This window comes from Ensifer sp. Root1252 (assembly GCF_001425885.1).
GTDB classification, from domain to species: Bacteria; Pseudomonadota; Alphaproteobacteria; order Rhizobiales; family Rhizobiaceae; genus Ensifer; species Ensifer canadensis.
On the sequence record NZ_LMDT01000031.1, the window covers coordinates 1 to 55,543 of the forward strand.

The following is a 55,543-nucleotide window of genomic DNA, read 5'->3' on the forward strand; positions in this document are numbered from 1 at the left end:
TTCGTCATCAACGCGCAGAACTGCGTGCACTGCAAGACCTGCGACATCAAGGACCCGAACCAGAACATCAACTGGGTGCCGCCGCAGGGCGGCGAGGGGCCGGTCTATCCCAACATGTGAGGGCCCGACTACGTTCGTCCACAATCAGGCGTGGTCGGCTGCCACTCAAGATCGCATAATGTATCGACTGGAATGCCAATCCATCGGACGATTGGTGATGCGTGAACGGATCCACGATGCCGCAATGGCACTACGCCGATAGGCGTGCCTCCGCAAAGTGGTCGGCGGCTTCTTCCAGCACCTCTTCTGCCCATTGGTTGAGACTCTTTCCCGAAAGCTCGGCAGCAAGAGCTGCTCGGCGATGGACCTCCGGAGCGACCCGAAACATCATCTTCCCAGAATAGGGCCGCTGAGGCTCTTTGCCGATTTTCTTGCAGGTGTCGAGAAAGTCATCGACTGCCTCATGGAAGGCTTTCTTGAGTTCAGCGACGCTGTCACCGTGAAAGCCGATTACATCGGAAATACCTGCAATCTTGCCGAAAAACACTTCGTCGTCAGCGTCGAACTCGATGCGAGCGTGATACCCGTTGTAGGTCATGGTGTTCAAGGGTGAACTGGCGGGCGATCTCCGCCCTCAGGCTCACCCGTAATTGCTCTTCGGTAAAACCTTTCAAGTCGACGATGTCGCCGGCGCCATTCGTCACCCCATAGTCGTCAACGGTCTCGGAGAAATAGACGACCCGCCATAGAGCAGGCTCGTACCCCTGCCCTTGCCGAGTTCGAAGGAGGCATAGGGACCGGCCTCGGGTCGCAAGTCGCCAGCGCCGCCGAAAATACGGCTGTGCGTCATCGGCAAGACATCGGGAGCAGAATTGCAGCGGTCGAACTGCCGCGGCGCCATCGAGGCGAAGCGGCAGCGGGAGCGGCTTCAGCGGCGACAATGTCATTGTCATCACCGAGAGCTTTCGCGGCAAAAGACCGGTATGTGCGTGGAGCAGGCGGGCGACCTCGGCGTGAAGCCTGAGGTCAAGGGATCGGACCACATCCTTAAGCCGAGCACACGGGCGAACGCGCGAGGCGATCTGATCGGTCGTTGCCGCTCAAGCCATGATTGCGCCGCCTCGACCGAAGCGAACATCCCCTCCTAGGCCTTGCGGCAGGGCTCCTCAATGGCCCCCTTGATTAAGTTGGTGCCCGGTTGTGAGCGGCATCTGTAGCTCTTTGAGGCTGTTGCTGGTTAGCCTTGTGCTTAAAGATATAGGTATTGGTGGGTTGGCGTTTGTCGCCTGTGTAATGTTGGTTTGCGCCAATCCCCGGGTAGTAATCTCCGTCGCATTCTTGTGCAAGAGAAGAAAGGGGGGCGGCGGTTGCTATGGTGGAGATGATCGCCGCGAACAAAATTCTACAATTCTCATTCATTACTTCCTCCCACGTTGACGACATCGTTTTCTCATACGCCCATTTCGACATTGCCCCAGTCGCTAGTGCAGCCGGAATCCGACTGAAATCCCCAGCCACCCCATCGAAAGGGGCATGTAGAGGTGGCAGCAAGCCATTCACACGCTCATGGGCACCCCACACTGCGAGCATAAACGGGCAATTTCGAGACTTATTGGGGAGTGCAATCGGTCGCGGGACACCGCTCGTATGGTGTCAGTCCGAAACAATACTCCCGATCAATAAAGAGCCTACCGTGACTGCGAATGCATCGATCGCCTTTAGGACGTCTTCTGGCAGGGTGATGTTTACGCGAACGGTTCTTTTGGCTTCCGCCCTGACGCCAACTAGAATTGCAACACCGTCCTGGTCTCCGCGTCTGCCACAACCGCCTCCAGTGTAGAAGGCTCGGGAATTGCTTCGCCGTCTTCGGCTAGCCCTTCAATGTGTAGAGACAAGGCTTCTTCGGCCATAGCTCGCGCATCGTCGAGGTCGGTTCCGGCGGTGACCAGGCCCGGAAAGTCGGGAAAGGACACGCCGTAATCGCTGTCGGCATCCTTATGGATCAATCCGATATAATTGCGCATGTTCATTACCTCAGCTTAAGTCCTGCTTGTTTCTCGATACTCTTCAATGTTCCGATCGGAATGTCGAGACGCTGGTCCGGTCCGCGTCCTTGCGCATTCTGACCACGGCATCGGAAGCGTCCCGCCTTCACGGAAAACCGAACTGACGGGCGATATGTTCGCGCCCGCGCGGTTTTCTCGGCCCATGGCCGTCGCCGTCTCGTTCCCGATATCGGCCCGAGGCTCTTGGGACCGTCCTATTTAGTCACCGTCAACATGGCGTGCATGCCGGCTTCATAATGGCTCTTGATGTTGCAGAGGAGTACGTAGGAGCCCGGCGCAAGTTTCGCTTTTAACTGACCATCGGCACCTGGCTTCAGCTCGGAAACTTCGCCCATGCTTTTGAGCTTCTTCTCGTCGACCCGCCCTTTGGCGGCAACAACCACAATTTGCTGATCGGCCGACTTCAGCTTCACAAGTACTACCTCATGTTCTTCCGTAATGGCGTCGTTGTGGACGAGAAATGTCGCCTCGCCGGCCTTGATCGTGGACTGGTCGAGAGTCAGGGTCATCGGACCACCAGCTTCGCCACCCTCTGTGACCTTGACGATGGTTGCGGCGAATGCAGGCGTTGCAAGACAGACAATGGCAAAGACGGCAAATGTGTTCTGGAGGTATCGCATGCGGAGTTCTCCTTTTTGAATGGGCAGCTTTGAGGTCTAGAGGGATGCTGAAAGGCACCGGAACCTAAGGGCCTGGTCCTGTCGGTTTCCTGTCATTCTGTCGAATTGCTGGGTACGGACTTCGAGCGCGTTGCGTACGCGTAGTCATCGCTAGGACGGGTAATGGGATCTCGAATTCACCAGCGTGCTCCGCCCAAGCAAACCGGCTATCGCCAGTGCGGCGGCCGAGAAAAGGATCGCTCACCTGGCGATCCGACGTCGAAAGCGCGGGTCACAGTCATTTGCGATGATGACGATAGGCACCAGGACCTTAATCGGGCCACGCATCAGAAAATGCATGAAGAATATCTTTCGCGCGCCGAACTCTACCTCCGGCATCTCCGCGGCGAGCGACGATTGCGCAAACCATTGCACCGGCAAGAAGGCTAGACTCATCCCCAGAGCGGGGATCTGCGGGGCGATCGGCCATTGACCCGCCGCCGGGGTTCGTCGGCATGAATCAGCGTAATATGAAACAACCTCGAGGGTCAGGTCCCGCAAATACGTCGTCATCGACCGGTCCAAACACGACTTCGACAGCACACTTCAAAGGTCTATACATCCGTAGGGCGACTTGTGTTGTCCACGGCTGATCTCACGCTGGCGGGTGAGTTCACCGCACTATCGTGACCGAGCAAAGCGCCTGTTGTGCGACCTTCTGCGAGACGCTTCCAAGCAGCATCCCGGCTAACCTTCCCAGCCCACGGCTGCCGACGACGATCATGTCTGCACCAATCTCGTTCGCTACGGCGAGAATGGTCTCAGCATAGTCGCCAGGTTCGACCCGCGTGTGCACGTCGTTGACGCCAAGAGTTCGTGCACGTTCCGCCGCATTCTCGACAATGCGTTCTCCGAGCACCGACCTCGTCTCGCCAATGCCGCCTTGCGAACTTTTGAATAAATCGTGCCTCGAGGAGAGGGCGCGCTCTTGCCCAGGCATCGTGATCGCCGAGACACGCCGCACCATATGCTCGGCTCGTGCAAGTTGGCTTGCTTCCTCGGCCCTCACGGCGTTCAATATGACGTGAAGGATAGTAACGCGCGCGCCCGGACCCCTTGCGATGTTGGCTGCCATCTCCACGGCCTTCCAAGCCGTATCGGAGCCGTCTGTTGCAACAAGAACGTGTTTGATCATCATCGTCCCTCCGGTTCAGCAAGTCTCCCACAACTGAGGCGGAATGTATTGATACTGGTCAAAGGACTGCAAGCGTACTTCGAAACCTGGGCTGACGTCGCGGCGAGCGCCAAGGCGCCGGATAATACGGACAGCGCGGCTGCGGCCACGCAGACTTGGCATCGGCATTCTTGATGCCGATCAATGTAGGCTCTCTGGTCGCGTTCCGGATCGATTTCCGCAAACTAGTTTTACGATACTTGCGACCGACAGCCGGGCATAATTTCTATTCTTCTGCACCAAAAAATCTCAGGCGAGCCTCAGCTTGGTACGCTGCGGGGGAGGGCGCAGGCGGCGGTGTCAGCACTGTGCTCCGTGTCGCGTGTGAGGTTGGAACCCCTTACGCTGTCCACAAAGTTATCGATGTCCGTTCTCATTATAGCTCTCAACCTCACCATCGACGTTTCAAGCCTCGCTGAGCGCCCATTTATGGGCCGTTCGATCGGGCCCCTTGATGCGCGCCATTGACGAACGGAATGCGATTAAACAGCCGAGCGCTATTGCGCCGAGAACTTCGAGGAGCGCTATCTTTCATAGGACGTCATTTAACACCTGTGACGACACCTTCTCGCTGGTGTCACTGGTGTCGGCCGGTCTTGGCATCGGCTTTGCGTCGGAGTGGAGGGGCGGTCTGCGAATTTTCATCCTTGAACCTGCGATCATGCCCATCGGATAAATGTCGTGCTCCAATTGACGTGGCGCAAGGAAACCGGTCCGCACTATTGGTAGTTTGTCGCATGTTCATACGACTGCACTTGAGCGCCAAAGCGCGGACGCAAACCCGTGCCTTGCCTCGGATCTCCTGCTTCTCGAAAGGAGAACGAACATGACTACAGCAAAACTTGCATATGTGGCGATTGGCGCCACGCTCCTAGCAAACAGCCCCACGCCATCCTTGGCTCAAACAGCCCCCGCCGAGAAACAAGATGCGCGGCCGGGTTACTCTGAGATGATGCCTGGCGAGATGATGGGGGGGAGGCAGCGCGGCATGATGGGTGGCATGCGCCAAAACATGATGCAAGGCCACATGATGAAGATCATGTTTGCCGTTGCCGATGTTGATGGCGACGGCGCCCTGTCGTTCGACGAAGTCACAACGATCCACAAGAGGATCTTCGAGACGGTCGATGCGAACAAGGACGGCAAGGTGACGCCCGAGGAGATGCAGGCCTTCATGCGCGATCAATGAGGCCTTGAAACCGGCTTTTTCGCCGGCATGCGGACCATAAAAAGGTCTGGAGAGCCGGTTCCGTCCGTTCGCAAACGTCCCCACACGCGGCTCCGCCGCGCCTGTGTAGCTGGCGCAATGCCTGCATCGTAGTGAAAACAATTGCTCACCGTTTGTCGTTGCGCTCAAAAAACGAGGGCCGTGGTGACAACCAGCCCCTTGTTTTTGCAATCGATAATACGGTTTCCAATATCGAGTTGGCATTCTGATGCAGGGTCGTAAATTGAACTTCATTCCCGGCGGTTTGTCGCCCTCCGCATCCGGCCAGTCTCGAATTCCCTTGGCACCGCAGGCGCCGGCTTTGTCCAGCCACTACAGCTTGTAGCCGATCTTTCGGAGCAGGTCTTTCCGCCACGCGATGTCCGCATCGGTTTCGAAGCCCAGCGGTGAGGCGCCATCCACCACGCCGAGCACGCCGCGGCCCAGTTCAGTTTGCGCGACGATCACCTGTGTCGGGTTGGCAGTCGCACAATAGATGCGACAGACCTCTGGCACCGCACGCACCGCAGCCAGCACGTTGATGGGAAAGAATCCGTCGCCGAGGAAGATCAGGAAAGTGTGGCCGGCGCCAATGGCCAATGCGTTGTCACGTGCCAGGGCAAGCTCGGCTTCGTCATTACCCGACCAACGCACCAGCCGCTTACCGGAGGCCTCGCAGAAGGCCAGCCCGAAGCGGATGCCTGGAACCGCGCCCACCAATGCCTCGTGGAGATCTTCCACGGTCTTGATGAAATGCGACTGGCCAAAAATGAAGTTGGCGGCGTCCGGCTTGACGATGGGCACCACGGTGAGTTCCATGGCTGCGCTCCTTCAAGGTAGGCAACGCGATGGTAGGTAGGCCCACAGAAGGCGATTTCAAGCCATCACATGCGGCCAATTCGCCCTCCGCGCCGCCACCGGAGGGCCAGAGCGCGGCTCGCCTACCGTGACTTCGAAATGATCCGCGCGACGCAACGGTGGCTGGTGAGCTGGATCAGGCTGCCCGACGACGAGAATGTCGAGGTCGGCGTCGGCCCAGTCGGCTTCAGCATCGTTATCTGCGAGGAGCTTGCTACGTCCGCAATGACGAGGGTTCAGACCCGAGGTCCGGTATTGCACTACATGGCGCGCGAGGCGCGCGCCAGCAGGACACCGGTCAATGAACCTGCGAAACCGAGGTGGGCCAGATATTGCGTGATGACCGTGCTGTAAGTCAACATGCCGACAAGGCGACCGCGCGCTACCCAGGACGGACTAACCGATAGATCGACAGTCGCCGAGATGAGCAATGGCTGAGTCAATGTCGTCGCGCCGCGATATAGGAGCGAGTGAGCGAAAGGTTGGGCATTCGGGAATGGTGCGGTGCCGCCAGGAACGTTGCAAGGGTGGCCTCATCGAAGCGCTCAGCTTCGGCGATCTGTGCGAATGTTGGAACAGTGTCCGAACCTTGACGTTGCTCGGGTGCCACGACGTGACACCCGCTGCACCAGCGCTTCAAGCGGGTGGTCACTCGGCTATCAATCTATGACGCCACATCCAGAGAAACGCGCATTGATGCGCGTCAAAATGCGCGGCCCAAACCGATCTCAATCTCGTCGTTTGTCAACGAGCGATGCCGCTTGCTTGAGGGATGTGCTTCCAATCGATTGATAGTGAACTTTTCGTGGAAATCAGCATCAGCAAACAACGCACGGTTCGCCGCGTCGCGCTGGTGGAGGTTGTTCGCAGACGGTGTCGGCCTTGCATGCATGGAATTTGTGATCACCAACTCCATCCAGATACACCCGATGGCGCTTGTCTATTTCGATCGGCTGCACGATAAGGGCCGGTGGTGGTCGGCGTGTGGTGATTAGGTTTGAGGAAAGACCGAAGCTCCATTGGCGGCCCTCGCTACCCTCTGGAAGATATGCACTTACGAATTTGCCGGGGCAGGCGAGGCCGATCCTTCGGTGGAGGAAATGTTTGACGGCCCACTCAAGGCTCGCAAAGCGTTAACGATCGCTGCGATGTCTATCCCTTCCTGCAAAAGGGCGCCGGCGACCGGAGTTATGTATCCAAAGGCCGCAAAGACCATCGCGATCCCCGACAAAGCCAGACCGACAACGATGCTTTGCAAGGCGATTCGCCTTGTACGCCGTGCGATCATGACAGCATGAGGTACGCGATCAATCCGATCGACCAGGATCACGACATCCGCAGCTTCTGACGAGGCGGTCGCCCCGCGGGCACCCAGGGCGATGCCAATATCAGCCGCAGCCAGTGCCGGCGCATCATTGATCCCGTCACCCACCATCATCGTCGGCTGGCGACGTTGTTCGGCCGCAACGGCTGCAAGCTTTTCGGCCGGACTACGATCGGCATAGACCTCGTCGATCCCAAGGGAAGATCCGACGATGCTGGCGGTCTCGGCGTCATCGCCGGTGACCATGATGATACGCGAAATGCCGGCTGCATGAAGCTGAGCCAATGCGGCCGGCGCCTCAAGGCGGATTGCGTCCGCCAAAACGAGGAATGCAGCGATCCGACCGTCCACGGACACATAGATTGCGAGTCCCGAACTGCCTTCCCTAGCTGATGCAACCGAACAGGCCCATGCCGGTACCTCTCCATCTGCAAGGACAAGGGCACGCGACCCGGCGCGCACATGCCTACCCTCGACAATGCCCTCCAATCCGGAGCCGCGAAACTCCCGGACATTTGTCGGCGATGACAGTGGCATTCCCTTCGCTCGCGCCAAGGCAACGATGGTCTCGGCCAGAACATGGTGTGAGGCCTGCTCGAGGGATGCGAGAAGGCGCAAGATTTCTTCGGCGTCGCTATTTGGCGCCGTTTCGAAGAAAGTTATGCGTGCCCCGCCTTCAGTCAATGTCCCCGTCTTGTCGAAAATGACAGTGCGGACAAGGGCAAGCGCCTCGAGCGCGGAGCTTCCCTTCATCAGGACGCCCGCGCGTGCGGCGCGCGAGACGCCGCCGATGAAGGCAACGGGTGCGGCGAGAATGAGCGGGCAGGGAGTGGCGACAACGAGCACGGCGAGTGCCCTGATGCGATCACCCGATAGCCACCACGCAAGACCTGCAACGAGAAGCGTCGCTGGCAAAAGCAGCAGGGCGAAACGATCGGCTATTCGGATGAACGGTGCCTTGGCGGTCTGTGCCTCTTCGACCATACGGACAATGCCGGCATAGGTGCTCTTACTGGCTGGGGCAGACGCTCGATAGTGGAACGCCTCGCCGGCATTGACGGTGCCGCTTCTAAGGTGTTCACCCTTCCGCCGAATTTCCGGTAAAGGCTCGCCGGTCACGGCGGACTCGTCAAGCTTGGCCTGTTCATTAAGAAGGTGCCCGTCTACGGGCAACAGCTCGCCGGCTCTTACCAGCAAGTCGTCACCTACGACGATCTCTCCAGCCGCAATGTCCGTTACTTCGCCCTCAGCGACCTTGTGGGCAATGCGGGGCGTTCGATCACGAAGCGACCTCAGGTCGCGTTCGGCTTTGCCGCGTGCGTAATCTTCCAGCAGGTTGCCGCCAGTATACATCATGGCGACCACCACACCTGCGAGTGGCTGCCCCATGGCGATCGAAGCTAGCATCGCAACGAGCGCTATGGCGTCCACACCCATCCGTCCGACCAGGAAATCGCGCACAATCGTGATTGCAAGCGCTGCGACGACCGGAACTGTCGCGGCGCTCCAAATGAGGTCGGGTGCCAGCGGCCAGCCGACGTATTTTACCAGTAAGCCGGCAAGCATGCCGGTTAGAGCGACCGCCAGAAATGCAAGGTGGAAGAAACCCGCTCTCATGCAATCCGCACCTCCCGCTGTCCATTCCGAGGCTCAGGCGATTGTGCCGCAATAGAGTACCGGCGCGGCAGCCCCCGGTTGACCGCTCGATGCCGAACAGCAGGCCAAGCGTCCCACCAAGCAGCAGGCTTCGAAGCAGTTGTTCAATGTACCATGAGAACCGGCACTGACGCGGTCTCGAGCATCGGGCGGGTTAACCTGCCAAAAACCCGCTCGCGCATTCGCGAATGGCCATAGGCGCCCATCACCATCAGCTCTGCCGAGGCGTCCCGCGCGTATCGGTTCAGCCCTTCGTCAATGCTGCGTCCCTCGCTTGGCACCGCTCGACGGCGACCGAGACGCCATGGCGAACAAGGTATGCCGCGATGTCGGCGCCGGGTTCTTCGCCATTGCGACCGTAGCTGGCGCGCGGATCGACCATCGTGACCTGCACGTGATCTGCGCCTGCCAGAATGCCCTTTGCCTCGCGCCCGAGCCGCCTCGAAACCCGAATCCCAAGCCAGCACGACTTTTTTCGGAGTAAGTGTCGCGGTTTTGCCTCTGGGCACGATCAGTATCGGACATGCGGAACGAAACAACGCTCCATCGAGCGTGCGGGAGCGTAGTTCCGGATCGGCCATCAGCCCATCGCCGACAAGCGTGAGATCGCAATAGCGCGCCCTGTCTCCGATTTCGTCGTCTGCCCAGGCAATTTCTGCGTACATCGTGGCGACGTCGAAGGGTATTCCCGTCTGATCCAGGATCGCTTTTGCCTTTTCCACACATGTCTCAAGTCTGACGATATCGCGCTGCCTTTCATCGAGCCAATCGACGGATACAGCAGCTGCATATTCGCCAATTCGCGGAGGTGACACGAGTTTGACAATCAACAGTGAAAGATGGGCGCCGCCTGGCCATCGTCAATGACATCGTCGATGTTTATGTTCTCTTGATAGACATTCAAAACATCGACAGTGGTGGGCTGCGCATCATGATTCGCTTCTGACTGCCACTCATCCGCCCTTCGACGATGACACAATGCAATCAGCCCGCCGGAGGAACGGTTCCGCACGAAGGAAGACGGCTGCGAATGCTTCTGCCGCGCTCGATCATTCTGGCTCCGGGTCTTGGTGCGCATGGCGGTGACGTCAGCAGCATACATGCCCTTCGTTGAACACAGCAGGGCGATCTTTTAGTTCCGGTTTCGAGCGGTCTCACTCGCGTCGAAGATCGAGGCATTTCTATCGCGGTCTATCGAGCGGCGTAAGCAACAAGCTCGCCACGCTGAATGAAGCAACACACCACCCCCATCAAGCGGGAGCCGCCGACGTGGAAAGCTACCCACGCGGGCACGATTCCCATGATGAAGAAAGAAGCCGAAGAAAATGTGATGAAATGCGCTCACAGGAGTTCGTGCGACTTTAACGCCGAACTCTTGCAACGTAACAAGCTTTAGGATCCTTGGAGCCGCAAAAACCGCCGGTCGACCATGGTCAGGGCAAGTGAAGCTGCCAAACTGATACCGAGAACGATCATGGCGCTAGCGGTGCCAGCCACTTCCAGCTGCGTTGCCGCGATGGGCAAAACAACCAGGATAGCCAGATTGTTGAGGCTTTCAGAAACTGCCAGAACCTGACCTTTGTCAGCGTCGCTGCGGGTGGCGAGCATGGACGTGCTCGCTGGCGCGGCGAGGCCAAGCGCAAATCCCCAAATGACAAGACAGACAAGCCCTCCTGTTAAGGGAAGGGGCGCGAGCATGAATGTGCTGACCGCCAAAATAAGAAGTGCGAGGGCTACAACGAGCGTCACGTCGTCTTTTCGGCAAAGGCGGCTGACGGGGCCGATACCGAGATTACCAATTGCAAGCCCGAGGCCGAACGCCGACACCGAAACTCCGACTGCGCCAACACTTAGGCCGTGACGTAATCGAAGCACTTCGCCGGCAAGAAGGAAACCAGCCACTGCCGTTCCATTCCATAGACCTTTTGCAAACAGCGGACGAGTGATACTTCCTCGAACAATCCAGGCAAGCCGCTTCGGCTTTTTTGCTGGACGGCGGGACAGTTGAGAGGGGATCACACGCTGCGCGATGATGAAGGCCACTAGGTATCCAGTCGCGGTAACATGAAAGGGTGCGCGCCAGTCGAAGGCGTCCGTCAGGATGCCGGCAAACACCGGACCAGCTACTATTCCGAAGGTCATGCCGATCATGACGACTCCCATGGCGGCAGATTGCCGGTGAGCCGGGACGATATCAGACACCAACGCGAAGGCTGTCGGAATGAGCGCCGCCGATGCCACCCCCCCAAACATCCGCAGCGCGATGGCTGCGCCAAAACTTGGAGCAATCGTCAACGCTAAGCCATCAACTGGACTAGGGTCCGGACCCAATAAGTGGGTTTCCTTGCGCACTGCGACGTGATTCACTCGCCTCAGCGAGGAGGCGGTTGCATGTCTGATTTCTTTTGGTTTTCCGACGCGCAGTGGGAGCGGATAGAGCCGCTTTTGCCGACAGATGTGCGAGGCAAGCCGCGCGTGGATGACCGCCGGGTCTTGAGCGGGATCGTCCATGCGCTGCGCTGTGGTGGCCGCTGGGCGGATTGCGCAGATGTCTATGGACCGAAGAAGACACTCTACAACCGCTTCGTCCGCTGGTCCGAACGCGGCATCTGGGAAGGCATCTTCAGTGCGCTCGCAGGGGCCGATGATGCGCCGGATCGACTGTTCATCGACAGCAGTTGCATCAAGGTCCACCGCTGTGCGGGTGGAGGAAAAGGGGGGCCTTGGCTCATGGTATCGGCCGCACCAAAGGTGGACGGAACACCAAGCTCCATGCTGTCTGCGATGCCAAAGGCCGCCCTCACGTCCTGCTCCTGACGCCCGGCAACGTCCACGATTGCAAGGTGGCGAGGCTCTGTATCGAAGCTCTGCCACCCTCCGCCGAACTCGTCGCCGACAAAGGCTATGACAGCCAGGCTCTGCGCGAGTGGCTCGACGAGCGTGGTACCCAAGCCGTCATCCCGCCGCGCAAGAACCGCAAAATCCAATATGAATACGACAAGGCCATCTACAAGCAGCGCAACGTCATCGAGCGCATGTTCTGTCGCCTCAAGGACTGGCGTCGCCTCGCGACCCGCTTCGACCGCAACATCAAAAACTTCATGGGGGCAATCGCACTCGCAGCCGCCGTCATCTGGTGGTTGTGAGTCCGGACCCTANGCAGACCTGACGAAGCATCCTGTCGCCTCAAGGACTGGCGTCGCCTCGCGACCCGCTTCGACCGCAACATCAAAAACTTCATGGGGGCAATCGCACTCGCAGCCGCCGTCATCTGGTGGTTGTGAGTCCGGACCCTAAAAGGAGACGGCGACGGTCCATGCGATCAGACAGAAATCCGAAGATTGGAGCCGCGATAGCATAGGACAACGCGTAACTGGACACGAGCCAGGATGCGTTTGCGGGCGTTATGTCGAAAGCCTGCGCGAGTGGCGCAAGCATGGCAGACAGCATGAACTCGGTCGCTCCGACGAAAAAGACGGCGAGAGCAAGAATATGCAAGAGAATTCGTGAGGGCACGAATATCCTCCATCAATGTCGTGTTGAGAGGTAACCGGCGCGCGAGTGTTTGCGGTCGCAAACATAGCACCGGAGCAAAGTCGAATGGGGGAATTTGGGGGGGCGACCGTACGCCCGCACGCAGGAAGAGCCTGCTATTGGTCTGCTTCTTATCTCAATGTGGATGAGAATGGAAGACCACTCCGATGATAGAAGCTGTTGGACAGCCGTTACTCGAACCCCGCGTAGTGGCGAATATGCGACGCTCAATCTCGGCTACGGCCAATCTGCGGTTTCCTTCACACGGTCTGGATTTGAAGAAATGGACGAAGTCACTGGTGACGGCCACGCCGAATTTCCGGACGATGGCGCAATCGAGATCGTGTTCGCTTACGACAATGGCGACGAGGCCATTCTAAAGGCCAAACCAGGGACTTCTTCAACGGTCTGCTAGTGGCAGCGAGAGGTCTCCGCGCAGCCGATGTTGCCGCTATGCGCCTCGAAAATCGCATAATGTATCATCTGGATTGTGCACTGCGGCCGATCCTTGAGAATGTGCCGTTTCATCGCGCCGTACTTTCGCGAACCTGAAGCTCGAAGCCCAAGTCGACGATCGGCGATTCAATTGGCCGGCCGGCAAGTCGATCCAGCACCATCCGCACCGAGCGCCGGCCGATTTCATAGCGCGGCGTGCGTACGCTGGTGAGCGACGGATAGGCGACGTGCATCATGTCGAGATCGTTGAAGCCGCAGATTGCCATGCTGTGCGGCACGGCGATACCCGCCCGCTGGCATTCGAACAGCACGCCCATGGCAAGGTCATCATTGTTGCAGAAGACCGCATCAAGATCGGCGACCTTGGCAAGCGCATCGGCCAGGAGCGGCGCACCGAGCGATACGCGTGAAGGCGTCAGCGTGGTGGTTACCAGCTTGGGATCAAAGAGCTGAGCGGTCTCCAGAGCCGAGCGGTAACCGGCGAGGCGACGCTGCGAGCGAGGATCCATTCGCGCTCCGATGAAGCCTATTCGGCGATATCCAGCCTCGATCAGATGGTTGGTCGCCGCCTTGCCGCCATCGAAGTGGGAGAACCCGACCAGCATATCGACCGGATCGTCGCCATACTCCATGATCTGCACGATAGGGCAATCCGCGCTCTCGAGCAGTTTGCGGGTCGTTTCGGTCTGGTCGATGCCGGACACGATCAGCGCCGATGGCCGCTGGCTCAAAAACATCCGCATCAGCCGTTCCTCTTCCCGGGGCGAATAGTGGGTATTGCCCATCTGTATCTGCAACGGACCGTCGCCGAGCTCGTCATAGATGCCTCTCACCGTGTCGGCGAAGACGATGTTTGTCAGTGACGGCACGAGAACACCGATCACATCGGCTCGGGAGGAGGCAAGCGCGCGCGCATTGGGGTCGGGCGCATAGCCGAGCTGGACCACCGCCGTATCGATCTCCGCGCGCAGTTCGGCCGAAACCAGCGACGGATCGCGTAGCGCGCGCGACACGGTAATCGCGGCAACCCCTGCCAGCTTTGCGACGTCGGCTATGGTTGGCCTCCCACTGCCGCGTCGGCTTGCCTTCCGGCTCTGGTCTTTGGAAGTGATGTCGTCCTTCACGTCGACTCCTGCTGGCTGCGTGAGCGCAGGGTCCCGACATCGATGCGGCCGACATACCAGTTCCCTGCGTCCACCTCATCGAAGACGACGGAGATTTCGCGCTCGGATAATCCGGTTGCCTCGGCAATCGCCACAATGACCTGGCTGCTGATTGCCGCCTTCTTGGCCGCAGGATCGTCGGCGAGGGTCTCGCGCACGATGGTGATCCGCACGAACGGCATGGCTGGCCTCCTGCCTCAGTCGAGTCTTGCGCCGTTGACCATCAGTCGAACGGCATAAAGCGAGCTGGTCGCGCAGATGTAGAGGATATTTCGCTTAGGCCCGCCGAACACGCAATTGGCGGTGTTTTCCGGCACTCTCACCTTGCCGAGCAAGGTGCCGTCCGGGTGGTAGCAATGGATGCCGTCGCGGGCGCTTGTCCAGATCCGCCCTTCGTCGTCCAGGCGGAACCCGTCAAAGAGGCCTACGGTGCAATCGGCAAAGACCCGCCCGCCCGATATCGCGCCCGGCTCGTTCACATCGAAGACGCGCATATGCGCAGGAAGGTCGGGCCCATGCGTCCGGCCGGTGTCGACGACGTAGAGCTCTTTTTCGTCAAGCGAAAAGGCGAGGCCATTCGGCCGCACCATGTCGGTAATGACGGCCGCAACCGCGCCCGTTTTCGGGTCGACACGATAGACGTGGCAGGCGCCGATTTCACTTTCGGCCTTGTGGCCCTCGTAATCGGACTCGATGCCGTAGGCGGGATCGGTGAACCAGATCGACCCGTCTGATCGCACGACGACGTCGTTCGGCGAGTTGAGCCGCTTGCCGTTCCAGCGATCGGCGACGGTGGTGATGCTCCCGTCATGTTCGGTGCGGCTGACACGGCGGCCACCGTGCTCACAGGTCACCAGACGGCCATGCCGGTCGGTGGTATTGCCGTTCGCAAAGTTCGACGGTTGGCGAAAGATGCTGACATGCCCGTCGGTTTCGTCATAACGCAGCATCCGGTCATTGGGGATATCCGACCACACCAGATAGCGCCCGGCGGCGAAATAGGCCGGCCCTTCGGCCCAGCGACACCCCGTGTAGAGCTGTTCCACTCGGGCGCTGTGATTGACCAGGCTGGCAAAGCGCTGGTCTACGATCTCGAAATCCTCGGCCATGGGTACCCTCATGCGGCAACGATCGCACTCTGACCGCGGCATGATAGCGCTAACATCACGGAAGTGAATAGCCTTCCTGCATCGGTGTCGATCGTCGCCGAAATTCAACTGAAAATTGGGAAGTTCGGTTCTCGGTAATCCGCAAATGTTACTTTACAATTTTTTGTGGTAGCGCTACCTAATTAAGAGACAGCGGTGTTTTCGGGAGGAGACCAGAGCGCCTCGTCAATGGTGAAAGCAGGCATCCAGCGTGCCGGTGCCAGAGAAGTTCGTGCCGTTCCGGGGGAAGAGTTCCCTCTCGAACCGGAGAACAAAATCAGTGGCGCGCCAATGGGAGGAAATGTCGATGGTGAAGTCACTCGCTGGCGGCATCGTTGCTGCCACTGCCTTTTTCATGTTGGGATCGGCCGCCTATGCAGAGCCGGAAGTGGTTTCAGGGCCCGCGGCGGAGCCGGAATGTTTCGCGCCCTGGTCGGCAGACACCAAATTCTTCAAGTTTCCGAAAAAGCACGGCCCATACCGCATCGCTCTTGCGAACGGCTACATTGCCAACACCTGGCGTATCCAGATGGTGCAGACAGCCAAGGCCTATGCCGCTCAGCCCGACGTCGCGGCCAAGCTGAAGGAGTTCAAGGTCGTATCGACGGGTGAGGACGTGCCCGCCCAAATCTCGGCGATCAACAACTTCATCGATTCCGGCTATGACGCCATCGTCGTCAACGCCCAGAACCCGACGGCATTCGCGCCCGTCATCAAGCGGGCGAAGGAAGCCGGCGTGGTGCTGGTTGCCTTCGATAACATCCTCGACACCGAGGACGCGATCAACGTGAACGTCGACCAGAAGGGGCTCGGCGGACTGTGGGGCGAATGGCTCGTCAAACATCTGCCGAATGGCGGCAAGGTACTCGAGGTGCGCGGTGTGGCCGGAACTTCGGTCGACACCGACCGGCACGATGGGATCCATGAGAAACTCCAGGCATCGGGCAAGAAATTCGAAGTCGTCGAGGTCATGGGAAAGTGGGATGACGCGGTGGCCCAAAAGGTGACGGCGGATGCGATCGCCACCAGCGGTCCCTTTGACGGCATTACCGGTCAGGGTGGCGATACCGGCATCGTCCAGGCGATGATCGACGCCAAACATCCGTTCGTGCCGTTTGGCGGCGAAACCGAAAACGGGTTTCGCAAGTTCTGCGCAGCACATGCCGCCGACGGCCTGAAATGCTCGTCGGCTGGAACCGGCCCCGCACAGGTGGCCGTTGCCATCAAGACGGCGATCGCCGCGCTCGAGGGACAGGTGGTGCCGCAGTCGGTCAAGTTGCCGTTGGCCATTGTCGAAGATCCAAATTTCAAGGAGGGCCAGGATTACTTCCAGTCCGAATCCGACAATTTCTTCGTCGGTAATTCCTTCCCTACCTGCGGCATTAATTTCTCCGCCCAGGAGATCATGAAGCAGAGCAAGGAAAACAAGTAGGTCGATCAGGAACGGGCACCGCACAGTCAGCCGTGTGGTGCCCGTCGTCCGTAACGGTTTCCCGGAGAGCGCAATGGAAAATGGCGGACCGCTCTTTTGCATGGAGGGGATATCGAAGCGCTATGGTGGGGTTCGCGCGCTTGAAAATGCCGCGCTGTCGGTCAGGGCAGGGGCCATCCACGCCGTACTCGGCGAGAACGGCGCCGGAAAGTCGACGCTCATCAAGATCATGGCCGGCGTCGTGGCTGCGGACGAGGGCCAGATGACGCTCGATGGACAGCCGGTGAAATTCGCTTCGCCGGCTGCCGCCAACGCCGCCGGGATCGTCTGCGTTTTCCAGGAGTTGTCGTTGATCCCAGAACTCAGCGTTGCCGACAATATCGTCATTTCCAATCCGCCGACGCGGTTCGGCATGATCGACCGCAAGGCCCAGAGGCGCCTGGCAGAGGAGGCGCTGGCGCGCGCCGGTGCCGTCGACATCCATCCTCTGGCTCTGGTCAAGGATCTGCCGCTGTCGCGCAAGCAGATCGTCGAGATTGCCAAGGCGCTAGCGCGCAAGCCGCGCATCCTCATCCTCGACGAGGCGACATCGGCGCTGACTGCGGCCGACGTTTCGAAGGTTTTTGCAGTGCTGAAGCGATTGCGTGCGGAAGGGCTGGCGCTTGTCTACATCTCGCATCGAATGAACGAGATTGCGGAACTTGCGGACGACTGCACGGTGTTTCGCAACGGCAGCAAGGTCGCGAGCTACGCGGCGGGCTCCAAGAGTGACGGCGAAGTCATCGAGATGATGATCGGCCGTGAGTATCACAGCGTCTACCCTCCTAAACCGGGCCGGCTTGCACAAACTGCGCCAGTGCTTGAAACACGAAATCTGTCCTGGGCGGACCGGCTCCACGACATCTCGTTTTCGCTCCGCTCGGGCGAAATCGTCGGTCTTGGCGGGTTGGACGGGCAGGGGCAGCGTGATCTCCTTCTAGCGCTGTTCGGGGTCCTGCGCGGGCTGCGCGGCACGGTCCTCGTCGACGGCAGCCCGATCAGCATCAGCAGCCCCGCGCAGGCGCGCCGGCACGGTATCGGCATGGCGCTCATCCCGGAGGACCGTAAGACCGAGGGGCTGATGCTGCCGATGACGGTGCGCGACAATCTCTCGCTTGCGTCGCTCGACCGGCTGACGCGCGGCGGGATCATCGACAGCGCGAAAGAGGAGAGCGCCATCAATCAGATGATGACGCTGCTCGCCATCAAGGCGGGGAATATTGATGCGCCCGTTGGAGCACTTTCGGGCGGCAACCAGCAGAAGGTCGTCATCGCGAAATGGCTGATGCGGCAGCCACGCATCGTCCTCCTCAACGATCCGACACGCGGCATCGACGTTGGAACCAAGCAGGAGATCTATCTGCTCTTGCGGCGCCTTGCTGACGCGGGCGCGGGCATCCTGTTCTATTCGACCGACTATGCCGAGCTCATCGGCTGCTGCGACCGGGTCCTCGTGCTTTATGACGGGGCGGTGAAGCGGGAACTGGTGGGAGCTGAGATAACGGAGCGCGCCCTGATCGCGAGCGCGCTTAACATCCCGTCCGCGGAACCATTCCATCAGGAGCCCGCGCAATGAACGACTGGCAGTATCGACTGGCCGAGCACCGGGGCACGCTGACTGCGGTTGCGATCTTCGTGGTGATGTTCATCATCTACACGGCGAACCATCCGGCTGGTTTCACAGCCAACGTTATTCATACGGCTGCCAACAAGGGGGTGCTGCTCGCCTTTGTCGCGATGGCCCAAACCATGGTGGTGATAACCGCGGGCATTGACCTCTCCGTGGGCATGATCTTCCTTCTCACCAACTGCCTGGCCTCATGGTTGGTTGTGGGCTCGCCGCTCGAAACGACCTTCGGCGTCGTTATCGTCCTGGCCGTCGGGGCTGTGTGCGGCGCGATCAATGGAGCCATCGTCATATATGGGCGGCTGCAGCCGATCGTGGCGACGATTGCGACGGGGGCGATCTATTTCGGTGTCGCCCTGTTGCTGCGACCATTTCCGGGAGGTTCCGTTAACGAGGGTCTGGCGGACGCCCTGACGGGACGGATATTCGGAGTCGTCCCGGCGAGCCTCGCGGCACTCGCGGCGGTGGTTGTGCTGATATGGGTGCCCTTCAGCCGGTCGGTCTATGGCCGGGCCGCCTATGCCGTAGGTTCATCCGAAACGGCGGCCTACATGTCTGGCATGCCGATCCGGCGCGGCAAGCTGCTTGCCTATACGCTTTCGGGCCTGGTGGCCGCCCTCGGCGGGCTGTTTCTCACTTTTTTCACGTATACCGGTGACGCGGCTTTCGCCAGCGGTAACGCCTACACGCTGTTCTCGATTGCCGCAGTGGTGCTGGGGGGCGTTTCGCTGTTCGGCGGCAAGGGCAGCGCCATCGGTGCCGTCTTTGGTGCGCTGGCGTTCCGCACGATCGGCGACCTTTTGTTCGTTTTCGATCTCGACCCGCTCTGGCAACCGCTTTTCCAGGGACTGATCCTGCTTGCGGCCATCAGCCTCGGCGCTCTGGCCCTTTTCCGGGTGCGCAATAGATTGGAGTGGTTCCTGTGAGCGAGACGGCGATGACGCACGTAAACGGACGCAAGCCGAACTTCCTGCGCAAACTCGATCCGGCGGTGGTCACCGCGTTCGGCTGCATCCTGCTGCTGCTTGTCCTTGGCAGCTTCTATTCGCGCAGTTTCCTGTCACCGGAGTATCTGCTGCAGCAATTGAAGGTGGCATCCTTCCTCGGCATCATCGCCACCGGCATGATGCTTGTCATCCTGCTCGGGCAGATCGACCTTTCCGTACCGTGGACCGTTGCAACGGGCGCCATGATGGCCTGCGCGGCTGCCGCCTACGGTCCGGTCGGCACTGCTCTTGCCATCCCTTTCGGAATCCTTTGCGGGATCGGCATCGGGCTCGTCAACGGCGTCGGGGTGGCATATCTGCGCATACCCTCGATGATCGTGACGCTGGCGACGAATGCCGTCGCTCAAGGGGTGATGGTGGTCTACACAGGCGGGTTCTCGCCGCAGGATTCCGCCACCGCGGCCATGCGCTATCTCTCCACCGGCGCCTTGATCCCCGGCATCCCGAATGTCGTCTTCATCTGGGGGCTGGTCGGCACGGCGATGGTCTTCCTGCTGCGCCGGACGGGCTTCGGGCGGGCCGTCTACGGCATAGGCAATCGCGAACGGGCGGCCTATCTTTCAGGGATCAATACCCGCCGCATCGTGATGACCGCCTTCGCCGCCTCGGGCGGGCTCTCGGCCTTCGGCGGCGTCCTGCTGGCAGGCTATGCTTCCAAGGCCTCGCAATCGATGGGCGATGCCTATCTGCTTCCTGCCATAGCGGCTGTTGTTCTTGGCGGAACCTCGATCCTGGGCGGCCGGGGATCCTATCTCGGCACTGTCGCCGGCGTAATCCTCATCACACTCCTGCAGTCAATCCTCTCCGTCACGCAGATGCCAGAGGCCGGGCGCCAGATCATCTACGGCGTGATGATCATACTCATGCTTCTGCTCTATGGTCGTGCGCCAGCCAGCCGTTAAGCTTGCTGAGAACAGAGGAAGCGCCACACGCATCCATCTGGCTTCACGCCAGGACGGCAGTCGATCCGGCAATGGGCTCGAAAGGCCAACCCGCGGGTTGGATGGCCGTCAAGGCCTATCGCCAGTCCTCACCTCGCTCTAGTTCGGATCGTACGGACCTGCCGTCCGCCAGGCGCTCGCGGCAGAAAAGTCACGGAAGGATCTACCCTCGGCGATCTGTCCTCGTGGGTCGTGCCGCAAACGATTGACACGCGCGACGACGGGTACCCGTTGGAAGAGCAACTGTGAAGACCGCAGAACGATGGAGGCGCTGTCGCTGGTCTCGGCCGGTCTTGGCATCGGCTGTGCGCCGGACGCTGGATCTACCCAACCGCAATTTGGACCTCAGGAAGGTGAGCGGTGTCGACTTCCGCATCGGGCCTGGGGTCGCCGGGAGCAAGGAAGATCCGACAGCCGCTCGCGACGACATCCTCGATATCGCCCGGTCGTTGGTCAGGTCGGGTGAGGGATTGGTTCTGGTTCCTGACACTCTGCAGACAGCACATTCAATCCTGAAACACCGAGTGGCGCATGACTTCCTCTACGAAATCGGAAACGATACGAGAGGGTTGCCGATTGGGTGGCAAGAGTAGCAACGTCCTGAAATAGACCGCAGGCTCGAAGGGACGCAAGGAAAGGCCGCGACCCACATAGGGCTCGGCGGTCATGGGATTGACCATTCCAATTCCCATCCCAGCCTGGACCATTGCGCAGATCGTGGTCGAGTAGGGCGTCTCAAGAACCATCTTCGGCTTGATGTTTTCGTTGAAGAAAATTGTCTCTGCCGATCGCCGTGTCGTGTCTTCTGGCGACAGCGCTATGAACGCTTCGCCATCGATATCTTGGGGTCGAATGACGTCGGCTGACTCCAGCCGATGCCCTGAAGGCACGGCGATCGATACCCGATAGCGCGCAAAGGGGCGTACGTCGACGCCTGCAATATCGATCTCATCTGCCGCAAGCCCGACATCGAACTGACCGCTCGCAACGAGGTCTTTCACCACGGAAGACATCTGTGCCTGGAACGTAATTGCGACGTTCGGGTGTTTTTTTTGGAAACCGCTCAACGCGCGTGGCAGCACGTTGGTGCTCAGAGCCGAAAGGCTGGCCACCCGGATTTCACCGGATCCGAAATCGCGGATACGGGCCGCTGCACTCTTGAGGTGGACCAGGCCTGAGAACGAGCCTTCCACCTCTCGGAAGAACATCTGTCCTTCGGAGGTGGGAAACATCCTGCCTTTCTCCCGGCGAAAAAGAGCAAAACCTATATCGCGCTCGAGCTCCTGGATCGCCTTGCTGACCGCAGGCTGCGAGATGCGAAGCACTTCGGCTGCGCGTGACGCGGTGCCGTTGGTCATCACTGCGTAAAAGACCTCGATCTGTCGGATGTTCATCGTACGCAACCTTATAACCAGGAAGAATAAGGTATCACTGTATTGATATTGGACGGAATGGGAATGCCCATGTTTAATCCGATCAAAGAAATCTCTCGGGAAGAAGGCAAGATGAAAGATCTCACCCAGTGCGTGATCACGCCGGACGTTGATATGGACGGTTTTGAAACGCTTGGCGCGGCGACCTATCGCGGCTCCACGATCGTGTTCAAGAACGCTGAAGCCTACAGGACGCGCGGCGAGCGGGGGCATCAGGGCTACACCTATGGTCTGTATGGCACACCCACGACGCGGACCCTGGAAGCAAAACTGACGGCGCTCGAGATGGGCGTGCGAACGTTCCTGGTCCCATCCGGGCAAGCTTCGAACTCGGTCGCCATGCTGTCGTTCTTGAGTACTGGCGATAGGATCCTGATTGCCGACAACTCTTATCCTCCGGTTCGCGACTTCGCCAACCGCGACCTCGCACGCTTCGGAATTGAGGTCGCCTACTATGATCCGGTGGCGATCGACGATCTCGAGCGGCAAATCGATGGCCGCACCAAGATTGTCTGGTGCGAGTCCCCTGGCTCCACGACGATGGAAATCCAGGACCTTCCGAGGATCGCGCAAATTGCCCATCGCCATGGCGCACTCGTCGGCTGCGACAATACCTGGGCAACGCCGCTCAACTACAAACCCCTCACGCTCGGCGCCGACATCGTCACCGAGGCCCTAACCAAATACGTCTCTGGCCACTCCGATGTGTTGATGGGCTCGATTACGGTGCGCGCAGAGGAGCACATCGTTCCCCTTCGCGCGACTCTCGGTCGCCTCGGCATCGGTGTTTCGCCCGATGATGCAACGCTTGTACTGCGAGGAATGGAAACACTTGGGGTGCGCCTCAGGCATGCCGCGGAAGGAGCTGCCGAGATCATTGCCCTGATTCAGCATCATCCCTTGGTCGAACAGGTACTTTACCCCTCGCTGCTGGATTTTCCGGGGCATGACATCTGGAAGCGTGACTTCCTCGGCGTGAGCGGGGTCTTCAGCGTGGTGCTGAAGCCTGAAGCGAGCAAACACGCTGCTGCGGCCCTCGACGTCCTGCGCACCTTTGCCATTGGTGCGTCATGGGGAGGAACGCGCAGCCTCATCGCACCCATGCCGGTCAAACAGAATCGTAGTGCCAGCCAATGGCATGGGGAGGATCTGGTTCTGAGGGTCAGCATCGGCTTGGAAGATCTGGATGACCTCAAAGCCGACATCGAAGCATTCCTCGCCGACATCGCCGAACGATCTGCGCCAGCGAAGGTCTCCAAGGCGAGCTGAAGACGTCTTCCAAAATTCTCACAACCAAAAAAATGGGGAACCAAAATGATACTGAAACTAATGAGCATGACCGCGATCTTCGTCTCTAGTCTAATCGTCGGGTCACCTTCGGCGTCCGCGCAAACGACACTTGCCAGCGTCAAGGCGCGCGGCTTTCTGAAATGCGCCGCTAGCCAAGGTACTGTTGGCTTCGGAGCTCCCGATGAAAAGGGTTATTGGCGCGGCCTTGACGTTGACACCTGCAGAGCGGTGGCGGTCGCAGTCTTCAACGACAAGGACAAGGTGGAGTTCGTGCCCCTGAGTGGCCAGCAACGGGTGCCTGCTCTGCAAACCGGGGAAATCGACATCCTTCCGCGGACGTTTACCTGGACTCTGCGCCGCGATGCGAACGGACTCAACTTCACGACCCCGAACTACTATGAGTTCACCGGCTTCATGATGCCGAAGTCGCTCGGGGTGACGAAAGTCGAGGAGATGGAGGGCGCCTCGGTGTGCGTCCAGACCGGATCGACGACAGAGGTCGTCGCAAACGACGTCTCGAAAGAGCACAATCTTGGTCTTACGCCGGTCGTGTTCGAAAACAGTTCCGCATTGAGCCAAGCCTTCTTCTCCGGCAGGTGTGACGCGCTTATCACCGATGCCGCAGCGCTCGCATCGATCAGGGCCACAAAGGCCGAAAATGCCGACGACTATGTGATCTTTCCCGCTACCAAGTTCATGGACGCGCTCACGCCGGCGGTCCGTCACGGCGACGACCAGTGGCTCGACATTGTCAATTGGTCTATCCAGGCCCTGATCACCGGTGAACAGCTTGGGATTACGCAGAAAAATGTCGCTGAGATGGAAAAGTCGGAAGATCCGCGCGTCAAGCGCTTCCTCGGCGTCGAGCCCGGAAATGGCGCCGCCATCGGTCTCGACGAAAAGTTTGCCGGCAACATCATCGCGAAGCTGGGCAACTACGGGGAGATGTTCGATCGCAACCTCGGCAAGGACAGTCCGCTGAAGCTGGATCGCGGTGCCAACCGGCTCTTTAGCGATGGCGGGTTGATGTTCCCGTTGGCGTTCCAGTAACCTTGGAGGCTGGCCATGCTCTCGACACTGTTGGACAATCGCCATGCTCGAAGCACCGCTCTCCAGGTCCTGTTGCTCGTGGGCTTTGCCAGTCTTCTTTACTGGCTGTGGTCGAATACCGCGAGCAACCTGGCTGAACGCGGCATTCGCGTAGGATTCGATTACCTGGATCGGCAGGCGAACTTCCCCATCTCGGAAGGCATTCTGCCATACGATCCATCCGACACCTTCGGCTGGGCCTACCTCGTGGGCCTGGCAAATACAGCCGCTATCGCGGTCCTTGCCATCGTCGCCTCGACCATTTTTGGTCTCTTAATTGCCCTGGTTCGCCTGGCCAACAATCCGATCTCCTCCAAAATGGCCGTCGTTTTTGTCGGTGGTGTGCGCAACATGCCGCTGATCGTTCAACTGCTGTTCTGGTACGCACTCGCGACCACGCTTCTTCCGTCCCCGAGACTTGCGTTTAATCCAATCTCGGGCATCTATCTGTCGCTGCGCGGACTTTACCTCCCGTCGCTTTCTCTCGGACCGTACGGCGTCGCTTTGGTCCTTGCCTTCGTGGCAATCACGATGGTTCTCTGGTGTTTGATGAGGGGCCGCTCCCCGCTCGAGAGAAGAATCACACTTGGCGGCGTTCTCGTGGCAGCGATCATATTGGGGACAATCGTCATAGAGCCCTCGGTCAGCTTTCCGGAACTCAAGGGTTTCAACTTCGTCGGCGGTATGCGGCTCTCGCCGGAATTTGCGGCGCTGATGGTCGGCCTCGTCATTTACACATCAGTCTTCATCAGCGAGGTAATCCGCGGTGGGATCGAGGCCGTCTCCCGCGGTCAATGGGAGGCCGGCCGAGCCTTGGGTTTGTCAGAGCGGCAGACGGTGTTCCGGATCATCATTCCCCAGGCGCTCCGCATCATCATCCCCCCGATGACCTCTCAGTACCTCTCGACCGTAAAAAACACGACGCTGGCACTCGCCGTTGGGTATCCGGAACTCGGCCTCGTGGTGGGGACCGTGATCAATCAGACGGGCCAGGCCATCGAAAGCATCGCCATCCTGTTGGCCGTCTTCCTCACGATCAGCATCGCAGTATCGCTGTTCATGAATTGGTACAACTCACATGTAGCATTGGTGACCCGATGACGAGCCTTGCGACAATGAACTACGCCATGGCTGCGACCGAGCTGACGGCGCCGCAGAAAGCACCGCCTGCCAAGCGCATGCCGATCCTGAAGCTTCTGTTTGGCGACATGATGAGCGCCCTCCTTTCACTCGGCGCGGTCGGGGTGATCGTTTCGCTGCTTCCGGCCTTCCGATGGGCCGTAACCGATGCCATCTGGGCGACCGATGATGCTTCCGTTTGCAGGTCGGGCGGAGCCTGCTGGGCGTTCATTGGGGCCAAACTTCGCTTCATCATGTTCGGTCTTTATCCACCCGATCAACAGTGGCGACCTGTCGTGGTGATGTCACTCATCCTTCTCATGATCCTCGTCTCGCTTACTCCTGCGCTCTGGGGAAGAAAGCTCGCACTGGCCTGGACAGGCGCCGTCTGTGCGATGCTTGCTCTCATGTGGGGTGGCTTTGCAGGGCTTCCGCACGTCTCCACCGCAAATTGGGGCGGGCTGCCAGTGACGCTTCTTCTTGCACTGTTGTCTCTCGGGCTTGGCTTTCCCTTTGCGATCTTCCTGGCATTGGGCCGCCGATCGACGCTGCCGATACCGCGCCTTCTTTCGATTGGCCTGATAGAAACGGTACGCGGACTTCCGTTAGTCGGTCTCCTGTTCGTCGCTTCGATCCTGCTGCCTCTGCTCCTACCTCCGGGCTTCGACATCGACAAGCTTGGCCGGACGCTCGCTGCCCTTACGATATTCTCCGCCGCCTATCTTGCGGAGGTCATCCGGGGAGGACTGCAGGCAATCCCGCCTGGGCAGATAGAAGCCGCCAAGGCGCTTGGGATCCCGCATTGGAAGGCGATCCAGCACATTGTTCTGCCGCAGGCGATCCAAAAGGTCATCCCGCCGTTGACCAATACCGCCATCGTCATGGTGAAAAACACCAGCCTCGTCATGATCGTCGGTGTGTTCGATATGCTAAGTGCGGGCCGCTCGGCGGCCATGGACCCGGTTTGGCCGGCTCCTTACACTGAGGCCTATCTGTTCGTCGGCCTGATCTACTTCGCGATCTGCGTCGGTATCTCCTATTACGCCCGTTGGCTCGAGATCCGGGTAAAGGCAAAGGATTATCGCTAATGTCTATCCATGAAGAGCGGGACGTCGATCAACCCGCGATCGTCATTCGAAACTTGGACAAGTGGTACGGAAACTACCATGTCCTGCGCAACGTAGACCTCTCTGTCCAGTCGCGCGAAAGGATCGTGATCTGCGGTCCATCTGGGTCTGGAAAATCTACTCTTATCCGCTGCGTCAACCATCTTGAGGAGCATCAGCGGGGCGAAATCATCGTCAATGGTACCGCGCTCAACGAGAGTTTGAAGAACATCGACACGATCCGGCGCGATGTCGGAATGGTGTTCCAGCACTTCAACCTGTTTCCGCACTTGTCGGTCCTGGAAAATTGCGCACTCCCGCAGATACTGTCGCGCCGGACGCCCCGCAAGGATGCGGAAGAGCGCGCGATGCAGTTCCTGGAACGCGTGCGCATTCCGGAGCAGGCACGTAAATTTCCAGGTCAGCTCTCAGGTGGTCAGCAGCAACGCGTGGCGATCGCCCGCGCACTGTGCATGGCGCCCAAGGTAATGTTGTTCGACGAACCGACATCGGCGCTTGATCCGGAAATGGTCAAGGAGGTGCTCGACACCATGGTGTCTCTCGCCGAAGAAGGCATGACTATGATCGTGGTGACTCACGAAATGGGTTTCGCTCGGCGGGTGGCCAATCGAGTGGTGTTCATGGACCAGGGGATGATTGTCGAAAGCAACGTGCCGGATGCCTTCTTCGATGCGCCGGCAAACGAGAGGACGAGACGCTTTCTCCAGCAGATTGTCCATTAACCTCCACGTTTGCTTGCTGAAGTAGAGGCCCTTGTCGCGACGAGCGACGAGGGCAGGCGGGAGACACATAGAACGCGCTCGGCTTCAGACGTGATTTAAGATCGTGTGGCGAATTTCCTCGAAGGTCTTGATCCGCTCCATAGGGAATAAGTCCTTTCAGGCGGTCCTCCGCATCGCTACGGAGCAGAGATTTCCACTATGCGGAATGTGTTATCGGCGGCCACTGGACCATCCGGCTGGTCAACGGCCTGGAAGCCTTTACCGAGGAAAAACAACTTCTGGTTACTCCAATCGCCAACGCTCCAGCTCAGCCAGAGTGAAGCGCGGCGTGATGTGCTGCGGGCAGTTCCAGTCGAACGCCTCCACCGCGATGAGGACGAGACGCTCCACCCGAGCGGGATAGTCGGGCACGGTCAGCTTTTTCGCCAGCACCGGATCGTCTTCTGCATCGATGACGCGCATGTGACCATAGATTTTCAGGCGCCGCCGTTGCGCGTAGTCCATCAGAAACAGTGAGACGCGGTCATTGGCGCTGACACTGCCTGTTGTGATGTATTGGCGGTTACCGCGAAAATCCGCAAAGCCCAGCATCGATGCGTCAACCGTGGTGAGAAAGCCTGCAGGCCCACCACGGTACTGGACGTAGGGCCAGCCGGTCTCCGAGACACTGGCAAGATAAAAACCGTCGCACGCGCCGATGAAGGCCGTTTCTGCCGGACCGAGGCGCTGGCTCTGCGCAGTTTCGTCTGCGTGAGCGCGCGCGCCGATCCGCGCCCACTGCCCCGCGCTGCATTAGTGCTCCTGTGCGGCCGCTACCGAGGGCGTCGTGGCGATACTGAGATATTTGCTGCTCATTCCGTTCCTAACCTTCTAGCCCGCCGGAGCTAACTTCAATCCTGCAAGGCCCAGTCCGCCACCTCCCAGCGCATCTGCCCACGGTCGGCGACGACACGGCCGAGCCCTGGGAAGGGCATGTGCGTGGCGGCGATCAGCGCGCCTTCCGAGGCTGCGCGGGGGAAAAAGCGGTCGCGCATCGCTTTGGCGGCTGCACGGTCCTGCTCGAACAGGAAGAACACATCGGTCGCTCCCGGATGCACGACCGGAAAGATCATGTCCGACACCATGATGAGGCTCTTCCCTTCATCTTCAACCCGCACGCCGATATGGCCGGGTGTATGACCGGTCAGGTCGACGATCGAGACGCCGCGCACAATTTCACGCTCTCCGTCAATCGCCTGGAGTTTCGGGTAGAGGCGCACCACCTCCTGCGCCATCTTAAAGCTGGTCTGCAGATAATCGGGCGCGCCGCTGCGCTTGGCCGGGTCGGTCCAATGCTTGACGTCGCGACGATCGATGTAGAGCTCCGCCTTGGGGTAGTTGTTCTTGCCTCCGGCGATCAGACCGCCCATGTGGTCCTGATGCATATGCGTCACGATCACCGCGTCGATCTGGTCAAGCTGCAGGCCAAGCGCACCGAGCGCCTGCGGCAGTTTGCCGGTCTGCCCGATCGAGCCCGCTGCACCGGCATCGATCAGGATGCGGCGCTCGCCATCATCGATGAGATACTGGTTGAAGAGGAACCGCACCCCACTCGGCCGGGCGGTGAACTGAGCGACTGCCGCCTGCTCCACCGCGGCCGGGGCGCGTCCCGGAAAATAGTCGAAGGGCATATCGGCATACCCGTCTGTCAGTGCCGTCACCGTGAAGCGACCGATGCGGATCTGCGCCAGTGGCGTAATGCTGACCGGCGTTTTGGTGGTATTCTGCGCTGCGGCAAGGGCCGGTGCGCCACTGATCAGTCCTCCCCCGAGGAAGCCGAGAGGAAGAGCGCTGGCAAAGGCACGACGTGAGAGTTGAGGCATGACGTCTTTCTCCTGATCATTGGCAATACGGGGAGCCGGCCGGCGCCCCCTGGAACGCCACAAAAGCTAGGATGTCCGAAACCAATAGGGTATCCTGCCATTTCAGGAACTTTCCTCTCAATTTCCGGAAGGATACGATGGATCGGTTTGAAGCGATGTCGGTGCTGCTGGCGGTGGTGGACGCCGGCAGCCTCTCGGCTGGAGCGCGGCGATTGCATGCACCGCTCGCCACGGTCAGCCGCAGAGTCGCGGATCTGGAAAAGCACCTTGGCGTGCACCTGGTCCGGCGCACCCGCCGCGGCCTCACCTTGACGGATGAGGGCCGCAGCTTCGTCGCCGCGTCACGTCGTATTCTGGAGGAACTGGACGCGGCAGAACGGCAGGCCAGCGGCGACTATGGCGCGCTGCGTGGAGGGCTGCACGTGACCGCACCGATTGCCTTCGGCGAGCGCCATCTGCTGCCAATAGCTCTGGAGTTCCTGAAGGAGCAACCCGATATCAACCTGCGCCTGACCCTCGCCGATCGGCAGCTAAGTCTGGCAGATGAGCACGTCGACGTGGCCCTGCGGATCGGACACTTGGCCGACAGCGCGCTTATCGCAACGCGCGTCGGCGCCGTACGACGGGTGATCTGCGCGAGCCCCGACTATCTTGCCCGACAAGGCGTTCCGCGTCAGCCGGAAGACCTCAGCCAGCATGACGGAATAAGCTTTCAGGGCTTTGCGACCGCGCCGGAATGGCGCTACCGCCGGGACGGCGCGGCCTTTACCATCGAGCCGCGCCCCAAATTCGCGGTTAATACGACGGAGGCTGCCATTCAGGCCGCAATAGCCGGTATAGGCATTATCCGCGTGCTGTCTTACCAGATCTCCGATCAGTTGCGCTCCGGTGCTCTGCACGAATTGCTGACGGACTTTGCACCGGAACCGCTACCTGTGAACGTTATCCATGGACCAGTGGATCCTCTGCCGCTGAAGGTGCGGTGCTTCCTCGACTGGATCGTCCCAAGCCTACGCACGCAGCTGGCCTACTAGCGTCCCGCTCACGCGCACCACCGTTGATGGCAGTGGGGCGCACCGGTGCGAATGCTGCAAGATGCGGTTGTCCTTCCCTAAGCGCCTAACATGTCGTCTTCAAGGAAAGGGCCAAAGCTATCTCTAAGACTGAAATGGGGGCGCAATGCTACCGGGCCAATTCGGACGCTGGTGACCCGGGCTGCCGTTCGATCCGCGACTAGTGCGCACAAGCTTAACAGCGCGTTATCGTAGCCGAGCTGATCCACGTTGTCCCGTTCCTGCGCTTGGTTTACCCAGGTCTCAATCGGGTTGATCAAGGATGCTGCGAGTGGGATGGGAAGCATTAGAGCTGTGGGGGAAAGACGCGGTTCGCATAGAACGGCTCGCTGGCGGGGTTGCCAATGACGTCTGGAGCGTGCACATCCACGGGCAACTTGCAGTCGGTCGTCTGGGTACCAGGAGCAACGCTGATCTGGCGTGGGAGGTTGAACTCCTCCGGCACCTTGACAGTGAAGGTCTGAGCGTGCCGGTGCCGATCCCGGCGGACGACGGCCGGCTATTCGCGGATGGCCTGATGGTTATGAAATACATGCATGGCGGACCACCCGAGACTGAGGGCGACTGGCGTCGCGTAGCCGAGACCCTGCGCGAACTGCATCGTTTGACGCAAGGCTGGCCGCAGCGCCCAGGGTGGCAATCCTCGACTGACCTCCTGCATGCCGAGACGGGGACGAGGATCGATCTTGCCGCGATGCCGCCAGATGGCGTCGCTCGATGCCGCGCGGCATGGGCACGGCTTATCGGACGTAAGACAAGCGTCGTCCACGGCAATCCCAACAACCCTGCCAACATCCGCATGACCACGGACCGCGTCGCACTGATCGACTGGGATGAGTCGCATATCGACGTCCCCGACCTTGACCTCGTCTTGCCCCATAATGCTGCCAATCTGGAAACCGGGGCGTATGACATCGCCGCGCAAGCATCGGCCGCATGGGAAGCCGCCGTCTGTTGGGATGACGAATACGCGAAACAGCGACTTGCCGAAGTTGGAGCGATCTAAGCGACGATCGCTCATGGCGCATTGATGCCGTCAAAGCTTGGCTTGATCGACGTCTGCTTTCGGGAAGACGCCACCGCGGGCCTACGACCGAAATGGGCGCGCGTAGTAGCCCGTTGAAACGTCACGATTGTGGCATGTCAGTCCGCAAATGCGGCCACGCTCACAGCGGAGCCCCACGCTTCTTAGATTTAGGTGTGCTCCGCCAATTCCAGCGCATCTTCGATGTCCACACCCAAATACCTGACGGTATTTTCGATCTTGGTATGGCCCAATAGGATTTGAATAGCGCGAAGATTGCCTATCGCTTTGTAGATCATTGCGGCCTTCGTGCGCCGGAGCGAATGCGTGCCGTAGTCTTCGCATCGCAACCCGATCGCGGTCACCCATTCATCTACCAATCGAGCGTACTGGCGAGTACACAGATGATCGGTATGGTCAACCCGACTGGGAAAGGCGTAGTCGTCTACTGTTCCGCCTCGCCGCTCAAGCCACGCAAGCAAACTTGCCCTCACGTCCGCCGTGATTTCGAACTGAACCGGACGGCCGGTCTTTTGCTGAACGACCATAGCGCGGGTTCGAATCTCTCGACCTGACTGTCGATTGCGAGATCAAACAGCGCGCGATCTCTCATACGCTCCTCCCGGTCCAGGAAGAAGCGGATTGCCCAAATCTGACGCTGTTTCAGAGACTTCTTGACGCCGACCTTTCGGCCGACGTTCCATGCCGGTCGGCCCAAAGCGGCAGGATCCTCGCTTTCCGTGGATACTCATTTCCGTGTAGCCCACTTCGACGCCGTCAGTCACAAAGAAGGATGACGGCTCGATGGAGGTGGAGATCGCCTGGACATTAGCTGCCACTTGTTGACTCACCCGCGGTTGAACAATAACTTGCGAACTCGGTCGTTAGGCTTGTCCTCACATGACGGATCAATCTCTTCAGCGTCGCCTTGCCGCCATCGTCGTTGCCGATGTGGTGGGATATTCACGCCTGATGGAGGCTGATGAAGTCGCAACGCTGGCGAAACTCAGGGAACTCCGTTCTGGCGTTATCGAGCCGGCTGTGATGCGCCACAACGGTCGCATCTTCAAGGTCATGGGCGACGGATTCTTAATCGAATTCGGTAGCGCGGTGGACGCGGTCGCAGCAGCGTTGGAAATGCAACGGGCCACCACTGCTGTTGAGGCTTCCGGAGACCGGCGCCTGCTTTTGCGTGTAGGCGTCAATCTGGGAGATGTCATTGACGACGGTTCAGACGTCCTCGGCGACGGCGTCAATGTCGCGGCGCGCCTCGAGACGCAGGCCGCACCGGGAGGTATCTGCATTTCAGCCAAAGTTCACGGCGAGATCGTCGGCAAGATCGGCGACCGGTTCTTTGATGCAGGCGAACGCTACCTGAAGAACCTGACGCGCCCGGTCCACGTGTGGCATTGGCCGGATGCGCTGCAGAGCATCTTGCCGCTGCCGGAATGTCCCTCGATCGCTGTATTGCCGTTCACAAATATGAGTGGGGATGAAGCGGACGCGCCCTTCGTCGACGGCTTGACCGAAGACCTGATCACCGACCTTTCCCGTACGGCTGGCCTGTTCGTCATCGCGCGCAATTCCGTGTACGGCTACAAGGGCAAGCCGGTCGACGTACGGCTGGTCGCCCAGGAACTCGGCGTCCGCTACGTCCTCGAGGGGAGCGCCAGACGCGCAATGGGCCGTGTCCGCATCAATGCCCAATTGATCGACGCGCTTGGCGGCCAGCACTTGTGGGCCGACCGGTTTGACAGGACCGTGGAAGATGTTTTCGAATTACAGGATGAAGTTAACGCCAAGATTGTTGAAGCCCTCGTCGGCCGGCTGACCATCCCGACGCAACGCAATCGGCCGAAGAACTTTGAGGCGTACGATCTGTGTGTGCGCGCCCGCCTCCTGACGGAAGAGTCGCCACAAACTGAGCGTGAGGCCTATATGCTGCTCCAACGCGCGGTTAAGCTTGAGCCATCATATGCCGAGGCGCACGGTCTGCTCGCCTATAACCGTTGGCTTGCCTGGACTCATTTCGGCGAGCCCGAAGTCCCTAACCGTCGGATGGCGGCGACGTTCGCGCACAAGGCGGTCGACCTGGATCCCAACGATGCCGGCTGCCGTTACGTTCTGGGGACCATTTTGGCTTATGAGCGGCGATGGGAGGAATCGGAAGCCGCCTTCGCCAAGGCCCTGGAGCTGGACCCCAACCACGCCGACACCTGGGCCGCCATGTCGGACATGTCCGTGCTGGACGGCAGGGTTGCCGACGGACTAGCGCAGATCGAAAAAGCTCTGCGGCTCAATCCCTATCCAACCTGCTGGTATCTATGTCATCTTGGGCAGGCGCAATACGCCGCGCGTGACTATGAGGCGGCAACCGCTACACTCCGCAGGAAAGACACGTATCGTACCAACTCACGCAAATTCCTGGCTGCTGCGCTTGCGCAGTTGGGCCAGCGTGAGGAGGCGCGGCGAGAAGCAGAATTGTTCCTGATTGCCCACCCTCATTTCACGATCGGCCATTGGCTCAGCTCCCAGCCGCTGCGCGATGCATCTGTACGAGACCATTTTGTCGACGGCTTCCGAAAGGCTGGCCTGCCCGAGATGTGACAGCGGGTGGGGACAATCCGGACGCGTTCGAGGACTTGATCAACGGATATGCGCTGCGCGACGGCGGTCTGGCGCCGGTCACGATCTCGGCATCAAGCTCGGCCTGTGTCTTGCGCCAGTTTCCGAGCCAAGATCTTGGACGGGTGCGTGGCCTGTAGGCGATTGGATCATCTACTACGAGCCGCGCAAGGTCGCCGCGACCCGCGGTTACTTTGGTGTTGCCAAGGTGACCGAGGTCATCCCGGACCCGAAGGCATCGAGCATGCATCTCGCACTCATCGAACCGGGTAGCTACCTCGACTTCATCAATCAGGTTCAATTCAGTGGAACAGAGGGTGAGGTCGAGAGTGGCGTTCTAAACGAAGAGGGCCGGATATCGGGCAAGGCACAGTCTGCGGTAAGGCCCATTTGGAGCGCGGACTTCAATCGCATCAATTATTCTCGCTCAGGTTAGCGGACCACCACCACCGAGCGAGGCCAAGTTGGGGACGTTGAGCGTCGACGGCCAACGGAAGACGATGGGTTGGAACCTTCCGGTCCGCATGCGAAGACATATGGCACTGGACGCAGACCAGCGCGACCCGCCCCGGTTTGCGGTCACTGGCGCTGTCCCGAGGGAGGCGCCCGGGGCAGAGGGACCCCAACGGGAATCCGATGCACTAAACGGTGCTGAAGCGGCGCGACGGCCTTCGCCTTGACGTGGGCATTTTTCCCCAACATAGGATCAAGCAAGAAAACGTGGTAAGCGCCAGCCAAAGGGAAAATAATCGTGAGTGAGCCGACCGTAGCAGATGCAACAAACCGCATTTATGAATCGCTCCAGGCGGACAATGCCGACATCGATGTGCATATCGCGACCCTCAAGGAAGCGTTGGTGCGGGCAGGTTTGAAAGAGGCCGTGTTCGACCCTGCTAAGCTCATGCAAAATAATCGTTCTGGCAGGAAGTTTATGCAGGCCTACTTTCGCCAGCGCGGCGTGACGGTGAAGTTCTCGGCTTCATGAAGCTTCCATTGACGCCAGACAGGTCGCATTTGGACGGCCGGATCACCTTCAATGGCCTGACACCCAAGTTTTGACCCCGCCGCCGTTCCGGGCGGGCTGCCCAAGCAATTGGGTAGCGATCGGCCATAAATCAGTCATTCCAGCCCGGCCAAGTTCATATCTTGCCCAATGAACTTGTAACAGAGGGAAATGGTAAAAAACTGGGTCATTGGTTCTGATCCCATCAAGGCGAGGGACGCACCCGGACGGGGCGATATGTTGCCGGCTTCCGGCCGACTAAGTCGGGTGGAGTGCATTCGCGTTACTGCCTTTGCTCTGAACGCCGAGGAAGCGTTAGGAGCGTAGTCTTGGCCAGCGTGATCCCTGCGTCTCAATTGGGGCCGACGGCAGACCGTCTGGTTTCGGTCCCAGTAATAAGATTAGCTGACAAACGCGCAGCGAGGCCACTATGAGCGCAGCGCTTCTGTCGTGCGAGATGGAGTTCTTGTGCTCTACCGACGCACGCACACCTTTTTAAGCATCGACTCGAACTACGGGACGGGGCCGGGAGCCGCGCCCCCAGCCCCTGCTGTTCTTGCTGAACTCCAGAAGGTCGGCGTTCAGCACATCAGCGTTTACTGTCAGCATCCCGTGCGAGACACCGGGATAGGTCTTCAACGAACCGTTCGGCGGCGATCGGAACGACCGGGTCGTGATCACCGTGCCGCACCAGCGTCGGCACGGTGATCGCCTTGAGGTCATCGGTCTGGTCGGTTTCCGAGAAGGCCTTGATGCCATCGTAGTGCGCCTTGGCGCTCCCATCATGCCCTGCCGCCACCAGTTCTGGAGCACGCCTTCATGGACCGCCGCGCCCTCGCGGTTGAAGCCGTAGAACGGGCCTGACGGGACGTCGCGGAAGGAGACTGTGAACGGTTGCAGGCCAGTGCCGTCCGGAAGCCGTCGAAGACCTCCATGGGCGGCCTTCGGGCTTGTCGTCGGTCTTCAGCATCAGCGGCGGAATGGCGGCGACGAGGACGGCTTTGGCCACCCGGCCCGGGTCAGCCTTCGCTCGGCACCGGCGTGTTGAGAAGCTGCTGCTCCCAAAGATACGCGATGCCGCTGCCGCCGAAGTGCTGGATGAGAATCTCGGTCAGCTCCTCGACATGCTCGGTGCGCGCCCAATCGCGTTGCCATTCGCCAGCGAGCGCCATCACGGTCATCACGTTCGCGCCGGCCGCGATCATTCGCTGGATGGCGACTTCGTGAGACTCCTTCGAAATCCCGCCCGACGCGTCGGTGATCACGGTGACGTCCCAGCCTTCGCCGGCGGCGTGGATGACAGGCATGGCAACGCAGACCTCGGTCCACAGTCCGGCGATGATCAGTTGCTTGCGGCCGGTCGCCTTGACGACGTTCACCACATTCTCGTCCTGCCAGGTGTTCACCCAGGTGCGATCGATGACTTCCTGTCCAGGGAACACGTCGGTGATCTGCTTAAAGAGAAGTCCACCGCGCGCCGCGATCACGCTGGTGAGAATGGTCGGAACATTGAAGGCTCTTGCCAGCTTCGCCAGCGCGGTCGTGTTGTTGACCACCATATGCGGATCGTGGCTGTTCAGGTTCGCGAGTTGATAAGGTTGGTGATCGATCAGAACGAGGACGGAATCTTCGGGACGAAGAAGCGAATCGAGGCCGTTACGAGGGGGCATCAAGACTTCCTTTCTCTGCCGCTATGGACGGCGATGGGTTCACGGGAGACATGCGCCAGCGGGTGACGTTGCCTGGACGCAATTTGCTGTTCCTTTTGGTGGCGCGGTAGTGCCATAGTCGGGCAAGCTGTGTCGCGAAATAAGGAACGCCGGAATGGACATCGAAGACCTACAGACATTCGTCGCAGTGGCCGATGCCGGGGGCGTATCGGCCGCCGCGCGCCGGCTTGGCGTCTCCAAATCGATCGTCAGTCGGCGACTCTTCCGGGTCGAAGCGGAGCTTGGCGTCCAGCTTCTTGCACGAACGACCCGCGGCGCCGCGCTCACGGAAGCGGGAATCACGTTCAGGGACCATGCGGCCAGAGCCAGCGCCGAGATCGACACCGCCAAGGAAACAATCCTCCCCACCGGTGAGTTGCGCGGCCGCCTGAGGGTTGCCATGCCGCTTACGTTCGGCCCGACCCACTTCGCCCCCGTGCTTGCGGACATGGCGCGCCAGCACCCGCAGCTTCACATCCATACCTCGTACAGCGATCGCTTCGTCGATCTCATCGCAGAAGGTTTTGATTGCGCGATTCGGAGTGCCTACCTCCAAGACTCAAACCTGATCGCGAAGCGCGTTGGGCCGATCCATGGCAAGCTTGTCGCCAGCCCGGATTACATCAAAGCGCACGGGTCACCCGAGACCCCGGACGAACTCGTCACCCATCAGGCCCTCATGCAGGGAACGGAAGCCTGGCAGTTCATGGATGGCGACAAGATCGTCACGGTTCAGCCGCAGGGCAGGTTCAAGGCCGACAGCGCCACGGCGCTTGCCGCTGCGGCGGCGGCAGGTCTCGGCATCGCCTGGCTCCCCGATTGCATCACATATGGATATGTGGCCTCCGGCGCTCTGGTCCCGATCATGACCCGCTATCCGGTCCCTCCGGGGGCGGCGTATGTCGTCCGCCCGCCGGGTCAGCATCCCACGCGGAAAGTGCGTGTGCTTACCGAAATGCTGACCGAGTACTTCAAACGGAACCCGGACGTTTGGGGTCTCGACCGTTAAAACACGGGGCGAAGCCTTATCAATGAATTGCGTTCGACGGTCGCTCCACTGCGAGCCGCCGAGCGTGACGACATTGCCCACACGTTCCACTTACTGACCCAGCTTTCGCTGGGCTCCGGAGCCTGGGGCTGCCTTGGTTGATTATGCAATGGTTGACTGGCTGTTTTCGGGGCGAAGCCCAATCGACCTCAACGATTAGCGTGGGCGCGCAAAGCGGCCATCCGCTATGCCGCTGGCGACAGTCAAAAGCGATCAGGAATCCCGTTCAGGCTTTGCGGCGGAAAGGCAGGAAAGGGCCAGCGGATCTGTTCTCACAAGCCCTGTGCGCCACGCCGATGCCCACGCCCAGGAGGTTCAATAGAAACTGGGTAGATGTAACCCAGACGACAGACGCGGACTGGCAAGTGGGCGACAGCGTTGATCTTGGTGAATATCACAGGCGTGTCATCGACACCGCGCGGACGACGATCTCGTCTTGCTTGAAGCGGCGCTCGAGTTCCTTGCGGTAGTCGGCCCACCAATTCTGGTCCAGCTCGACGGCCATCACCTCCGCAATTATAATAACGTCCTTTTCCACCGCCCCTTCGTCTTCCCACAAACCCTCCGCAGGGGCGTTACGGTAGAGCGTGGCTCCGCCAAAACGAGTTGTCAGCTGGTCGCGGACCTCCGCGAATCTCTTCGAAGAATCGCGTTTGTTGCCGACAAGCGGCAAAAATATCTGGATCAAATGCATCGCCTTTTCCTCCGACCCGATGTCCCAGGTTTTCCAAGGCGGACCATCACCCGCCTCGGCGACGCGCGGTGCAATTAGCCTTCGGCGTTTGGGTTCGGCATGGGTCCGTTCGATCCGAAGTTGCTCCCGTCGTTCGTACGATTGTCTTCAACTTCGAACCTCCCTCGACATGGCTGTCCGCTCAGTGAATCCTCGAGACCTGATAAAGTTCCGGTCCGCGACCTATCAGGCGAGAACATGACGCGATGGAAGTAATGGGTTCACATGGTCGCTGTGCACTGGCCAAAAGGGTTATGGTCGGTTCAGGAGCGGCTGGCCTGCGCTTGGCGAGCCTGCGGACATGCGCCCTTCACTCTATACCGCGCGGGTTTGAAGCTGGGCAGGATCGTTCCGAACGTCGAATGGGAAGCGGCCTTCCAATATCGCGGAGGAGGGAGGACAAGCTTCGTCTTTATCTGGAGCAGGTAGTCGCAGAACTGTCGAGCGTTAGCGGAAAGCACATCGACGTCGCGATCGATCTGCCGCCTGAGCCATTGTTCGTGGATGCCGGGCGTGTTGGACAGTTGGTCTCCAATCTGCTCGGAAACGCCCTGTCTCATGGAGCGGAAGACAAGCCCGTTGAGCTATCTGCGCAAGTGGTCGAAGAATCCGTGATTATTTCCGTCTCAAAAGGTTGCGTTCCCATTCCGCCCGATCTTCCAACCCTTCTTCCATGGCGAAGACCCCGGGGGACGTCACGAGCAGGGGTTGGGTCTTGGACTGGACATCGCTTCCGAGATCGCAAAAGCCCACGGCGGAACGGTTACAGTCTCGTCGTTGAACGAGAAAACCACTTTCGAGGTCAGGATGCCCGTCAGTTCGCAAGCCGAAGAGCCAGGAGCGGAATAATCCGTCAGGTGAAGTGTACCTGAAAACACTCGCGTGAGACGTTTGGAATTGGGTGGAATGCTGCCAGTGGCACTACAGCCCCCACAGTGATGTGTGGCAATAAAGTGCGGCGTGGCTCCACCTTGAATTCTGCGGGTCGCGTTGGGCCGCTGGCGTGGGCCCGTGGTCAAGCCTTCGGATTGCCATGGCAGAAAGGAATAGGCCGACCCGTCGGAATGAGTAGACCTCGTTCCGCAATGTCAGAATGCGGCGTTCAGCGCCTTTTCCTCATCAGTTCACTTGATGAGCCGCGCCGGCTCGGACACTCAAGACGCTGTCGTTGATATGGTCGCCTACGACGAGCAATGAAGGCCAGAGCCTTGCCGGGCCGCCCGTTCGAACAACTGGGGCGCAAGTCGCGTCCTCCAAATCGGGAGACCCGCATGGACAGTGCAAAGGACAAAGTTGGGGGCAAGGCCAATAAGCTCGGTGGTAAGGCCAAGCAAGCCGCAGGCGCGGCACAAGAGGCAAGGCGCGGTGCCCAGCAAGCCAAAGGAAAGCTAAAGGACGCAGTTAAAGTTGCCGTAGACGAGGCTTAAAGCATTGAAGCTGCCGTGCGAACCTGTTCTTGCGCCTGCCGAACAGTATCTCTTGCCGCCCGTTGCGGGCACGGAACATACCATTGGTCCTCGCAAGCGCTTATGACTGACGGACCAGCATGCCGGCACGTGTGCATTCCTCCGGCGGCCGAGTGCCTTCATTCCTTCCCATCGAGGAAGAAGCGCACCATTTGACAAGAGGCATCCGGACCATGCGGGTCCGTATACGTTCCCGAGGGATTGCCGCCGGACCAGGCATGACCGGCGCCCTCTACCAGCCAGTATTCGACCGCCGGGCTTCCACCGGAATCTGCTACGATGGTTCTTGTATAGATCCGCCCGCTCGCGGAGCGGCCGGATTCCTTACGGACCGCGCATCGCGCGTCGGTAGGCGCTGCCTCGGCGACGATCCGATCGGCGTTGGAGGGATGGACCGTCCGATCAGCACCTCCCTGGAAGACGATCGTCCGGAGACGGTGACCATTAGCGAGCCGCTTCGGATCGGATGCAAGACCGCCGTCGCCGCGCATCGCGGAGAAGGCTGAAATGACGTCGGTGGCCGATCCGTAGGCCAGGCCGGAATGGATCCCCGCGGCCGAATAGAGATCGGGATAGGTCTCGCCCATGACCGCCGCCATTGCTCCCCCTGCCGATAAGCCTGCCACGAAGACCCGGCTGCGATCGAGGCCGAATTCCGACATGATCTCCTTGGTGATTCCGGCAATGATCGAGGGTTCTCCCCCGTCGCGCATTTGGTCGGTGGGCCTGAACCAATTCCAGCAGGACGACGCATTGTCAGCACCGCTTTGACGGGGATACGCGACCATGAGACCGTGCGCCTCGGCAACCGCGTTCATGTCCGTTCCTGCAGCAAAATCTTCGGGATCCTGCTTACAGCCATGGAGCATGACGACAAGGCCGCGCGGCCGATCGGGTGCGGACGCGGGAACGTAGAGCCTGTAGCTTCGCGAACCCGCGGGGCAGGTGAAGGATCGTGCCAAGAACTGTGCCCCATCCGAGATGACGGGTTCTCGGACCTGTCTTGCCGTGCCCGGCAGGCCGACGTCGTGTAGCGATCCGAAGACGCCCCGCGCCAGCCGACTCTCGCTCAAAATCCGTACCGTTTCTCGCAAGGGCTTCCGCAACCTCGGCGACGAGGTGCCATTGCCAACCTTTTGGGCGGGCTCTTCGGCATCAGACCGTGTCGGTGGCTCGATGATCTCGGCATCCGGATCGACCGGGAAGGGGGCGGAACGCTGAATTGGCCGCGGTGGCGTGATGTCCGATGACGAGATGCGAGTATCGGAGACCGATCGGCCGGCCAGCGCATCCTGGATCACGCGTGTCGCCTCGGCGACGTTCAAGGCGCGCGTGGACCGTAGCGCACGGCGCATGGCCGTTTCAAAATCGTCATTCATGGCGTTGTCCTTCTTGGTCGGGCCGCAGTTTTACCGGATGCGTTCGGCCAGCGCTAATTTCAACTCGGTGCTGGCCTGGAGGGCGCCGAGCACGGTGATGGATTCAATTGTTGCCAGAGCAAGTTCTGGTGTGACGTCGGACGCGATGCGGGCAAGCCCGACCACCCTGATGTGAACTCTTTCGCCGGCCGCCTTCAACGATTCCAATTCCGCTCTGCTGTAATCGCGCAAACCCAGTTCCAGCCTGTGCCGAACGATCGACTGCTTGACGGCCTCGGCCTCGGCCGTGAGCTGGTTGCGGATCGCTGTTCGGATGAAATCGCTGCGATTGGAATAGCATCCTTCCTGCACGAGAACGTCGATGCGACCGAGATCGACATAACCGAGATTTATGGTGATCTTCTCAGATTCACCACCTCTGTCGCGTAAGAAATTGTCTTTCATGCCATCCACTCGCCATCCAACTGGATGGTATATGGATGTACTCGCAGTCTGTTGCAAGAGCTGGTGCTAGAAGGAAGCGCGGTTCCGGCCAGGACGATCTGGCCGAACTCTCCCGGCGAGGTCTCATTGGGATAAGAGCCGAGTTGGAAGCGATCGCGCTGTCGCAGTGTTCGGCCCGTTGTGCCTCAAAGGGCATTCCGGATCGGCTGGCACCCAGGGCCGGCAAGAAGGCGGTGGAATAGCTGACGTAGGGAGCGATACCGTTGTCGAAGAGATAGGAGAGGCCGGCCCGCCACGTCACTTCGCGATCATCGTTGGAGACGGTCGGCCGACCCGGAGCCAGGCGGTTTTGGGTATCAATGTCCGAGAGATCGTAGCGCAGGCCGACCGTCCCTACCCAGTTGTCGTAGCGGATCTGGTCCTGGGCATAGAAGCCGACCTGCCGTTGCTTCTGCAGGCCAGAGCGCTGGATGGCCGGGACTGGTATCGGTGCGGTGCCGTAGACCGGGTCGAGATAGTCGAGGGGCGGTACTCCGACAGTGCCGTTGCCGAAATTGGTCGACGAATCGGCCCGGAGGACGTCGATGCCGAAGAGAGCCGTGTGATCGAGGGCACCGGTATCGAAACGGGCTTCCAGTTGGGTGTCGACGTTGAAGCTTGTCAGCCAATCATCCGACACTGCCGAAGCCCGATTGAGGGTATGGCCGTCGGGCCGATAGGCGAAGGCCGGGTTGACGAGGGCGAGGAACATGTTCTGGCTCGCGCGGCCGTAGCGCAGGTTCTGACGCACGCTCCAGGTGTCGTTGAACTCGTGGGAAAATTCGTATCCGAGCGTATAGAAATCGCGTTCAAAGATGCTGGCGTTGGGATCGCCGAGATAGAGCTCCCGTGGGATCTGTCCGAATGAATTGTCGATCAGTGTCCCGATCGCCGGGTAGAAACGAGGGTTGAAGTCCTTCGGGCGATCCTTCTGATAGTAGCCATAAAGAGTGAGTTGTGTCTGGTCGGTCGGTGCCCAGGTCAGGCTCGGCGCAAGCATGAGCTGGCGTTCTTGCTCTCGATCGATCTGGCTGCCCATGTTCTTTCCGAGTCCGGTAAGCCTGTAGGTCCAGTCGCTTCCTTCGCTGACCGGTCCTGTGAAGTCGAACATCCCTTCGATGCCACCGAAAGACGAGGTCTGGATGCCTACCTCGTTATGGCGCTCCGGTTGCGGCCGCTTGCTGACCTGGTTGACGAGCCCCCCTGGGACCGCCCGGCCGTAGAGAACCGACGCCGGCCCCTTGATGACGTCGATGCGCTCAAGTGCGTAGGGGTTCACGGCCGGAGTGGCATAGTTGTTGGGGTCGCCCGGAAGCACCAGTCCGTCGAGCCACATCGTACCGTAGGTGTTGAAGCCGCGGATATAGAGCCAGTCGTAACGGATGTCGTAGCCGTTGCTCTCAGTCAACACACCCGGAGTGTATCGCAGCGCCTCCGAAACGGTGTTCACCCCTTGCTCCTCCATCTGGGCACGCGTGACGACGCTGATGGCCTGTGGCGTCTCGAGGAGAGAAGTATCGGTCTTTGACGCGCTGAGGCTTCGCTTGGCGACAATCCCATTGTCCGGCCCCCTTGGGTTGTCCTTAGAAGCAGTTACGGTGATCGCCGCGAGCCGGGTTCCCGGGGCCGCATCCTGTGCCAACACAGGTGCCGCGAGACCGATGACGCCAGCAAATGTCGAGGCAAAAAGGGTCTCTTTGCCGTGCGCAGCGAACGTGCGTGCACGCTCTTTCGCGTCGCGTCTTTTGCCAGCGACGCCGGAATGGCTGCATCTCGACGCGCTCGATGAAGTCGCCGACACCAAGGGCGGCGAAAGGCTTCTCCGCGAACACCTCTTCGAACATCGCTGGACCGTCACTCCTCGCCTGATAGAGATCGTTCGCCAGATCTTCGCGCCCCCACCGCTTTTGCCCGCAATGCGCGACCTCTATCTCGAAAGCCGCGCCGTGGAACTCGTGGCAGAAACGATGGCAGCGGCATTGCAGGCGAGCCGGCGTGATCCGACCGGCATGATTCTGACGCGGCAGGACGCCATTTGCCTCGATCGCGCCAAGAATTACGTCGCAGCGCGATGGGCCAACCCGCTCAATGTTGAAGTGATCTCGCGTGCCGCCGGTATCAGCGCGAGCGGCCTGCAGCGTCTTTTCCGAATCGCGGAGAACCAGAGCGTGCTCGAATATGTGCGCAAACTGAGACTGGCACAGGCCTTCGCGGCCTTGAGCAACGGCGAAGCCACTGTCCTGGAGGCCAGTCTTGTTGCGGGCTATTCTTCCGCGGCCAACTTCGCGACGGCCTTCCGCCGGCAGTTCGGCATCACGCCAAGTCACCTGATGCGACGGTCCGAAAGCCGCCATTGGCCGAAGTCTTCGCAAGCAGTGTAGTTTACATCATCATCGAAAAAGAACCTCTCGGGCCGGCTTGCCGTGCTTGCGCGCATCTGCCAGCCCCGCAACCGGAGAGTTTGGCTACCTAGTTATGGGAAGGCGGCCGCTCGTTCCGTTCTGGCGATCGGCTATCCCCTCGTCATGGTGATGGCGGCGATACCCGCACTGGTGATGGTATCCGGCCGATACGATGGTCGTCATGATGAAGCCTTGACTGCCGAACCTTGCGCTGGTCGTTCTCGCTGGAACTGGCCGAACACTGGTCGGCGATCTCACTCTGAACAGCAAACAAGTCTTTGACGGGCCGATCCCAGCGCTCCGACCAGACGCGGATCCCTGAAGTTGCACAAGCCGCGCGTATACGCGAATGCGCGGGCCTTGGCGTTGGATTGAACCTAAAGAACATAGCCAACTTTCAGGTCCCGCCCGATTTGTCGAATGTCAGCCTTGCCTTGTTAGGGCTCATCGGCCGCTCTAAGACGAGTGAGCAAGCCAGTAATCGCGATGGGCGGAACCGGAGGGAAAAGAGGCGGCACAAACGCCTGTCTAGTTCGCCATCTAGGGCGGTTTCCACGAAGCGACCTAGTCGCCCGTTGGTGTTGGGGTCTTTGTTGACCATGGCTTCCCAAGTCGATTGTTGTGCTGAAGTTAAACAGCACTACGTCTTAATAAGCGAAACGGCATTTTTGTTAATTAACGCATTCGCTTAATTAGCGATAGAGCAATAGAAGCTGGTTCGAATCCGTTCGAGAGCGATAATTTATATTGCTAGACGCAGGTAAGTGATCACAGCGTCCGCTATCATTTTCTTATGCCGTTCGTACGTGGAAGTTTCCGAAAGATTGCGCTGGAAAATCGTACTGAAGGTATGGGCGTTGGAGACCCGGAAGAAGCAGAAGGCGCTGATCAGCAAATGCAGATCGATTGCGTCGATCTCACGCTGAAAACTTCCATCCGCTTTGCCGCGCTCCAGAATGTCCGTCAGCGTTCGAATGATCGAGACGTTGAGGTCGGCAATCTCGGTGGAGCGACGCATGTGCGCGGCCAGGAGAATGTTCTCGCCGCTCACCAGTCTGACGAAGTCCGGATGGTTTTCGTCGTAGTCGAAGGTGTTTGAGATCAGCGTCCGCAGCGCCGCGACTGGCTGCATTTCGGTAAGCTGGAGATCGGCCTCGCGTGAGCGGATCTTGCGGTAGGCCTTCTCAAGGACAGCGAGATAGAGGTCTTCCTTGCTGATGAAATAGTAGTAGATCATGCGCTTGGATGTGCGCGTTCGCTCCGCGATCGCGTCGACCCGGGCGCCTGCTAACCCATGAGCGGCGAATTCCTCCGTCGCGACGGCCAGAATGTTCTCTCGCGTTCTTTCGGGGTCATTTTTGCGCGATACCTGTTCTCGCTTTTCCAATCTCCCGTCTCCGTTGAAGCATTCAGTCAAACCGACCCGTGCGTAGCACGTGATCGATGCCGTGCTCCACGTGTTGGCGCAGCATAGACCTTGCGCCTTCCACGTCGCGGGCCATGGCAAGGTCGAAGAGTTTGCGATGATCGTCCGCAACCGGTTTCCCCCGGAAGCTGCGCGCAAGCAAGTGGTAGCGTAGAAATCGATCGAACGTCGTTGCCAGCGTTTCCATCAGCACCGTAGAGCCGCAAGCCGACGCGAGCGCCTGATGGAACTCCCAGTCGTAGCGCACCCAATCCGGCGTTCGGTCGACGTCGCCGGTTAGCAAACGCTGCTCCACCGCGGCAAGCTTGTGTCTGGCTGCCACAACGCGCGCTTCCCATTCAAGGTCACCCGCGGCGAGAGACAGAGCAAGAGCATGACTCTCGAGCAGAAGGCGCATGTCACCGAGATCCCGCAGCTCCTTCGCGGAAACCGGTGCGACATGGAAGCCGCGCTGCCCTTCGGCAATCACAAGGTTTTCGGTGGCAAGCCGCGATAAGGTTTCTCTGAGGGTGGAGATGCTTACTGAGTATCGATCACGTAGGTCGTCGAGTTTCAGCTTCTGACGCGGAGATAATGTGCCCGCGATGATATCGCTCCGGATTTGGCGAAACGCCATCTCGCTCGCAGTTTCCGATGGTATATTTTGGACGATCATGTTTCCTCCCTTGCTCGAATTATATCCTATGAAATGAAAAAGCTATGATAAAAATTATTTGACATGAGATATTGAACATCAGAAACTCCGGCTATAGCTGGCCGCTTGTCCGCGCCTTTTTTAACTAACTGGTCCGTGCATGAACAGGTGCTCTTCCGAGGAGGGAAGAGTGAAAGTGGGAAAGAGACCGGCCACTCGACGGTCGGCTAACGGGAGGAAAATCAATGGTTTTTGAAATCGACCGACGCCGCTTTCTTGGCGTTTCCGCGGCGGCGACCGCGGCTTTTGCTTTCCCAGCATTTGCACAGGACAAACCCGTGCTGAAGTTTTCGGCGGTGTTCTCCGAGCAGGACATCCGCGCCGAGATGATGAAATCCTTCAAGGATGCCATCAAGGACAGCTTCACGCTGGAGCCGTTTTATGGCGGAACGCTCTTCAAGCAGGGCACGGAACTGGTAGCTCTCCAGCGCGGCAACCTGCAGATGGGCAATATCGCCCCACAGGATATCTCAAACCAGATTCCCGAATGGTCGGTGCTGACCTCAGCCTATCTGTTCCGCGATGCCGCCCATCTCAAGGCGTTCTTCGACAGCGATACCGGCGCGGAATTCAAGAAAATGGCGGAAGATCAGCTCGGCGTGCATATTCTGGGTCCGACCTATTTCGGTGCACGTCAGGTGGGACTTAAACCGGAAAAGAAGATTGCAACACCTGCCGACATGGCCGGTATCAAGCTTCGGATGCCGGGTGGCGACGCCTGGCAGTTCCTGGGGGCTGCGCTCGGCGCAAATCCGACCCCTATGGCCTATGCCGAAGTCTATACCGGTCTGCAGACCGGCGCGATCGACGGACAGGACAATCCGCTTCCGAACGTCAAGAACATGAAGTTCTATGAAGTGATGTCGCAGATCGTGCTGACCTCGCATCTGATCGGTTACGATCTGCTGACTGTATCCAGCAAGGTGTGGGCCGACATGTCGCCGGAACAGCAGACAGCGTTCCAGGCGGCGGCGGATAGGGCGATGGCCTGGAGCCAGGAACAGCACCTGGCGCAGGAAAAGGCTCTGGTCGACGAGTTCAAGGCAGCCGGCCTCAAAATCTATGAACCGGACATTGCCGCATTCCGGAAGCATGCACAGGAGAAGTATCTCTCCTCTGATCTCGCAAAATCGTGGCCCGAAGGCATCCTCGAGAAGATAGCAGCCCTGTAGTCGTATCAGCGACAAGAAGATGTCGGCCGGGTTCGACCCGGCCGATTGGGTGAGGTGAGGAGGAATTTCGTGTCCGAGAGACTGCTTGCCTTTGGCCGGTGGCTGCGCCGGCGTGCTGAAAACATTCTGGCCCTCATGCTGTTGGGCATGTTCGTCGTGTTTCTGTTGCAGATCCTGTTCCGCTATGTCCTCAATCTCTCCATTGGCTGGACGCACGAAGTCAGCGTTGCTCTCTGGATCTGGATTGTGCTCTTCGGGTCCGCTTTCGTGATCGGCGAGAGTGAAGAGATCCGGTTCGATTTCTTCTGGGCCAGCGCGTCCGACCGTGCCCGCCGCATCATGACGCTGATTTTTGCCGTGGCTCTTGTCGTCGCCTTCGGCGTCTCGCTGCCGGCCGTCATAGACTACGTCATGTTCATGAAGGTCGAGAAGACAGCCTATCTCAAGATCCGCTTCGACTATCTCTACTCGATCTACGTCGTCTTTGCGGTAGCAATGATCGTGCGCTACATCTGGCTTGCATGGCAGGCAGCCTTCGGCAAGGCGCCGGACGCTTTCGATCCCACGAAAGCGAGCTCCGGCGTATGAATTTCACCAGTCCTTTTTCGCTTACCATTGTCCTCATCACGGCTCTTGCCTTTTTGGGCTTGCCGATAGGGCTGTCGATGATCGTTGGTTCGATCCTGTACCTGTTTCTTGTCGGAGCCGATATGGGAACGGTGGCCGAGCAATTTCTGAACGGCATGTATTCCAACTATATCATTCTTGCAGTGCCGCTGTTTGTGCTCGCTGCCGAATTCATGAACATCGGCTCGATGACGGAGCGGCTTCTCAACTTCTGTAATGTTCTCGTTGGTCGGTTCCGCGGCGGCCTTGCGCAGGTGAACGTGGTGCAGAGCATCGTATTTGCGGGCATGTCCGGCTCTGCGATCGCGGATGCGGCGGGCAGCGGGCGCATGATGCAAAACATGATGACCCGAGACGGGCGTTATACGCCAAGCTATGCCGCCGCGCTAACGGCGGTGACCTCCGTCATCGGCCCGATCATTCCTCCTTCCATTCCAATGGTAATCTACGCGCTCGTTTCGGACGCATCGATCGGCTATCTCTTTATCGGCGGCATGATCCCTGGACTGTTGATGGCACTTCTGCAGATGGTGCAGGTTGCAATCACCGCGCGGCGCAAGAACTTTCCGGTGGAGGACCCCGTACCGCTTCGCAAGATCCCGAAGATCACCTGGCAGGCGCTTCCGGCGCTCATGATGCCGGTTGTTCTGCTTGGCTGCATCTATTCCGGCATCACGACACCGACTGAGGCTGCAGCTCTTGCGGCGGCCTACGCGCTGGCCATTTCCGTCGTGATCTATCGCAGTATTTCCTTGGTGGCCTTCTACGACGCATTGAAGACCAGCTCCAAGACAACAGCATCGATCGGCATGCTGATCGCCGGCTCGCTGGTCTTCAACTACGTTGTCACGATCGAGAACATCCCGGAGACACTGCGTGTGCTTTTGACGGGTTGGGATCTGTCACCAATTGGCTTCCTGATCCTCGTCAACGTCCTTCTGCTCCTGCTAGGCTGCGTGCTGGAGGGGACAGCAATCCTGCTGATTATCGTTCCCGTATTCATCCCGACCGCGCAAGCGCTTGGTATAGATATGGTGCATTTCGGGGTCATGGTGGTCGTCAACATCATGTTGGGGCTGGTTACGCCACCCTACGGGCTGTTGCTTTTTATCATGACCAACATTTCCGGTGCGCCGGTGCGCGACATCATTCGCGACGCGTTGCCGTTTCTTGGCTGGATGGTGCTCTGCCTGGCGCTCATCACCTTCTTTCCCGACCTCGTACTCTGGTTGCCGCGCCTCACGGGCTACCAGGGGTAACAGGTAAAGCGATCATGACAGACCCCAAACCCCTCTTCATTCTCAACGGACCAAACCTCAACCGGCTTGGAAAACGCGAGCCGGAGATTTACGGCTACACGACACTCGGCGAAATCGAAACGTGGTGCAAGCAGGCGGCTGGAAAGCGGCCGGTGGAATTTCGCCAGACGAACAGCGAGGAACGGCTTATCGAATGGGTGCACGAAGCGATCGATGAGGACGCTGCAGGCATCATCATCAATCCAGCCGCGTTCACGTTCACATCGCTTGCTTTGCTGGATGCGTTAAAGATGTTTCCAGGCCCGATCATCGAATTTCACATCAGCAATGTTCACAGGCGTGAACCGATCTATCACCGCTCCTACGTCTCGATGCGTGCTACTGCGGTAATAGCGGGTCTGGGGGCTACAGGCTATCCCACAGCGGTTCATGCCATTGAAGCGCTCATTGAGCAAAACAAGGTCTGATGGTGCTCGCAATGTCTTGCGCCACTCCCGACACACAGAGCTGTGCTATCGATCCGCGTCGAAAGATCATTGCAGCCTATGTCGACGATGAGAGTCCAGAGATTGTAAGCGCGGCTAAACACGATTATCGACGACAGCTACACTATGCTCCAGCTTGCGAGCAGGCTTCGGCAAGAGGCGATCTTAGCAAGGGGCTCGCATTTGGCGGTCACGCACAGGGCGACACCTTCCGGGAGTTCGAATGGCGGGGACTCAGGCCTTTTTTTTAGATGCTTGTTGTTTAACGCGGATCCGTAGCGGCTTGCCTTCCATTTGCTCGATATCGAAGGCGTTTGTCTTGCGCACGAGATCGCTGAGCTTGCGAAAGCCGTAGGTTCGCGGATCGAAGTCCGATGCCAGGTTCGCCAATTGCGTGCCGATGGACCCAAGCGGGACCCATCCGTCTTCGCTTTCCATCTGGGAGATGACCTTCTTGATGATGGGGGTCGCGGCCTTCGGCTGCTGAAGCGGAGTGGGCGTCTGAGCCGATTCCGCACCATTTGACGCGACGATCGGTAGGAGGTTTTCCGTGTAAATGAATCTGCGGCATGCCTGACGGAAGCTTTCCGGCGTCTTTTGCTCGCCGAAGCCGAAAACATCGGTGCCTTGCTCGCGGATCCGCGACGCCAGACGTGTGAAATCACTATCGGACGAGACCAGACAGAAGCCATCGAAGCGACCGCTGTGCAACAGATCCATTGCGTCGATCACGAGGGTGATATCAGACGCGTTCTTTCCGGTGGTATACGCAAACTGCTGCTGCGGTATGATTGCGTGACGCGACAGCACTTCGATCCATGCTTTCGATCGTCCACTGGCGAAATCTCCGTAGATGCGCCTGACGCTGGCCTCTCCGATCTTGGCGATTTCCTCAAACAGGCCATCGGCAATTTTAGCCGAAGCATTGTCGGCATCGATCAGGACGGCGAGACGAGGAGACCGTGCTTCACCAGACATTGAACTCTCCTTTCACTTCCGCGACGGCTCGAATGTGTTCCCAGCTGTTCCAGCTTTGAGAGGTCAGTTCCGGCTGGAGGCGGTATGAGCCCTAAGCCTGCTCTAATGAGAGGCCTGCTTCGCTCACCTGAAAAGCAACCGATCACTCAATCCCCCATAAAGCCCTTGCCACAAGGCGTCCATGTATGAAGCATACAAACGCTACTTTGGGAATCCTTGCACTTCCTAACACGTGCCAGCTCGGGGCGAGAAATGGCATCAGAAAGGCATGAGGCTGGCAGATGGTTAAAGCTAATTCCACACGAGCTACCAGCGACTTGGTGCAGCAGGTTCTGGAACGTCCGCGAGCGCTCAAGAAGAAAGTGTTGCCCTCCGACGGTTCCACGACGAAACTCACCCTCAACGTCGATACCGACGTGGTCGACTGGTTCAAGTTATCCGGTGCCCATTGGCGCTCAAGGATGCAAGAGGCTCTTCGAAACGCCACCGAACTCGACAAGGATGTTTGATCCCGACGGATCCGTCTCGAATTTCCTCGGCAACAACCGGGTATCCTTCTCTTTGGCGTGCGAAACCGCGAGTTTGACGGCGGAGCCAAATCCCACGCTGCTGCCCACAGTCAACGTGGCTGCCGCCTCGCATTGGGGCAAAGGAGAAAAACCGACGGCCGCGTCTGGCCTCTCCGTTGGCGCGTTGAGGTCGCTCTCGATCGGTGAGGAGCCCTATTGGTAGGAGACGATGTCGGCGGAATATGTATTTTGGCACTCCTATCTATCGAGTGCCAAAGGTGCTATGTAAGGATTGCAGCCGCCCTATGTGCAGGCCGCAGAAAGAATCCCTATGAAAATCCGTCCACTGCATGACCGCGCCGTCATCCGGCGCGCGCAAGGCTATCTCAAATCCAAGGGCGGGATCATCACTCGCGACATTGCCAAGGAAAAGCCGCAGGAAGGCGAAGTGATCGCCGGCTGTCGAGGCACCCGTAATGAATGCGGCAAGCTGATTCCGCTCGACGCCACGTTCGGTGATAGGATCTTGCTCGGCAAGCGGTCCGGTACCGATTTCAGGATCGACGGTGAGGCACCCCTGATCAAGAACGAGCCCGACATCATGGACGTTGTCGAAAAGACCGTCGCGGCCAAGAAAGCTGCCTGGCCGTCGATTTCCGACCGCAATCTCAAGACCGAACTGGACGAACACAATGTCTGCCAAGGAAATCAAATTCTCCACTGATGCGCGCGATCGCATGCTGCGCGGTGTCGAGTTGCTCAACAACGCCGTCAAGGTGACGCTGGGCCCCAAGGGCCGCAATGTTGTCATCGACAGGGCCTATGGCGCGCCGCGCATCACCAAGGACGGGGTCGCAGTTGCCAGGGAAATCGAGCTGGCCGACAAGTTCGAGAACATGGGCGCGCAGATGGTGCGCGAGGTGGCCTCTAAGACCAACGACCTCGCCGGTGACGGCACCACGACGGCGACTGTGCTCGCTGCCTCCATCCTGCGCGAAGGCGTCAAACTCGTCGCCGCCGGCATGAATCCCATGGATCTCAAGCGTGGCATTGACCTTGGTGTCGCTGCTGTCGTCAAGGAAATCCAGGCGCGCGCCAAGAAGGTAGAGTCTTCGGGCGAGATTGCGCAAGTCGGAACCATTGCCGCCAATGGCGACGCGACGGTCGGCGAGATGATCGCCAAGGCGATGGACAAGGTCGGTAATGAAGGCGTAATCACCGTCGAGGAAGCCAAGACGGCCGAGACCGAGCTCGACGTTGTCGAGGGCATGCAATTCGACCGCGGCTATCTCTCGCCCTATTTCGTCACCAATGCCGAGAAGATGCGCGTGGAGCTGGAGGACCCCTACATCCTCATCCACGAAAAGAAGCTTGGCAATTTACAAGCTATGCTGCCAATACTCGAGGCGGCCGTGCAGAGCGGCAAACCGCTGCTGATCCTCTCCGAGGATGTCGAGGGCGAGGTTCTGGCGACGCTGGTTGTAAACAAGTTGCGCGGTGGCCTGAAGGTCGCGGCCGTCAAGGCCCCGGGCTTCGGCGATCGCCGCAGGGCCATACTGGAAGACATTGCCGTCCTCACGGCCGGTCAGATGATCTCCGAGGATCTCGGCATCAAGCTCGAGAACGTCACGCTCGACATGCTCGGCCACGCCAAGCGCGTGCTGATCGAGAAGGACACCACCACGATTATCGACGGCTCCGGCGATAAAGCGACAATCCAGGCGCGCATCCAGCAGATCAAGGCACAGATCGAGGAGACGACCTCCGACTATGACAAGGAAAAACTCCAGGAACGCCTGGCGAAACTCACCGGCGGCGTCGCGGTAATCCGCGTCGGCGGCGCGACCGAAATCGAGGTCAAGGAAAAGAAGGACCGTATCGACGATGCGCTGAACGCCACGCGCGCAGCGGCTGAGGAAGGCATCGTTCCTGGCGGTGGTGTTGCCCTGTTGCGCGCGAGGTCGGTCCTGGTGGGACTGACCGGAGCGAATGCGGACGCCACGGCGGGCATCTCGATCGTGCTCAGGGCGCTGGAAGCTCCGATCCGGCAGATCGCCGAGAACGCCGGTGTCGAAGGCTCGATCGTCGTGGGAAAACTCACCGACAGCAGGGATCACAACCAGGGCTTTGACGCGCAGACGGAGACCTATGTCGATATGATCAAAGCCGGCATCATCGACCCTGCGAAGGTTGTGCGGACCGCTTTGCAGGACGCCGGCTCAATCGCGGCACTTTTGATCACTGCCGAAGCGATGATCGCCGACATTCCCTCAATACAATCTGCCCGGCCGGCCGGCAACGGCGGCATGGGCGGGATGGGATACTGAGAACAGTCTGAACGGCGTTGGTGCGCGGTTCGTTTGTTGGTGTGGGTTGGCTTCCGATGTAGCAATTGTAGTGCAGCCATGCCTTTTAAACACAACTCCTGCCGCCGCCATCATCTTGAGAAGATGAAGTTGAGGGTGACGAACCCGGCCAACGGCACCAGCATATCGCCGTAATCAGCAGATACTGCCGGATGAATTGGCAGGCCTCCAACGGTTACGGCAAACGCTCGCTGTCGAGACCGCCATCGGACGATACAATCGATCGTCGGGCGGCGTTTGCGGCCCGGTCGCTTCCCGTTCAGCAGACCGAAGTCGCCATCGGCTGCGCAGTCTTCAACCGAAAGCTTGCCGGGCGCACGCCCGAAATCCGTCCGCAAGGCAGCCACAGCATAGTATGCCATTTCAAAGATGCCCATCCGCTCAAGTCCGGATCTCTGCACCAAACCTGGGCAGCGGGCTTCGCGTCGCGCTCAGTATGTATTGAGAACGTCGAGGGCTTGGTCTGCATTCTCACGATTGAGGCCAGTCATTCTCCACGCATCGACCTGCGCAGGCTTGCCGCTAAAGACGTGGTAGATCGTCCAGGATCCGTCCACTTCAACACGTCGGCCGAATTGATAGCGGCCGTGAATTTGGTGTGGCGCGTGGCCCTCGTTCTTCCAGCGTATAATCGTGCGTGCATGCTCTCGGTGGGGCATCGTCGTTCTCCCGTTCTTCGTATCGCCGTGATACCGCTCGGTTACACCCAGCGGTACCTTCAAGCGTGTGGCTGCGAGTGAGGAATGTTCCCGGCACCATCCAATGTGATGATGCGTTCAAGTTCGTCGGGTTCGATCGCGATCAAGCGCATGCGATACTGATTTTCTATCGTTGCCGGCACTTTGATAAAGGTCGCAACGCGTCGGGAGGCAAGCCAGGAGAAGCCTTCGATGAGGACCTCGTCTTCGTCCACGTCGTAGTCGCCGGCCGCGAACGTTTCCTCGGTGTCGGGCAACTGGAAGGGCCGATTGAAGTGGATGGATCGATGGTTGGTTCGATTGAACATGATGTCTCCTTCCGACGCCGGCGTATGCGCGGCGGCGCGGTCCTGCCTGTCGAGCGTTATGCTTTTGACGAAGACGGGATCATTGATTGCTCTGTTGGACCTTGCAGATCCCGAACGAGCCTTGTCTGATATCTAGCATTCAGCCGGGCGCACGAGTGAGGAGGGCGTTTGGCTCCGTGCCGCGCCATCACAAGATCCGGCCGAAGAGGATCGTGGTGATGACCACAAAGACCGCGACCGAAAGAGCAATCCAGGCAAACAGACNGGGCGTTTGGCTCCGTGCCGCGCCATCACAAGATCCGGCCGAAGAGGATCGTGGTGATGACCACAAAGACCGCGACCGAAAGAGCAATCCAGGCAAACAGACSGCGATAGTCGAAGAGATAGATCTGAGCCGGTATGTGGTAKTTCATGATCGCCTCCCGTGGCTGATCTGTTTGGCCGGTTTGGCATGGTCGTTATAGGATATGTGCCGTTCTGAAGGCTCGCTCGGCCAATGCCATCCCATCCTTGCCGGCACTGACAATCANATCTGTTTGGCCGGTTTGGCATGGTCGTTATAGGATATGTGCCGTTCTGAAGGCTCGCTCGGCCAATGCCATCCCATCCTTGCCGGCACTGACAATCAMTTCGAGATTGCCTTCATCCGTCACACGCTCATGGGTTTCGCGGCTGCTGCGGATGCGATACTGGAGCGCATTGTCGCGGATCGGCAGCGTCGCAACGATGCGATACGTTTCTCCAGATGTTGACTCTCTCGTCAGCGCGCCCTTGGAGCGGACAAGTTGGCCAACATGGAAGCGGTGGATCGGTGACGTGTCGCGCGGGCCGCGGATGATACGTTTCGTGAAAGATAGAGCGTTCATAGTGGCCTCGGTCCTCCTCAAGCGTTGGTAAGAGTAATTCGGCTGCAACAGCCGTTTCGCGGTTTTCGCGCCGGCTGTCGCCGGATCAATGATGCGCGTTGCACTGGCTCGGACGAACAGACGGCTCGAGATCTGTTTCGAGACGCGTTGGCCGCAAGCACTGACGCCGAGCCTGCCTGTCTGTCGAGAATTTAGGGGATTGGGGCGGTTCGAATACCGCGAAAGCCACATCGGCCAAATCAACTTACCTATAGCATAGCGCGTCGATTGAGTTTCA

The 55,543-nt window shown here is 59.3% G+C and carries 56 protein-coding genes and 9 pseudogenes; 32 read left to right on the top strand and 33 right to left on the bottom strand.

Going from position 1 to position 55,543, the window contains the following annotated elements; translation table 11 throughout:
- The coding region (locus ASD02_RS37445; protein WP_155295764.1) for a 4Fe-4S dicluster domain-containing protein at positions 1-120 on the top strand (120 nt) is incomplete at its 5' end.
- 130 nt (positions 121-250) lie between these two features.
- Here ASD02_RS37445 and ASD02_RS26000 read toward each other — a convergent pair.
- The 6 genes and pseudogenes from ASD02_RS26000 to ASD02_RS26020 all read right to left on the bottom strand — a co-directional run bounded on the left by ASD02_RS26000 (position 251) and on the right by ASD02_RS26020 (position 3,860).
- Positions 251-607, bottom strand: a complete 357-nt coding sequence (locus ASD02_RS26000; RefSeq protein WP_082555646.1) for a type II toxin-antitoxin system HicB family antitoxin — start codon at positions 605-607, stop codon at positions 251-253.
- Positions 555-1,043, bottom strand: a complete 489-nt coding sequence (locus ASD02_RS38565; RefSeq protein WP_244494289.1) for a TniQ family protein — start codon at positions 1,041-1,043, stop codon at positions 555-557. Before ASD02_RS38565 ends, ASD02_RS26000 begins: the two co-directional genes overlap by 53 nt.
- A 610-nt stretch (positions 1,044-1,653) precedes the next feature.
- Positions 1,654-2,024: pseudogene (locus ASD02_RS26005) on the bottom strand (type II toxin-antitoxin system HicB family antitoxin).
- A gap of 236 nt (positions 2,025-2,260) precedes the next feature.
- Positions 2,261-2,686 (bottom strand): plastocyanin/azurin family copper-binding protein, encoded by a 426-nt coding sequence (locus ASD02_RS26010; RefSeq protein ID WP_057220898.1) that lies wholly within the window; start codon positions 2,684-2,686, stop codon positions 2,261-2,263.
- 240 nt (positions 2,687-2,926) lie between these two features.
- On the bottom strand, positions 2,927-3,238 hold the full coding sequence (locus ASD02_RS26015) for a hypothetical protein (protein WP_057217859.1): 312 nt from the start codon (positions 3,236-3,238) through the stop codon (positions 2,927-2,929).
- Between the two features lie 100 nt (positions 3,239-3,338).
- Positions 3,339-3,860 carry a universal stress protein gene (locus tag ASD02_RS26020; RefSeq protein WP_057207939.1) on the bottom strand — a complete coding sequence of 174 codons (522 nt, stop codon included), beginning with the start codon at positions 3,858-3,860 and terminating at the stop codon, positions 3,339-3,341.
- 589 nt (positions 3,861-4,449) lie between these two features.
- Here ASD02_RS26020 and ASD02_RS40015 point away from each other — a divergent pair.
- Positions 4,450-4,533, top strand: a pseudogene (locus tag ASD02_RS40015) (transcriptional regulator); the annotation flags it as partial.
- A gap of 192 nt (positions 4,534-4,725) precedes the next feature.
- A complete protein-coding gene (locus ASD02_RS26030) occupies positions 4,726-5,088 on the top strand; it encodes an EF-hand domain-containing protein (protein ID WP_025430782.1) in 363 nt (120 codons plus the stop codon).
- Between the two features lie 351 nt (positions 5,089-5,439).
- Here the strand turns inward: ASD02_RS26030 and ASD02_RS26035 are convergent, their stop codons facing one another.
- The 7 genes from ASD02_RS26035 to ASD02_RS26055 all read right to left on the bottom strand — a co-directional run bounded on the left by ASD02_RS26035 (position 5,440) and on the right by ASD02_RS26055 (position 11,455).
- On the bottom strand, positions 5,440-5,925 hold the full coding sequence (locus tag ASD02_RS26035) for an adenosine-specific kinase (RefSeq protein ID WP_057207912.1): 486 nt from the start codon (positions 5,923-5,925) through the stop codon (positions 5,440-5,442).
- 299 nt (positions 5,926-6,224) lie between these two features.
- Entirely contained in the window at positions 6,225-6,407 is a 183-nt protein-coding gene (locus ASD02_RS38570; protein ID WP_156408098.1) for a hypothetical protein, read from the bottom strand.
- A 260-nt stretch (positions 6,408-6,667) separates the two neighbouring features.
- Positions 6,668-6,880 carry a hypothetical protein gene (locus tag ASD02_RS38575; RefSeq protein ID WP_057217855.1) on the bottom strand — a complete coding sequence of 71 codons (213 nt, stop codon included), beginning with the start codon at positions 6,878-6,880 and terminating at the stop codon, positions 6,668-6,670.
- Between the two features lie 138 nt (positions 6,881-7,018).
- A complete protein-coding gene (locus tag ASD02_RS26050; protein WP_057217853.1) occupies positions 7,019-8,905 on the bottom strand; it encodes a heavy metal translocating P-type ATPase in 1,887 nt (628 codons plus the stop codon).
- A 283-nt stretch (positions 8,906-9,188) separates the two neighbouring features.
- Complete coding sequence (locus ASD02_RS40020; RefSeq protein ID WP_244494290.1) at positions 9,189-9,338, bottom strand: hypothetical protein; 150 nt, start codon at positions 9,336-9,338, stop codon at positions 9,189-9,191.
- A gap of 432 nt (positions 9,339-9,770) precedes the next feature.
- Entirely contained in the window at positions 9,771-10,046 is a 276-nt protein-coding gene (locus ASD02_RS38580) for a hypothetical protein (RefSeq protein WP_156408096.1), read from the bottom strand.
- A gap of 290 nt (positions 10,047-10,336) precedes the next feature.
- Positions 10,337-11,455 carry an MFS transporter gene (locus ASD02_RS26055; RefSeq protein ID WP_277996367.1) on the bottom strand — a complete coding sequence of 373 codons (1,119 nt, stop codon included), beginning with the start codon at positions 11,453-11,455 and terminating at the stop codon, positions 10,337-10,339.
- Between ASD02_RS26055 and ASD02_RS37470 the strand changes: the two genes are divergently transcribed.
- Together ASD02_RS37470 and ASD02_RS38585 are read left to right on the top strand one after the other, a co-directional pair.
- A protein-coding gene (locus ASD02_RS37470; RefSeq protein WP_156408123.1) for an IS5 family transposase occupies positions 11,336-12,090 on the top strand; the annotation gives its coding sequence in 2 pieces (ribosomal slippage) (positions 11,336-11,669 and positions 11,669-12,090; 756 coding nt in all). The two genes, ASD02_RS26055 and ASD02_RS37470, sit on opposite strands and share 120 nt — an antisense overlap.
- 13 nt (positions 12,091-12,103) lie before the next feature.
- Positions 12,104-12,228: pseudogene (locus ASD02_RS38585) on the top strand (IS5/IS1182 family transposase); the annotation flags it as partial.
- On the opposite strand, the gene ASD02_RS26065 reads toward ASD02_RS38585, so the two are convergent.
- The gene (locus tag ASD02_RS26065) at positions 12,212-12,394 is read right to left on the bottom strand and encodes an MFS transporter (RefSeq protein WP_200951716.1); all 183 of its coding nucleotides are present in this window, start codon (positions 12,392-12,394) and stop codon (positions 12,212-12,214) included. The pseudogene ASD02_RS38585 and the gene ASD02_RS26065 sit on opposite strands and share 17 nt — an antisense overlap.
- A 235-nt stretch (positions 12,395-12,629) precedes the next feature.
- Between ASD02_RS26065 and ASD02_RS26070 the strand changes: the two genes are divergently transcribed.
- Positions 12,630-12,893 (top strand): hypothetical protein, encoded by a 264-nt coding sequence (locus tag ASD02_RS26070; RefSeq protein ID WP_244494291.1) that lies wholly within the window; start codon positions 12,630-12,632, stop codon positions 12,891-12,893.
- A 109-nt stretch (positions 12,894-13,002) separates the two neighbouring features.
- Here ASD02_RS26070 and ASD02_RS26075 read toward each other — a convergent pair whose 3' ends face one another.
- Genes ASD02_RS26075 through ASD02_RS26085 form a run of 3 tightly spaced genes read right to left on the bottom strand, consistent with a single transcriptional unit; the run spans position 13,003 to position 15,206 of the window.
- Positions 13,003-14,058 carry a LacI family DNA-binding transcriptional regulator gene (locus ASD02_RS26075; protein ID WP_244494292.1) on the bottom strand — a complete coding sequence of 352 codons (1,056 nt, stop codon included), beginning with the start codon at positions 14,056-14,058 and terminating at the stop codon, positions 13,003-13,005.
- Positions 14,055-14,279, bottom strand: coding sequence for a tautomerase family protein (locus ASD02_RS26080; protein WP_057213357.1), 225 nt, complete (start codon positions 14,277-14,279; stop codon positions 14,055-14,057). Before ASD02_RS26080 ends, ASD02_RS26075 begins: the two co-directional genes overlap by 4 nt.
- Before the next feature lie 15 nt (positions 14,280-14,294).
- Positions 14,295-15,206 carry an SMP-30/gluconolactonase/LRE family protein gene (locus ASD02_RS26085; protein WP_057213360.1) on the bottom strand — a complete coding sequence of 304 codons (912 nt, stop codon included), beginning with the start codon at positions 15,204-15,206 and terminating at the stop codon, positions 14,295-14,297.
- A gap of 346 nt (positions 15,207-15,552) precedes the next feature.
- Between ASD02_RS26085 and ASD02_RS26090 the strand changes: the two genes are divergently transcribed.
- From ASD02_RS26090 to ASD02_RS40025, 5 genes and pseudogenes are all read left to right on the top strand, one after another.
- Positions 15,553-16,677, top strand: a complete 1,125-nt coding sequence (locus ASD02_RS26090) for a sugar ABC transporter substrate-binding protein (protein WP_057220923.1) — start codon at positions 15,553-15,555, stop codon at positions 16,675-16,677.
- Positions 16,678-16,750: 73 nt separating this feature from the next.
- A complete protein-coding gene (locus ASD02_RS26095) occupies positions 16,751-18,292 on the top strand; it encodes a sugar ABC transporter ATP-binding protein (RefSeq protein WP_057213363.1) in 1,542 nt (513 codons plus the stop codon).
- Entirely contained in the window at positions 18,289-19,269 is a 981-nt protein-coding gene (locus ASD02_RS26100; protein ID WP_057213366.1) for an ABC transporter permease, read from the top strand. The genes ASD02_RS26095 and ASD02_RS26100 overlap by 4 nt, the downstream gene beginning before the upstream one ends.
- Positions 19,266-20,252 carry an ABC transporter permease gene (locus ASD02_RS26105; protein ID WP_057213370.1) on the top strand — a complete coding sequence of 329 codons (987 nt, stop codon included), beginning with the start codon at positions 19,266-19,268 and terminating at the stop codon, positions 20,250-20,252. Before ASD02_RS26100 ends, ASD02_RS26105 begins: the two co-directional genes overlap by 4 nt.
- Positions 20,253-20,532: 280 nt before the next feature.
- A pseudogene (locus tag ASD02_RS40025) lies at positions 20,533-20,755 on the top strand (hypothetical protein); the annotation flags it as partial.
- Positions 20,756-20,797: 42 nt separating this feature from the next.
- On the opposite strand, the gene ASD02_RS26115 reads toward ASD02_RS40025, so the two are convergent.
- Positions 20,798-21,685 (bottom strand): LysR substrate-binding domain-containing protein, encoded by an 888-nt coding sequence (locus tag ASD02_RS26115; protein WP_057210137.1) that lies wholly within the window; start codon positions 21,683-21,685, stop codon positions 20,798-20,800.
- A 111-nt stretch (positions 21,686-21,796) separates the two neighbouring features.
- Between ASD02_RS26115 and ASD02_RS26120 the strand changes: the two genes are divergently transcribed.
- From ASD02_RS26120 to ASD02_RS26140, 5 genes are read left to right on the top strand one after another with little or no spacing between them, the layout of a single operon-like run.
- Entirely contained in the window at positions 21,797-22,993 is a 1,197-nt protein-coding gene (locus ASD02_RS26120) for a PLP-dependent aspartate aminotransferase family protein (protein WP_057210212.1), read from the top strand.
- A 45-nt stretch (positions 22,994-23,038) separates the two neighbouring features.
- A complete protein-coding gene (locus ASD02_RS26125) occupies positions 23,039-24,064 on the top strand; it encodes an amino acid ABC transporter substrate-binding protein (RefSeq protein WP_057210138.1) in 1,026 nt (341 codons plus the stop codon).
- 15 nt (positions 24,065-24,079) lie between these two features.
- Positions 24,080-25,204: an ABC transporter permease subunit gene (locus tag ASD02_RS26130; protein ID WP_057213376.1), complete on the top strand. Its 1,125-nt coding sequence runs from the start codon at positions 24,080-24,082 to the stop codon at positions 25,202-25,204.
- Positions 25,201-26,310: an amino acid ABC transporter permease gene (locus ASD02_RS26135; protein WP_057213379.1), complete on the top strand. Its 1,110-nt coding sequence runs from the start codon at positions 25,201-25,203 to the stop codon at positions 26,308-26,310. The genes ASD02_RS26130 and ASD02_RS26135 overlap by 4 nt, the downstream gene beginning before the upstream one ends.
- Positions 26,310-27,071 carry an amino acid ABC transporter ATP-binding protein gene (locus tag ASD02_RS26140; RefSeq protein ID WP_057213382.1) on the top strand — a complete coding sequence of 254 codons (762 nt, stop codon included), beginning with the start codon at positions 26,310-26,312 and terminating at the stop codon, positions 27,069-27,071. Before ASD02_RS26135 ends, ASD02_RS26140 begins: the two co-directional genes overlap by 1 nt.
- A gap of 282 nt (positions 27,072-27,353) precedes the next feature.
- Here the strand turns inward: ASD02_RS26140 and ASD02_RS26145 are convergent.
- Both ASD02_RS26145 and ASD02_RS26150 read right to left on the bottom strand, forming a co-directional pair.
- Positions 27,354-27,926, bottom strand: a pseudogene (locus ASD02_RS26145) (pyridoxamine 5'-phosphate oxidase family protein).
- A 35-nt stretch (positions 27,927-27,961) separates the two neighbouring features.
- Complete coding sequence (locus ASD02_RS26150) at positions 27,962-28,933, bottom strand: MBL fold metallo-hydrolase (RefSeq protein WP_057213386.1); 972 nt, start codon at positions 28,931-28,933, stop codon at positions 27,962-27,964.
- 137 nt (positions 28,934-29,070) lie between these two features.
- Between ASD02_RS26150 and ASD02_RS26155 the strand changes: the two genes are divergently transcribed.
- Complete coding sequence (locus tag ASD02_RS26155) at positions 29,071-29,967, top strand: LysR family transcriptional regulator (protein ID WP_057213388.1); 897 nt, start codon at positions 29,071-29,073, stop codon at positions 29,965-29,967.
- 310 nt (positions 29,968-30,277) lie between these two features.
- Complete coding sequence (locus ASD02_RS26165; RefSeq protein WP_057213704.1) at positions 30,278-31,012, top strand: phosphotransferase; 735 nt, start codon at positions 30,278-30,280, stop codon at positions 31,010-31,012.
- A 188-nt stretch (positions 31,013-31,200) separates the two neighbouring features.
- On the opposite strand, the pseudogene ASD02_RS26170 reads toward ASD02_RS26165, so the two are convergent.
- Positions 31,201-31,748, bottom strand: a pseudogene (locus ASD02_RS26170) (tyrosine-type recombinase/integrase).
- 182 nt (positions 31,749-31,930) lie between these two features.
- Between ASD02_RS26170 and ASD02_RS26175 the strand changes: the two are divergent.
- From ASD02_RS26175 to ASD02_RS26185, 3 genes and pseudogenes are all read left to right on the top strand, one after another.
- Positions 31,931-33,637, top strand: coding sequence for an adenylate/guanylate cyclase domain-containing protein (locus ASD02_RS26175; protein ID WP_057213394.1), 1,707 nt, complete (start codon positions 31,931-31,933; stop codon positions 33,635-33,637).
- Between the two features lie 116 nt (positions 33,638-33,753).
- Positions 33,754-34,070 (top strand): annotated as a pseudogene (locus tag ASD02_RS40030) (restriction endonuclease); the annotation flags it as partial.
- 333 nt (positions 34,071-34,403) lie between these two features.
- Entirely contained in the window at positions 34,404-34,640 is a 237-nt protein-coding gene (locus ASD02_RS26185; RefSeq protein ID WP_107027993.1) for a hypothetical protein, read from the top strand.
- A 513-nt stretch (positions 34,641-35,153) separates the two neighbouring features.
- Here the strand turns inward: ASD02_RS26185 and ASD02_RS26190 are convergent.
- Both ASD02_RS26190 and ASD02_RS26195 read right to left on the bottom strand, forming a co-directional pair.
- A pseudogene (locus ASD02_RS26190) lies at positions 35,154-35,673 on the bottom strand (alpha/beta hydrolase); the annotation flags it as partial.
- Positions 35,674-35,677: 4 nt separating this feature from the next.
- The gene (locus ASD02_RS26195; protein ID WP_057210146.1) at positions 35,678-36,328 is read right to left on the bottom strand and encodes a hydrolase; all 651 of its coding nucleotides are present in this window, start codon (positions 36,326-36,328) and stop codon (positions 35,678-35,680) included.
- 154 nt (positions 36,329-36,482) lie between these two features.
- Between ASD02_RS26195 and ASD02_RS26200 the strand changes: the two genes are divergently transcribed.
- A complete protein-coding gene (locus ASD02_RS26200) occupies positions 36,483-37,376 on the top strand; it encodes a LysR family transcriptional regulator (protein WP_057213400.1) in 894 nt (297 codons plus the stop codon).
- A gap of 433 nt (positions 37,377-37,809) precedes the next feature.
- Here the strand turns inward: ASD02_RS26200 and ASD02_RS26205 are convergent, their stop codons facing one another.
- The gene (locus ASD02_RS26205) at positions 37,810-38,109 is read right to left on the bottom strand and encodes a hypothetical protein (RefSeq protein WP_057210148.1); all 300 of its coding nucleotides are present in this window, start codon (positions 38,107-38,109) and stop codon (positions 37,810-37,812) included.
- 1,310 nt (positions 38,110-39,419) lie between these two features.
- On the opposite strand from ASD02_RS26205, the gene ASD02_RS37490 reads away from it, so the two are divergent.
- Positions 39,420-39,575, top strand: a complete 156-nt coding sequence (locus ASD02_RS37490; RefSeq protein WP_082555651.1) for a CsbD family protein — start codon at positions 39,420-39,422, stop codon at positions 39,573-39,575.
- Positions 39,576-39,733: 158 nt separating this feature from the next.
- Here ASD02_RS37490 and ASD02_RS26215 read toward each other — a convergent pair whose 3' ends face one another.
- The 3 genes from ASD02_RS26215 to ASD02_RS26225 are packed head-to-tail and all read right to left on the bottom strand — an operon-like array spanning position 39,734 to position 43,277.
- Positions 39,734-40,993, bottom strand: coding sequence for a PHB depolymerase family esterase (locus tag ASD02_RS26215; RefSeq protein WP_057220902.1), 1,260 nt, complete (start codon positions 40,991-40,993; stop codon positions 39,734-39,736).
- 30 nt (positions 40,994-41,023) lie between these two features.
- Entirely contained in the window at positions 41,024-41,437 is a 414-nt protein-coding gene (locus tag ASD02_RS26220; protein WP_057213409.1) for a hypothetical protein, read from the bottom strand.
- Positions 41,403-43,277 carry a TonB-dependent siderophore receptor gene (locus ASD02_RS26225; RefSeq protein WP_347376840.1) on the bottom strand — a complete coding sequence of 625 codons (1,875 nt, stop codon included), beginning with the start codon at positions 43,275-43,277 and terminating at the stop codon, positions 41,403-41,405. Before ASD02_RS26225 ends, ASD02_RS26220 begins: the two co-directional genes overlap by 35 nt.
- On the opposite strand from ASD02_RS26225, the gene ASD02_RS26230 reads away from it, so the two are divergent.
- Positions 43,192-43,857: an AraC family transcriptional regulator gene (locus ASD02_RS26230; RefSeq protein WP_244494294.1), complete on the top strand. Its 666-nt coding sequence runs from the start codon at positions 43,192-43,194 to the stop codon at positions 43,855-43,857. The genes ASD02_RS26225 and ASD02_RS26230 overlap by 86 nt on opposite strands.
- Positions 43,858-44,620: 763 nt before the next feature.
- On the opposite strand, the gene ASD02_RS26235 is transcribed toward ASD02_RS26230, so the two are convergent.
- Together ASD02_RS26235 and ASD02_RS26240 are read right to left on the bottom strand one after the other, a co-directional pair.
- Positions 44,621-45,265, bottom strand: a complete 645-nt coding sequence (locus tag ASD02_RS26235; RefSeq protein WP_057213419.1) for a TetR family transcriptional regulator — start codon at positions 45,263-45,265, stop codon at positions 44,621-44,623.
- 22 nt (positions 45,266-45,287) lie between these two features.
- A complete protein-coding gene (locus tag ASD02_RS26240; protein WP_057210161.1) occupies positions 45,288-45,959 on the bottom strand; it encodes a GntR family transcriptional regulator in 672 nt (223 codons plus the stop codon).
- Between the two features lie 224 nt (positions 45,960-46,183).
- Here ASD02_RS26240 and dctP point away from each other — a divergent pair, with 224 nt between their 5' ends.
- The 4 genes from dctP to ASD02_RS26260 all read left to right on the top strand — a co-directional run bounded on the left by dctP (position 46,184) and on the right by ASD02_RS26260 (position 49,523).
- A complete protein-coding gene (dctP, locus tag ASD02_RS26245; RefSeq protein ID WP_057210162.1) occupies positions 46,184-47,170 on the top strand; it encodes a TRAP transporter substrate-binding protein DctP in 987 nt (328 codons plus the stop codon).
- A 69-nt stretch (positions 47,171-47,239) separates the two neighbouring features.
- Positions 47,240-47,758, top strand: coding sequence for a TRAP transporter small permease subunit (locus ASD02_RS26250; protein WP_057213422.1), 519 nt, complete (start codon positions 47,240-47,242; stop codon positions 47,756-47,758).
- Positions 47,755-49,056, top strand: coding sequence for a TRAP transporter large permease (locus ASD02_RS26255; protein ID WP_057213425.1), 1,302 nt, complete (start codon positions 47,755-47,757; stop codon positions 49,054-49,056). Before ASD02_RS26250 ends, ASD02_RS26255 begins: the two co-directional genes overlap by 4 nt.
- 14 nt (positions 49,057-49,070) lie before the next feature.
- Positions 49,071-49,523, top strand: a complete 453-nt coding sequence (locus tag ASD02_RS26260; RefSeq protein WP_057210168.1) for a type II 3-dehydroquinate dehydratase — start codon at positions 49,071-49,073, stop codon at positions 49,521-49,523.
- Between the two features lie 252 nt (positions 49,524-49,775).
- Here the strand turns inward: ASD02_RS26260 and ASD02_RS26265 are convergent, their stop codons facing one another.
- Positions 49,776-50,519 (bottom strand): NYN domain-containing protein, encoded by a 744-nt coding sequence (locus tag ASD02_RS26265; RefSeq protein ID WP_057210170.1) that lies wholly within the window; start codon positions 50,517-50,519, stop codon positions 49,776-49,778.
- 281 nt (positions 50,520-50,800) lie between these two features.
- Here ASD02_RS26265 and ASD02_RS26270 point away from each other — a divergent pair, with 281 nt between their 5' ends.
- From ASD02_RS26270 to ASD02_RS40035, 4 genes and pseudogenes are all read left to right on the top strand, one after another.
- Positions 50,801-51,028: a BrnA antitoxin family protein gene (locus ASD02_RS26270; protein WP_057210172.1), complete on the top strand. Its 228-nt coding sequence runs from the start codon at positions 50,801-50,803 to the stop codon at positions 51,026-51,028.
- 331 nt (positions 51,029-51,359) lie between these two features.
- The gene (locus ASD02_RS26280; RefSeq protein WP_063963350.1) at positions 51,360-51,752 is read left to right on the top strand and encodes a co-chaperone GroES; all 393 of its coding nucleotides are present in this window, start codon (positions 51,360-51,362) and stop codon (positions 51,750-51,752) included.
- Complete coding sequence (groL, locus tag ASD02_RS26285) at positions 51,721-53,355, top strand: chaperonin GroEL (RefSeq protein ID WP_057210173.1); 1,635 nt, start codon at positions 51,721-51,723, stop codon at positions 53,353-53,355. The genes ASD02_RS26280 and groL overlap by 32 nt, the downstream gene beginning before the upstream one ends.
- Positions 53,356-53,489: 134 nt before the next feature.
- Positions 53,490-53,705, top strand: a pseudogene (locus tag ASD02_RS40035) (IS5/IS1182 family transposase); the annotation flags it as partial.
- Between the two features lie 407 nt (positions 53,706-54,112).
- Here the strand turns inward: ASD02_RS40035 and ASD02_RS26300 are convergent.
- From ASD02_RS26300 to ASD02_RS26305, 3 genes are all read right to left on the bottom strand, one after another.
- A complete protein-coding gene (locus tag ASD02_RS26300; RefSeq protein ID WP_057210177.1) occupies positions 54,113-54,400 on the bottom strand; it encodes a hypothetical protein in 288 nt (95 codons plus the stop codon).
- 290 nt (positions 54,401-54,690) lie between these two features.
- Positions 54,691-54,813, bottom strand: a complete 123-nt coding sequence (locus ASD02_RS40440) for a hypothetical protein (RefSeq protein WP_277996368.1) — start codon at positions 54,811-54,813, stop codon at positions 54,691-54,693.
- A 144-nt stretch (positions 54,814-54,957) separates the two neighbouring features.
- Positions 54,958-55,266, bottom strand: coding sequence for a hypothetical protein (locus ASD02_RS26305; RefSeq protein WP_063991793.1), 309 nt, complete (start codon positions 55,264-55,266; stop codon positions 54,958-54,960).
- Positions 55,267-55,543: the final 277 nt, after the last annotated feature.

Bases quoted from the DNA above. Each gene is read 5' to 3' on its own strand.
- ASD02_RS26010 (WP_057220898.1), bottom strand. From the start codon at position 2,686: ATGCGATACCTCCAGAACACATTTGCCGTCTTTGCCATTGTCTGTCTT.
- ASD02_RS26015 (WP_057217859.1), bottom strand. From the start codon at position 3,238: ATGACGACGTATTTGCGGGACCTGACCCTCGAGGTTGTTTCATATTAC.
- ASD02_RS26020 (WP_057207939.1), bottom strand. From the start codon at position 3,860: ATGATCAAACACGTTCTTGTTGCAACAGACGGCTCCGATACGGCTTGG.
- ASD02_RS26030 (WP_025430782.1), top strand. From the start codon at position 4,726: ATGACTACAGCAAAACTTGCATATGTGGCGATTGGCGCCACGCTCCTA.
- ASD02_RS26035 (WP_057207912.1), bottom strand. From the start codon at position 5,925: ATGGAACTCACCGTGGTGCCCATCGTCAAGCCGGACGCCGCCAACTTC.
- ASD02_RS38575 (WP_057217855.1), bottom strand. From the start codon at position 6,880: ATGGAGTTGGTGATCACAAATTCCATGCATGCAAGGCCGACACCGTCT.
- ASD02_RS26050 (WP_057217853.1), bottom strand. From the start codon at position 8,905: ATGAGAGCGGGTTTCTTCCACCTTGCATTTCTGGCGGTCGCTCTAACC.
- ASD02_RS38580 (WP_156408096.1), bottom strand. From the start codon at position 10,046: ATGTATGCTGCTGACGTCACCGCCATGCGCACCAAGACCCGGAGCCAG.
- ASD02_RS26055 (WP_277996367.1), bottom strand. From the start codon at position 11,455: ATGGACGATCCCGCTCAAGACCCGGCGGTCATCCACGCGCGGCTTGCC.
- ASD02_RS26065 (WP_200951716.1), bottom strand. From the start codon at position 12,394: ATGCTGTCTGCCATGCTTGCGCCACTCGCGCAGGCTTTCGACATAACG.
- ASD02_RS26070 (WP_244494291.1), top strand. From the start codon at position 12,630: ATGGAAGACCACTCCGATGATAGAAGCTGTTGGACAGCCGTTACTCGA.
- ASD02_RS26080 (WP_057213357.1), bottom strand. From the start codon at position 14,279: ATGCCGTTCGTGCGGATCACCATCGTGCGCGAGACCCTCGCCGACGAT.
- ASD02_RS26085 (WP_057213360.1), bottom strand. From the start codon at position 15,206: ATGGCCGAGGATTTCGAGATCGTAGACCAGCGCTTTGCCAGCCTGGTC.
- ASD02_RS26090 (WP_057220923.1), top strand. From the start codon at position 15,553: ATGGTGAAGTCACTCGCTGGCGGCATCGTTGCTGCCACTGCCTTTTTC.
- ASD02_RS26095 (WP_057213363.1), top strand. From the start codon at position 16,751: ATGGAAAATGGCGGACCGCTCTTTTGCATGGAGGGGATATCGAAGCGC.
- ASD02_RS26100 (WP_057213366.1), top strand. From the start codon at position 18,289: ATGAACGACTGGCAGTATCGACTGGCCGAGCACCGGGGCACGCTGACT.
- ASD02_RS26115 (WP_057210137.1), bottom strand. From the start codon at position 21,685: ATGAACATCCGACAGATCGAGGTCTTTTACGCAGTGATGACCAACGGC.
- ASD02_RS26120 (WP_057210212.1), top strand. From the start codon at position 21,797: ATGAAAGATCTCACCCAGTGCGTGATCACGCCGGACGTTGATATGGAC.
- ASD02_RS26125 (WP_057210138.1), top strand. From the start codon at position 23,039: ATGATACTGAAACTAATGAGCATGACCGCGATCTTCGTCTCTAGTCTA.
- ASD02_RS26130 (WP_057213376.1), top strand. From the start codon at position 24,080: ATGCTCTCGACACTGTTGGACAATCGCCATGCTCGAAGCACCGCTCTC.
- ASD02_RS26135 (WP_057213379.1), top strand. From the start codon at position 25,201: ATGACGAGCCTTGCGACAATGAACTACGCCATGGCTGCGACCGAGCTG.
- ASD02_RS26140 (WP_057213382.1), top strand. From the start codon at position 26,310: ATGTCTATCCATGAAGAGCGGGACGTCGATCAACCCGCGATCGTCATT.
- ASD02_RS26150 (WP_057213386.1), bottom strand. From the start codon at position 28,933: ATGCCTCAACTCTCACGTCGTGCCTTTGCCAGCGCTCTTCCTCTCGGC.
- ASD02_RS26155 (WP_057213388.1), top strand. From the start codon at position 29,071: ATGGATCGGTTTGAAGCGATGTCGGTGCTGCTGGCGGTGGTGGACGCC.
- ASD02_RS26175 (WP_057213394.1), top strand. From the start codon at position 31,931: ATGACGGATCAATCTCTTCAGCGTCGCCTTGCCGCCATCGTCGTTGCC.
- ASD02_RS26195 (WP_057210146.1), bottom strand. From the start codon at position 36,328: ATGCCCCCTCGTAACGGCCTCGATTCGCTTCTTCGTCCCGAAGATTCC.
- ASD02_RS26200 (WP_057213400.1), top strand. From the start codon at position 36,483: ATGGACATCGAAGACCTACAGACATTCGTCGCAGTGGCCGATGCCGGG.
- ASD02_RS26205 (WP_057210148.1), bottom strand. From the start codon at position 38,109: ATGCATTTGATCCAGATATTTTTGCCGCTTGTCGGCAACAAACGCGAT.
- ASD02_RS37490 (WP_082555651.1), top strand. From the start codon at position 39,420: ATGGACAGTGCAAAGGACAAAGTTGGGGGCAAGGCCAATAAGCTCGGT.
- ASD02_RS26215 (WP_057220902.1), bottom strand. From the start codon at position 40,993: ATGAATGACGATTTTGAAACGGCCATGCGCCGTGCGCTACGGTCCACG.
- ASD02_RS26220 (WP_057213409.1), bottom strand. From the start codon at position 41,437: ATGAAAGACAATTTCTTACGCGACAGAGGTGGTGAATCTGAGAAGATC.
- ASD02_RS26240 (WP_057210161.1), bottom strand. From the start codon at position 45,959: ATGATCGTCCAAAATATACCATCGGAAACTGCGAGCGAGATGGCGTTT.
- dctP (WP_057210162.1), top strand. From the start codon at position 46,184: ATGGTTTTTGAAATCGACCGACGCCGCTTTCTTGGCGTTTCCGCGGCG.
- ASD02_RS26255 (WP_057213425.1), top strand. From the start codon at position 47,755: ATGAATTTCACCAGTCCTTTTTCGCTTACCATTGTCCTCATCACGGCT.
- ASD02_RS26260 (WP_057210168.1), top strand. From the start codon at position 49,071: ATGACAGACCCCAAACCCCTCTTCATTCTCAACGGACCAAACCTCAAC.
- ASD02_RS26265 (WP_057210170.1), bottom strand. From the start codon at position 50,519: ATGTCTGGTGAAGCACGGTCTCCTCGTCTCGCCGTCCTGATCGATGCC.
- ASD02_RS26270 (WP_057210172.1), top strand. From the start codon at position 50,801: ATGGTTAAAGCTAATTCCACACGAGCTACCAGCGACTTGGTGCAGCAG.
- ASD02_RS26280 (WP_063963350.1), top strand. From the start codon at position 51,360: ATGAAAATCCGTCCACTGCATGACCGCGCCGTCATCCGGCGCGCGCAA.
- groL (WP_057210173.1), top strand. From the start codon at position 51,721: ATGTCTGCCAAGGAAATCAAATTCTCCACTGATGCGCGCGATCGCATG.
- ASD02_RS26300 (WP_057210177.1), bottom strand. From the start codon at position 54,400: ATGTTCAATCGAACCAACCATCGATCCATCCACTTCAATCGGCCCTTC.